Annotated in this window: 47 protein-coding genes, 2 pseudogenes, 1 riboswitch and 1 other annotated feature (2 of these 51 only partly in view); of the genes and pseudogenes, 38 read left to right on the top strand and 11 right to left on the bottom strand. The window is 49.1% G+C overall.

All coding sequences use genetic code 11. The features are described from left to right. The 7 genes and pseudogenes from NST99_RS29820 to NST99_RS29785 form a co-directional block, all read left to right on the top strand. A protein-coding gene (locus NST99_RS29820; RefSeq protein ID WP_341096545.1) for an ABC transporter ATP-binding protein crosses the window boundary here: on the top strand, window positions 1–1,013 show its 3' portion. 790 nt of this gene lie to the left of the window's left edge; 1,013 of the gene's 1,803 nt are visible here — the last part of the coding sequence; its start codon lies beyond the left edge, outside the window; its stop codon occupies window positions 1,011–1,013. Next, window positions 1,010–2,749, top strand: coding sequence for an ABC transporter ATP-binding protein (locus tag NST99_RS29815; protein WP_341096543.1), 1,740 nt, complete (start codon window positions 1,010–1,012; stop codon window positions 2,747–2,749). The genes NST99_RS29820 and NST99_RS29815 overlap by 4 nt, the downstream gene beginning before the upstream one ends. Before the next feature lie 3 nt (window positions 2,750–2,752). Continuing rightward, a complete protein-coding gene (locus NST99_RS29810) occupies window positions 2,753–3,424 on the top strand; it encodes an energy-coupling factor transporter transmembrane component T (protein ID WP_341096541.1) in 672 nt (223 codons plus the stop codon). A gap of 14 nt (window positions 3,425–3,438) precedes the next feature. Continuing rightward, a complete protein-coding gene (locus tag NST99_RS29805) occupies window positions 3,439–4,953 on the top strand; it encodes an ABC transporter ATP-binding protein (RefSeq protein WP_341096540.1) in 1,515 nt (504 codons plus the stop codon). Between the two features lie 118 nt (window positions 4,954–5,071). Then, window positions 5,072–6,044 (top strand): annotated as a pseudogene (locus tag NST99_RS33815) (transposase); the annotation flags it as partial. 89 nt (window positions 6,045–6,133) lie between these two features. Then, window positions 6,134–6,262, top strand: a pseudogene (locus tag NST99_RS29790) (IS5-like element ISLpl3 family transposase); the annotation flags it as partial. Window positions 6,263–6,440: 178 nt separating this feature from the next. Continuing rightward, window positions 6,441–6,920 carry a hypothetical protein gene (locus NST99_RS29785; protein ID WP_341096535.1) on the top strand — a complete coding sequence of 160 codons (480 nt, stop codon included), beginning with the start codon at window positions 6,441–6,443 and terminating at the stop codon, window positions 6,918–6,920. Between the two features lie 528 nt (window positions 6,921–7,448). Here the strand turns inward: NST99_RS29785 and NST99_RS29780 are convergent. Together NST99_RS29780 and NST99_RS29775 are read right to left on the bottom strand one after the other, a co-directional pair. After that, window positions 7,449–8,285, bottom strand: coding sequence for an RCC1 domain-containing protein (locus NST99_RS29780; RefSeq protein ID WP_341096533.1), 837 nt, complete (start codon window positions 8,283–8,285; stop codon window positions 7,449–7,451). A gap of 150 nt (window positions 8,286–8,435) precedes the next feature. Next, a complete protein-coding gene (locus tag NST99_RS29775; RefSeq protein WP_341096531.1) occupies window positions 8,436–9,353 on the bottom strand; it encodes a DMT family transporter in 918 nt (305 codons plus the stop codon). Window positions 9,354–9,468: 115 nt separating this feature from the next. Between NST99_RS29775 and NST99_RS29770 the strand changes: the two genes are divergently transcribed. The 19 genes from NST99_RS29770 (at window position 9,469) to NST99_RS29680 (ending at window position 33,260) form a co-directional block, all read left to right on the top strand. Then, window positions 9,469–10,353: an AraC family transcriptional regulator gene (locus NST99_RS29770; protein WP_341097791.1), complete on the top strand. Its 885-nt coding sequence runs from the start codon at window positions 9,469–9,471 to the stop codon at window positions 10,351–10,353. An 80-nt stretch (window positions 10,354–10,433) separates the two neighbouring features. Beyond that, complete coding sequence (locus tag NST99_RS29765; protein ID WP_341096529.1) at window positions 10,434–10,805, top strand: iron chaperone; 372 nt, start codon at window positions 10,434–10,436, stop codon at window positions 10,803–10,805. Between the two features lie 279 nt (window positions 10,806–11,084). Then, entirely contained in the window at window positions 11,085–12,527 is a 1,443-nt protein-coding gene (locus tag NST99_RS29760) for a cellulase family glycosylhydrolase (protein WP_341096528.1), read from the top strand. 324 nt (window positions 12,528–12,851) lie between these two features. Further along, a complete protein-coding gene (locus NST99_RS29755; RefSeq protein WP_341096527.1) occupies window positions 12,852–13,706 on the top strand; it encodes a hypothetical protein in 855 nt (284 codons plus the stop codon). A gap of 153 nt (window positions 13,707–13,859) precedes the next feature. Further along, window positions 13,860–14,402 carry a PadR family transcriptional regulator gene (locus tag NST99_RS29750; protein WP_341096525.1) on the top strand — a complete coding sequence of 181 codons (543 nt, stop codon included), beginning with the start codon at window positions 13,860–13,862 and terminating at the stop codon, window positions 14,400–14,402. A 30-nt stretch (window positions 14,403–14,432) separates the two neighbouring features. Beyond that, complete coding sequence (locus tag NST99_RS29745; protein WP_341096524.1) at window positions 14,433–15,251, top strand: SDR family oxidoreductase; 819 nt, start codon at window positions 14,433–14,435, stop codon at window positions 15,249–15,251. 54 nt (window positions 15,252–15,305) lie between these two features. Beyond that, window positions 15,306–16,364 carry an NAD(P)-dependent alcohol dehydrogenase gene (locus NST99_RS29740; RefSeq protein WP_341096522.1) on the top strand — a complete coding sequence of 353 codons (1,059 nt, stop codon included), beginning with the start codon at window positions 15,306–15,308 and terminating at the stop codon, window positions 16,362–16,364. A 104-nt stretch (window positions 16,365–16,468) separates the two neighbouring features. After that, window positions 16,469–16,575: riboswitch (TPP riboswitch) on the top strand. Window positions 16,576–16,679: 104 nt separating this feature from the next. Beyond that, window positions 16,680–18,458 (top strand): phosphomethylpyrimidine synthase ThiC, encoded by a 1,779-nt coding sequence (gene thiC / locus NST99_RS29735; RefSeq protein WP_341096521.1) that lies wholly within the window; start codon window positions 16,680–16,682, stop codon window positions 18,456–18,458. A gap of 199 nt (window positions 18,459–18,657) precedes the next feature. After that, the gene (locus NST99_RS29730) at window positions 18,658–20,199 is read left to right on the top strand and encodes a response regulator transcription factor (protein WP_341096520.1); all 1,542 of its coding nucleotides are present in this window, start codon (window positions 18,658–18,660) and stop codon (window positions 20,197–20,199) included. A gap of 21 nt (window positions 20,200–20,220) precedes the next feature. After that, window positions 20,221–21,987, top strand: a complete 1,767-nt coding sequence (locus NST99_RS29725; protein WP_341096518.1) for a sensor histidine kinase — start codon at window positions 20,221–20,223, stop codon at window positions 21,985–21,987. A gap of 287 nt (window positions 21,988–22,274) precedes the next feature. Next, window positions 22,275–23,576: an ABC transporter substrate-binding protein gene (locus tag NST99_RS29720; protein WP_341096517.1), complete on the top strand. Its 1,302-nt coding sequence runs from the start codon at window positions 22,275–22,277 to the stop codon at window positions 23,574–23,576. A gap of 132 nt (window positions 23,577–23,708) precedes the next feature. Then, window positions 23,709–24,575 carry a carbohydrate ABC transporter permease gene (locus NST99_RS29715; protein ID WP_341097790.1) on the top strand — a complete coding sequence of 289 codons (867 nt, stop codon included), beginning with the start codon at window positions 23,709–23,711 and terminating at the stop codon, window positions 24,573–24,575. Continuing rightward, window positions 24,575–25,399: a carbohydrate ABC transporter permease gene (locus NST99_RS29710; RefSeq protein WP_341096515.1), complete on the top strand. Its 825-nt coding sequence runs from the start codon at window positions 24,575–24,577 to the stop codon at window positions 25,397–25,399. The genes NST99_RS29715 and NST99_RS29710 overlap by 1 nt, the downstream gene beginning before the upstream one ends. Before the next feature lie 69 nt (window positions 25,400–25,468). After that, a complete protein-coding gene (locus NST99_RS29705) occupies window positions 25,469–28,525 on the top strand; it encodes a glycoside hydrolase family 2 TIM barrel-domain containing protein (protein WP_341096514.1) in 3,057 nt (1,018 codons plus the stop codon). Between the two features lie 136 nt (window positions 28,526–28,661). Next, window positions 28,662–30,059 carry a hypothetical protein gene (locus NST99_RS29700; RefSeq protein WP_341096513.1) on the top strand — a complete coding sequence of 466 codons (1,398 nt, stop codon included), beginning with the start codon at window positions 28,662–28,664 and terminating at the stop codon, window positions 30,057–30,059. A gap of 629 nt (window positions 30,060–30,688) precedes the next feature. Further along, the gene (locus NST99_RS29695) at window positions 30,689–31,003 is read left to right on the top strand and encodes a GNAT family N-acetyltransferase (RefSeq protein WP_341096512.1); all 315 of its coding nucleotides are present in this window, start codon (window positions 30,689–30,691) and stop codon (window positions 31,001–31,003) included. A gap of 483 nt (window positions 31,004–31,486) precedes the next feature. Then, the gene (locus NST99_RS29690; protein ID WP_341096510.1) at window positions 31,487–32,350 is read left to right on the top strand and encodes a copper amine oxidase N-terminal domain-containing protein; all 864 of its coding nucleotides are present in this window, start codon (window positions 31,487–31,489) and stop codon (window positions 32,348–32,350) included. Window positions 32,351–32,393: 43 nt separating this feature from the next. Next, window positions 32,394–32,801 carry a DUF7674 family protein gene (locus tag NST99_RS29685; RefSeq protein ID WP_341096509.1) on the top strand — a complete coding sequence of 136 codons (408 nt, stop codon included), beginning with the start codon at window positions 32,394–32,396 and terminating at the stop codon, window positions 32,799–32,801. A 36-nt stretch (window positions 32,802–32,837) separates the two neighbouring features. Then, a complete protein-coding gene (locus NST99_RS29680; protein WP_341096508.1) occupies window positions 32,838–33,260 on the top strand; it encodes a macro domain-containing protein in 423 nt (140 codons plus the stop codon). Window positions 33,261–33,384: 124 nt separating this feature from the next. Here NST99_RS29680 and NST99_RS29675 read toward each other — a convergent pair whose 3' ends face one another. Then, window positions 33,385–34,446: an LLM class flavin-dependent oxidoreductase gene (locus NST99_RS29675; RefSeq protein WP_341096506.1), complete on the bottom strand. Its 1,062-nt coding sequence runs from the start codon at window positions 34,444–34,446 to the stop codon at window positions 33,385–33,387. Window positions 34,447–34,684: 238 nt separating this feature from the next. After that, window positions 34,685–34,837, bottom strand: coding sequence for a hypothetical protein (locus NST99_RS29670; protein ID WP_341096505.1), 153 nt, complete (start codon window positions 34,835–34,837; stop codon window positions 34,685–34,687). 176 nt (window positions 34,838–35,013) lie between these two features. On the opposite strand from NST99_RS29670, the gene NST99_RS29665 reads away from it, so the two are divergent. Next, window positions 35,014–36,126 carry a WG repeat-containing protein gene (locus tag NST99_RS29665; RefSeq protein ID WP_341096503.1) on the top strand — a complete coding sequence of 371 codons (1,113 nt, stop codon included), beginning with the start codon at window positions 35,014–35,016 and terminating at the stop codon, window positions 36,124–36,126. A gap of 65 nt (window positions 36,127–36,191) precedes the next feature. Here the strand turns inward: NST99_RS29665 and NST99_RS29660 are convergent, their stop codons facing one another. Then, window positions 36,192–37,391 (bottom strand): oxalate decarboxylase family bicupin, encoded by a 1,200-nt coding sequence (locus NST99_RS29660; RefSeq protein ID WP_341096501.1) that lies wholly within the window; start codon window positions 37,389–37,391, stop codon window positions 36,192–36,194. Window positions 37,392–37,548: 157 nt separating this feature from the next. On the opposite strand from NST99_RS29660, the gene NST99_RS29655 reads away from it, so the two are divergent. The 3 genes from NST99_RS29655 (at window position 37,549) to NST99_RS29645 (ending at window position 42,887) form a co-directional block, all read left to right on the top strand. Beyond that, entirely contained in the window at window positions 37,549–39,105 is a 1,557-nt protein-coding gene (locus NST99_RS29655) for a tetratricopeptide repeat protein (protein WP_341096499.1), read from the top strand. Between the two features lie 49 nt (window positions 39,106–39,154). Next, window positions 39,155–39,414, top strand: a binding site (T-box leader). Between the two features lie 122 nt (window positions 39,415–39,536). Further along, window positions 39,537–41,207 (top strand): glutamine--tRNA ligase/YqeY domain fusion protein, encoded by a 1,671-nt coding sequence (locus tag NST99_RS29650; RefSeq protein WP_341096498.1) that lies wholly within the window; start codon window positions 39,537–39,539, stop codon window positions 41,205–41,207. A gap of 411 nt (window positions 41,208–41,618) precedes the next feature. Further along, window positions 41,619–42,887 carry an Nramp family divalent metal transporter gene (locus NST99_RS29645; RefSeq protein WP_445745051.1) on the top strand — a complete coding sequence of 423 codons (1,269 nt, stop codon included), beginning with the start codon at window positions 41,619–41,621 and terminating at the stop codon, window positions 42,885–42,887. A gap of 110 nt (window positions 42,888–42,997) precedes the next feature. Here NST99_RS29645 and NST99_RS29640 read toward each other — a convergent pair whose 3' ends face one another. The 3 genes from NST99_RS29640 to NST99_RS29630 all read right to left on the bottom strand — a co-directional run bounded on the left by NST99_RS29640 (window position 42,998) and on the right by NST99_RS29630 (window position 46,139). After that, complete coding sequence (locus NST99_RS29640; protein WP_341096495.1) at window positions 42,998–44,305, bottom strand: ABC transporter substrate-binding protein; 1,308 nt, start codon at window positions 44,303–44,305, stop codon at window positions 42,998–43,000. A 107-nt stretch (window positions 44,306–44,412) separates the two neighbouring features. Then, the gene (locus NST99_RS29635) at window positions 44,413–45,249 is read right to left on the bottom strand and encodes a carbohydrate ABC transporter permease (protein ID WP_341096492.1); all 837 of its coding nucleotides are present in this window, start codon (window positions 45,247–45,249) and stop codon (window positions 44,413–44,415) included. Beyond that, entirely contained in the window at window positions 45,249–46,139 is an 891-nt protein-coding gene (locus NST99_RS29630) for a carbohydrate ABC transporter permease (protein ID WP_341096491.1), read from the bottom strand. Before NST99_RS29630 ends, NST99_RS29635 begins: the two co-directional genes overlap by 1 nt. 121 nt (window positions 46,140–46,260) lie before the next feature. Between NST99_RS29630 and NST99_RS29625 the strand changes: the two genes are divergently transcribed. The 3 genes from NST99_RS29625 to NST99_RS29615 all read left to right on the top strand — a co-directional run bounded on the left by NST99_RS29625 (window position 46,261) and on the right by NST99_RS29615 (window position 50,843). Then, the gene (locus NST99_RS29625; protein ID WP_341096489.1) at window positions 46,261–48,090 is read left to right on the top strand and encodes a cache domain-containing sensor histidine kinase; all 1,830 of its coding nucleotides are present in this window, start codon (window positions 46,261–46,263) and stop codon (window positions 48,088–48,090) included. 35 nt (window positions 48,091–48,125) lie between these two features. Next, entirely contained in the window at window positions 48,126–49,706 is a 1,581-nt protein-coding gene (locus NST99_RS29620) for a response regulator (RefSeq protein WP_341096487.1), read from the top strand. 132 nt (window positions 49,707–49,838) lie between these two features. Then, window positions 49,839–50,843: an HD-GYP domain-containing protein gene (locus NST99_RS29615; protein WP_038596726.1), complete on the top strand. Its 1,005-nt coding sequence runs from the start codon at window positions 49,839–49,841 to the stop codon at window positions 50,841–50,843. Window positions 50,844–50,854: 11 nt separating this feature from the next. Here the strand turns inward: NST99_RS29615 and NST99_RS29610 are convergent, their stop codons facing one another. Continuing rightward, window positions 50,855–51,985 carry an N-acetylmuramoyl-L-alanine amidase gene (locus NST99_RS29610; RefSeq protein ID WP_341096485.1) on the bottom strand — a complete coding sequence of 377 codons (1,131 nt, stop codon included), beginning with the start codon at window positions 51,983–51,985 and terminating at the stop codon, window positions 50,855–50,857. A 160-nt stretch (window positions 51,986–52,145) separates the two neighbouring features. Here NST99_RS29610 and NST99_RS29605 point away from each other — a divergent pair, with 160 nt between their 5' ends. Both NST99_RS29605 and NST99_RS29600 read left to right on the top strand, forming a co-directional pair. Then, the gene (locus NST99_RS29605; protein ID WP_341096484.1) at window positions 52,146–53,147 is read left to right on the top strand and encodes a nucleotide-binding protein; all 1,002 of its coding nucleotides are present in this window, start codon (window positions 52,146–52,148) and stop codon (window positions 53,145–53,147) included. Window positions 53,148–53,151: 4 nt separating this feature from the next. Then, entirely contained in the window at window positions 53,152–53,391 is a 240-nt protein-coding gene (locus tag NST99_RS29600) for a hypothetical protein (RefSeq protein WP_038596719.1), read from the top strand. 73 nt (window positions 53,392–53,464) lie between these two features. Here the strand turns inward: NST99_RS29600 and NST99_RS29595 are convergent, their stop codons facing one another. After that, window positions 53,465–54,571: an LLM class flavin-dependent oxidoreductase gene (locus NST99_RS29595; protein WP_341096483.1), complete on the bottom strand. Its 1,107-nt coding sequence runs from the start codon at window positions 54,569–54,571 to the stop codon at window positions 53,465–53,467. 370 nt (window positions 54,572–54,941) lie between these two features. Beyond that, a complete protein-coding gene (locus tag NST99_RS29590; protein WP_341096482.1) occupies window positions 54,942–55,484 on the bottom strand; it encodes a glutathione peroxidase in 543 nt (180 codons plus the stop codon). Window positions 55,485–55,701: 217 nt separating this feature from the next. On the opposite strand from NST99_RS29590, the gene NST99_RS29585 reads away from it, so the two are divergent. From NST99_RS29585 to NST99_RS29575, 3 genes are all read left to right on the top strand, one after another. Beyond that, window positions 55,702–56,376, top strand: a complete 675-nt coding sequence (locus NST99_RS29585; RefSeq protein ID WP_341096480.1) for a Na-translocating system protein MpsC family protein — start codon at window positions 55,702–55,704, stop codon at window positions 56,374–56,376. A gap of 144 nt (window positions 56,377–56,520) precedes the next feature. Next, window positions 56,521–56,910: a response regulator gene (locus tag NST99_RS29580; protein ID WP_341096479.1), complete on the top strand. Its 390-nt coding sequence runs from the start codon at window positions 56,521–56,523 to the stop codon at window positions 56,908–56,910. A 216-nt stretch (window positions 56,911–57,126) separates the two neighbouring features. After that, window positions 57,127–57,671: the 5' portion of a phosphotransferase enzyme family protein gene (locus tag NST99_RS29575; RefSeq protein WP_341096478.1), read on the top strand. The gene runs 451 nt beyond the window's last position; the window shows 545 of its 996 coding nt (coding positions 1–545); the start codon lies at window positions 57,127–57,129; its stop codon lies off the right edge, out of view.

Raw genomic sequence — 57,671 nt, 5'->3', positions numbered from 1 at the left:
TGTTTGTCTTCGCAGTACCTGCAGGCATTCTGCTGGCAAGCGGAGAGGCTGGCAGCCAGTCGTTCGCTGTTACGATGATCTTGTTCCTGCTCATCAGTCCGAGTCTGTCAGCTCCGCTGCTGAAGCTGCTCTTTCTGGGTGGGGGCATGAGAGAAATCGTTGAAGGCAACAAGCGAATTGAGGCGGTGTTTGCCGAGAAGCCGGTAAGTGAACCGGAGTCGCCGCGGCTTCCCTCCGGATATGATATCACTTTCGATGACGTGTCCTTCGCCTATGAACCCGAGGATAGTATGAATTACAAGCAAATCCTGTCGGGGATCAGCTTCACGGCCAGAGCCAGCGAAATGACAGCGCTGGTGGGGCCGTCAGGGGGAGGCAAGTCGACGATTGCTAGTCTGCTACTGCGTTTCTGGGATGTGCAGCAGGGCCGGATAATGATCGGCGGCGTGCCTGTTCAGGAGATGGGCACCGAGAAGCTGATGGATACAGTCTCCTTCGTATTCCAGGATGTGCACCTGTTCTACGATACGATTGAGGAGAATATCCGCATGGGCAATACCAGGGCAACGAAAGAAGAGGTTATCGCTGCAGCCAAGACAGCCTGCTGCCATGAATTTATCGGGCGGCTGGAGTCCGGCTACGATACCAGAATCGGGGAAGGCGGCACCTATCTGTCGGGCGGAGAAGCCCAGCGGGTGGCCATCGCCCGCGCGCTGCTCAAGAATGCCCCGATTCTTGTGCTGGATGAAGCAACGGCCTATGCCGATGCCGAGAATGAACGGAAGATTCAGCAGGGGCTGGCAGAGCTGGTCAAAGGCAAGACGGTGCTGATTATCGCCCACCACCTGTCTACGATCCAGGGGGCTGAACAGATCCTTGTAGTGAAACAAGGTCAAATCACAGAACGGGGAACCCATGAGGAGCTGAGGGCGGACAAAGGCCTGTACGAACAGATGTGGCAGTCGCATATCGCTGCCGCCAAGTGGAGACTGGGGGAGGAGACAAAGGGATGAACCAATATTTCCATAATATTTCGGGCGGTAATACGCGCAGCCTGCTGCCTTCCGCTTTTGCTGCCATTCTGGACGGCATCGCCAAGGTTGTACCTGCCGCTCTGCTGGCAGATATCTTCAACACGATCTATCTCTCCTTCGCTGAGCCGGAAACCGGCCTGAACCTTGGCCGGATGTGGACCGTAAGCGTGATTCTGCTGATCTGGCTGGTTGTGGAGTATGCGGCCTATTCCTATCTGTACGACAAAACCTATACAGCAGCCTACGGCCTGGCTGCTTCCGGCCGGCTCAGCCTGGCGGAACACATCCGCCATCTATCCCTGGGCTTCTTCGGGCGGCGGGACCCGGGAGATATTACGAACCTGCTCTTAAGCGATTATGGACAGGTGGAGCAGACCATTTCGCACAATGTGCCGCAGCTGATTAGTGCGGTCATGCTGCCGGTGCTCGCGCTGGCCGGCCTGCTCTTCGTGGATTGGCGGATGGCGCTGGCGATGTTCGCAGCCATGCCGTTCGGTGTTCTGCTGCTCTGGCTGACCGATTCACTGCAGGCTCGCTTAAGCGAAAATCATGTACGGGCCAAGAATGAAGCGGCCAGCCGTCTGCAGGAATACCTGTCGGGAATACGCGAGATCAAAGCCCACAATATGGGCGGCAAGCGTTTTGAGCGGCTGCGCCTGTCCTTTGATGAACTGAAACGGGCGTCTATCCGGCTGGAAGGCATCATGGGCCCGATGATTATGGGGGCGATGCTGCTCACCCGCTCCGGCCTCACACTGATGATCGTGACCGGGAGCTATTCGCTGGCCGGGGGCAAGCTGACGCTGCCTGTCTTTCTGCTGTTTCTGCTGGTCGGGACCAAAGTCTTCGAGCCGCTTACGGTTGTGCTGATGAATTACGGCGAGATACGTTATTCGGCCTACAGTGCGCGGCGGATTATGGACGTCCGGCAGGAGCAGCCTCTGCAGGGAAGCGGAAGTATTCCTTCGGGTGCGCCGATTGTATTTGATCATGTGACCTTCGGATATGATGCAGGGAAACCTGTGCTGAAGGACCTTTCTTTCACGATTCAGCCGCATACGATTACGGCACTGGTAGGACCGTCAGGCAGCGGGAAAAGCACGGTTACCCGCCTGATTGCCAGGTTCTGGGAGATTCAGAAAGGCACAATCTCTATCGGGAGTCAGCCGCTTAGCGGCGCTGATCCGGAGCAGCTGCTGTCCGAAATATCAATGGTGTTCCAGGATGTGTACCTGTTCCAGGACACGATCGGCAACAATATCCGGATCGGTAATATGAAGGCTACCCAGGCAGAGATCGAAGCTGCGGCCATGCGGGCCTGCTGCCATGAGTTCATCACCGCACTGCCCCAGGGCTATGACACTCCTGTAGGTGAGGGCGGCTCCACTTTATCGGGAGGTGAGAAGCAGCGTGTATCCATTGCCCGTGCACTGCTGAAGGATGCATCGATTGTACTGCTGGATGAAGCTACGGCTTCGCTGGACCCGGAGAATGAGACGGCTGTGCAGCAGGCGATCAATGAACTGGTGGCGGATAAGACCGTCATTCTGATTGCCCACCGGCTGAAGACGATACGCAATGCAGACAAAATTATTGTTCTCGATCAGGGGGAACTGGCGGAAGAAGGGACACATGAAGAGCTGCTGGAGCATCACGGATTGTATGAGAAGCTGTGGGATACCCAGCAGGGAGCTGAAGGATGGAGAGTGAAATAGCCAATGCGTGCAATTTTTGACCCGCGCACACAATTGCTTGTAGTGCTGGTCACGAGCGTGGCTGTCTTTTGGGCCGGTATGGATAAGGTCTGGATGGTTACCATCTTCATGGCCGCCTACCTGCTGGTACAAGGCATGTATGCACCGGTGGTGAAATATCTGTTTCTTGCTGCCCTGCTGATCGGGCTGCAGGAACTGTTGAACCGGGGCGGAAGCGGGGCGTGGAGCTCGCTGCGGTTCCTGACTTATCTGGGACTGCGGTTTATGCCAGTAATGATGGGGACAGGGTCGCTGGGCAGGGTCCCCTCCGGCAAGCTGATATCGGCGCTGGCATCACTTCGTCTGCCCAGAGGACTGCTTATTTCGTTAGCTGTCTGCTTCCGGTTCATGCCGGTGATCAGACTGGAATATGAAGCGATCCAGGTATCTGCCAAGTTAAGGGGAGTTTCCTTTACCTCACCTGTGAACTGGCTGCGTCCCTTGCGTACCTACGAATATACAATAATGCCGCTGCTCATGAGGAGCTTGAAGATATCGGATGAGCTGGCAGCCTCGGCAGCGGTAAAGGGAATAGATGATCCAGGCCCAAAAACAAGTATTCACCGCATTGCATTCGGGCTGCAGGATTACCTCGTGCTGGCGGCTTATGCCTGCTTATTGGCTGCTGTATTCTAGGACGGGGGAAAAGAATGGGGATACAAACGATAATTGAGCTGAATAACGTATCTTTTCAATACAATGATTCCTATGAACAATTAAGCGGGGTGGATCTGACAGTAGCGGAAGGTGAATGTGTTGTCATCACCGGACCGTCTGGAAGCGGGAAAACCACATTAACCCGGATGCTGAACGGACTGATTCCTAATTTCTATGAAGGTAATCTTACAGGCAGCGTCAAACTCAAAGGCAGGGATATCCATGAGATCGAGCCTTGGAGCTTCGGGAGGACGTCAGGCAGCGTATTTCAGGATTCCAGAAGCCAATTCTTCACTTCGGTTGTGGCTGACGAGATTGCCTTCAGCGGTGAGAATTACGGTCTGGATCCGGCGCTGATTCTTGAACGGGTAACAGAGCTGGCAGAGGAATTCCGTATCACAGGGCTGCTGTCCCGCGGGCTCCACAGGCTATCCAGCGGAGAGAAGCAAAAGACGGCCTTCGCTTCCGCCCGCCTCACCGATCCGGAGCTATTCGTAATGGATGAGCCCTCGGCCAACCTGGATATGGCAGCGACCAGGGAACTGGCCGGAATGCTGTCAGCCCTGAAGGCCAGGGGCAAAACCATCCTTATTGCCGAGCACCGGCTGTATTACCTCCTGCCGCTGGCGGACCGGATTATCTACATGGCCGGTGGACAGATTACCGCAGAATGGACCCGGGCCGGACTGCTTGCCCTGACTTCCGGACAATTGGACGCGTATGGTCTGCGTTCACCTGTAATTCCTGAAGGCGTGGCTAACTTCACAGTACGGCAGGCGGAGGATCAGGGGAGGGGAAGCCGGCAGGAGCACCAAGAGCATATCACGGTACAGCATGCGAATATTGCCCCTGGAAGATTTAAGCCAGCGGTTCTGGAGGACCTGAGCTTCGCACTGAACAGAGGGGAAATTGCGGCACTCGCCGGACCCAACGGTGCAGGCAAAACCACATTAGCCAGAACGCTTTGCGGCCTGCTCAAGGAACGGGAAGGGTTGATCCGGATTAACGGGCAGCCGTGCAAGCCCAATCAGCGTCTGCGCAAAATGTGGTTTGTGATGCAGGACAGCGATTACCAGCTGTTCTCAGACAGTGTGCTAAACGAGTTGCTGATGACCCATGAGGATGAGCCGGGTGCAGCCGGACGGGCGGAACGGTTATTAAAGGAACTGGATTTGTGGGAATATCGTGAACATCACCCGGCTTCGCTGTCAGGCGGACAGAAGCAGCGCCTAACCTTTGCGGTTGGACTGATGAACAGGCCGGACATGATCATTTTGGACGAGCCCACCTCCGGATTGGATGGAAGAAATATGCGCCGTGTAGTAAAACTAATCTGGGAGATGGCTGAATCCGGAGTAACTGTGCTCGTAATCACTCATGATTATGAGCTGGTATGCGGTGCCTGCGATCGGCTACTTCTCCTTGATAACAGAAAGCTGCAGGTGGATCTGGCGATTACTCCTGCTACGGTACCAGAGGTAATCCGGCTGATGCAAGCGGGAAAATAAAAAGAGTAGAACCTGCGGACAATGTCTGCAGGCTCTGTTCTTTTTTAATGGATGGTGCTTCAACTTGGAGAAGTTTTTTGGTGACGAAACCAAAAAACTCAAGGGGAGGAAGTCCCCTTTGTATATTCTCCAAGAAAGTCTTTTTTCTTCAAAAAATCGAATCCAAAGAACGACTGCCTATCTTTTTCAGCGCACTCGACCTGCGACCTTATGCGAGAAAATTGAGAAATCGCTCACCCCGAGGAGCAGATGGGCACTGTCGTCAAGGCATTCTTCGCGCGTTACTCGCGGCTCCCTTAGAGAACATCGATACGTTTAGCGGCCTACAACGCAGACTGGAGTTTGACATTCGTTTCCGTTACCAATGTGGGCTTCGGTTGGATCGTCCTGCCCCTTCCATTTCTACATTAAGCCGAGTCTTCGCCGGGTTGACTCACAAAGGCCTTGCCCAGCGGTTGTTTGAGGATCTTGTGGCTCAGTGTCAAGAGGCTGGAATCATCGACGGCACTCATGTAGCCATCGACAGCGCAGCCATTGAAGCCTACGAGAAAAAAAACCAAGCGAAAAAGCGAACTCACCGGCAATGCCAACTGGGGTGCAAAGTTTGACACCTTTGGCAACAAGGTCAAGTGGTTTGGCTATAAATTGCATCTGGCCGTCGATGCCAAGAGTGAACTTCCCATGGCGCTCAAGGTGACCCCTGCCCATGTGAACGACGGAGACGAAGGGCCTGCGCTTATGGCGCCTATCGCCTCGAAATCCAAAACGAAATTCTTCATGCTGGATGCGGGCTATGACCAAATGAAAAACTACAGGCAGCCCGGAGCGTCAAGGCACAAGCCATTATTCCGCTGAATCCCCGAAATGAAAAGGAACCGCCAGCAGGGATCACACGAAAAGGCACGCCCCGTTGTTCGATGGGTTTTCCCATGACGTATTGGGGACACGAAAAGGTACATTTGAAATTCCGTTGTCCGCATGCGACAGGTCAAGTGGATTGTCCTTTAGGCATGGCCGCTCGTCCTCCAATTATGTAATGGTGGTCAAAATCAACAGTCAAACGCATCTCCGGCACTGCGTTACCGCATCGTTAAAGCCGAGGCTGGAAGGAGCTTTACAAAGGAACGTCTGAAAACTAAATAACATGGTAAGATTTGATAAAACGAATGGGGCGTCAAGCATGATTCAAAGACGGTACGAAATAAGCGATGAACAGTGGGAACAAATTAAGGGCATGTTTCCACCCTACAAAACAGGACGTCCGTCAAAATTAAGTGAAAGAACCATGTTTAACGCTTTTCTATGGATCGCTTGAATGTATCTCGAAGAAGCCGGCACCATCGCATAACACCATGTTCACGCTTCGGGCATTCACCCCTCGGCCGGCAGGAGTAAGGAAGCAGATTCGACTGGAGTCATTCAGCTGCAGGGAAGCGGAATCAGCCGGACACATCCGCAGCATTACTAAATAATGAAAGGAATTAAGAATGAAAAGATATATTGAATTTTCTTTTTATCTACCGTTTTTTGATTTGATAGATGACATGTTTGAGGTATTTAGTTTAGAAGAATTAATGAGACAATTAAATATAAGATTTAATTTCATGGAATTATGTGACCAGTATTTATCATATGGCGAAGGACCTAGCAGAGCAGGAAAGGGAGATGTTTTTGTATTCTTTACAAAAGACGATAGGGATAGTTTTATATTAATAGATTTGTTTAATGACTTTACCGATCAGCATAACATGGTGAAATTAGGAGTCCGCTGTGAAATTAAACATGATAACGATAAGCGGATAAGGAATATACTTAATAATATACACTCAAGGGCAGAGATTAAAAGTAAAATAAAAGAGAGTAATGATGATTTACTGAAGTTAGAGATCAACAGCGAAGAGTATCCAAAAGAGATTCGTTATGGAGATCAAAAATACATAAAGAACATTTATTATAACAACATATAGACCTTATGCCACTAGTTCAAGAAGGCAGATACATCATATAACAACGTATTCAGACTGCATCCACACGTCCCTTGGTCTGTAAGAGGCTTTTCGGGGAAGTGAACTCAGCAGACAACACTGCACTGGCTAAGTCCGTCGGACCTCGGGCTACGCCCCTTAAGCCAGTGAGGGTTCGTGATCGTGTTTGAAAGCCACATTAGAGTTAAATACTTAATGTGGCTTTTCTATTTATAAAACTTTGGCATTATAACACTGTTCGATCCCACGACCAGTCTACAACTTTATTTTCATTATTCAGTTGTAGTATGACATTAAAGTTAGCAATTGGCATTAATGTGAGTAACTTAACAATATGGTTTGTGTCTTAAAAAAATAGATTGTAATTACTCATTTGAGCGACTTTTTTATGCTTACAAAGAGAAAAAGGTGTTCGGAGAAAATACAGTAGACTAGGAAAATAAAGTTGTAGACTGAGTACCTAACGATAATCCATTAAATAAATCCGATTGCGGGTACTTGGATGCCGCGCTAGCCGCTTACATCGCATTGGCCATATTGATTATCACCTACAGCAACCACCGTGCCGTCCGATTTAAGCCCGATGGTATGAGCGCAACCCGCGGCAACTGCCACAATATCGCGCCAGCCGCTTATATTACATTGGCCATACTCATTCCAACCCACAGCCGTCACCGTACCGTCTGATTTAAGGCCGATGGTATGATTACTACCCGCCGATATCACCACAATACCGCGCCAGCCGCTTACATCACATTGGTTACGCTTATTCCAACCCACAGCCGCCACCGTACCGTCTGACTTTAGCCCGACGGTATGAAGGTAACCCGCCGCAACCGTCATCATATCACGCCAGTCACTTACATTGCATTGGCCATACCGATTATTACCCACAGTAGTCACCGTGCTGTCCGATTTAATCCCGACGGTATGCCAGTCACCTGCCGCAACCGCCGCCATATCACGCCAGCCGCTTACATTGCATTGGCCTTCATTATTTCGACCCACGGCCACCACCGTGCCATCCGATTTAAGCCCGACGGTACGGCGCCAACCCGCCGCAACCGCCACAATATCGCGCCAGTCGCTTACCTCGCATTGGTCATGTTTATTCCAACCCGCGGCCACCACCGTGCCGTCCGATTTAAGACCGATGGTATGAGCATTACCCGCCGCAACCGCCACAATATCGTGCCAGCCGCTTACCTCACATTGGCCATATTTATTATCACCCACAGCCGTCACCGTGCCGCCTGATTTAAGCCCGACGGTATGGCGATAACCCGCCGCGATGGCGGCCGGCGCGCCGACCAGTGTGTCATATCTTTTAGGCGCAACGGTTTCCATAATCGAATCCCCCGTAATTCATAATTTTATAGATAGTATTGCAGAACCTTCCCGAATTTTCAACGATTCAGTGTGGCCGGTCACCTCACAGCTCGCCTCGGGCAACCGTCTGTTCTGGGAGACCTGATCGTGAATACCTCATATCTAAAGTCATTGATTATTTGCAGTAGACTTCTTATTCAATGTCATTAACAAAATCAGTCCGATGATACATGCTGTGCCAATCCATTGGAAAAATCCGAATGGCTCTTTTAACCAAAATACAGTTGTTAATATAGCGGCTAGTGGTTCCAAACTACCTAGAAGGCTTGTTTCTTTTGCTGAAAGACTCTTTAAACTTTCTATATAGAACCAGAATGCTATCATTGTGCCGAATAGAATAACGAAGATTAAGTATAAATAGGTTTCTAGCGTCCAGTTTTTAAAGTCTGACTGCCAAGGTGGATGGATAAGGCTTAATCCGAAACCACCGATTATCATAGCCCAACCAACAATGACGAGGGAATCGTACTCCTTCAAGAGAGGAATTGCGTATAGGGTATAAAAAGCTAGGGCTATTCCTGATAAAAGACCCCAAACTATTGAGATTTTTGGCACGGATAGCTGAGAGATCGAGCCGTTTGTTAGTAAGAAGAAACAACCAACTAAAGCAAAGCAAATAGTTACCCAATCATTTCGTGTTAAGACAATGTGTTTGCGAAGAATTAAATAGATGATAATCATTATAGGGGCTAAACACTGTAGTAGTGTTGCAACAGCAGCATTACCGGATTTGATTGATGCCATGTACGTGTATTGAACGGAGAGCATACCAACCAAACCGAAGACAAGGAGTTGGAAAGCTGTCTTTCTATTTTTCCATACACTGAATAGTTGTGAACGGTCTTTAATGAAAAACTGAACGGTTAAGAGTAAAGCACCAGCTATGAGCAAACGTGTTGCTACAAGCCAATTTACATCAATTGTGAATTGTTGAAAGAGTTTTTTTGAAACGGTACCACTAATCCCCCACAATATAGCCCCTGTTATAACAAGAAACAATCCTGTTCTTCTAGCTGATCTATCCATGATGATTCCCCACCTTAAAATATAATAATAGTGTTATAATAGGTGAAAAATCTTTTTAATTATATCTATATTGGATGTTAAAGTATAAATATATTGAGGTTGTGGTCATTTGCAAATTAAAAATTTCATGATTGATCAAAACTTAAAAGAGCTCACTGAGCATCGAACGGTCGTACTACCGGTTGCATGTTACGAAACAACGATTAGTCAAAATATAAATGGATATATACCGCTTCATTGGCATGATGAAGTTCAGTTTGTTCTGGTTATAAAAGGGGAAGCAATCTTTCAAATAAATGAAGATAAATTAGTAGTACCACAAGGTAATGGGGTATTTATAAATAGTGGCTGCCTACACATGGCCGAAGAAAAGAAAGAATCGGGTTGTGTCTATATCTGTTTAAATGTTTCTCCTCATTTCGTTTTATCACAAGAGCTGTATACAACCTATGTAACTCCTTATATTCAAGCGACTAATTTACCCTATTTATTTATAGATGCTAATAAGCCTTGGGGGAAAAATATATTAGATGCCATTATGAAAATAAATCAATGGATTCAACAAAAATCCCCCTACTTTGAAATCGATATTACCATGCACCTGACCCTAATTTGGAAAAACTTAATCATTAATGGCTTTCAATTAGAGTACGACCAGATGGAAATGGTAAAGAGCCATCGGATGAAGCAAATGTTGAGTTGGATATATTTGCATTATGCTGAAAAAATCACTTTAGATGATATTGCAAGAGCAGGCCAACTGAGCCGTTCTGAATGCTGCCGATATTTCAAACGAATGTTAAAGATAACTCCGTTGAATTATGTTATGGATTATCGAATACAAAAAAGCTTAGCCTTACTGCAACAAGCAGAATCTAATGTTACAGAAGTTGCCTATAAGGTTGGATTCAACAGCACCAGCTATTTTATAGAAAGATTCAGAAAGGAGATGAATATGACACCCTTAGCCTACAGAAAATCAAAAACGGATAATTACTAATGTTGTGGAGTGAAGTGCTTTTTATTAAGCAAACTAGGGTATATTAAATACATTAATAAATTTTATTTTAGGGGGATGACATGGAAGTTTTTGCAGAATATTTGGCGCAAATTGATAACCCGGTACATCGGGACCGTGTGGAAGTGGTTCTCGCTTGGGTAATCAAGAAATTTCCAAACCTAATGCCGAAAATTGGCTGGAATCAGCCTATGTTCACCGATCATGGCACATACATTATTGGCTTTAGCGTAGCCAAACATCATATGGCTGTTGCCCCTGAAATCGCAGGGATTCATCATTTTTCTGCTGAAATTGTGCAGGCTGGCTATGATCATACCAAGCAGTTGGTACGTATCCGTTGGGATAGTCCGGTTAATTTCTCATTGCTTGAGAAAATGATTGAGTTTAACATTCTGGATAAGGCAGATTGTTCAACTTTTTGGCGGAAATAAAGTCGTCAAGAAGCGAGCAAGCTGCTTGGATTTCAACATATTAAAGGTGAAGTGCTGAATGGAACAGCGCTTCACTTTTTTTTCTGGAAACTTGAGATTGTTTGGTATTAAAAACCGTTTGCTGATTGTATAATATAACAGAATATGTAAGCGTTTACTGAGTATAGGGATTTCATAAGGCACCCCATAGATTTGCAAGTTTGGTGAAGGGGGGGATGAATCTATTCGGAAAATAGAGCACGGGAAAGTGCAGCAAACCATTTAAGGAGGTAGCTTTATATGGTCAAAAAAATGATTGCGGTTTTTTGTGCATTAATTATCACCTTCATGACCGTATCTTTTGTCCTACCGCAAAAAGTGAAGGCCGAGGCTAATTCAGTCGTAGCCCAAAATGGCCAACTGCGAGTTTCTGGGAACCAATTAGTGAATCAGGCAGGAGAAGCGATCCAATTAAAGGGGATGAGTTCCCATGGGTTGCAGTGGTTTGGGCAGTACGTGAATTATGATAGCATGAAATGGATGAGAGACAATTGGGGAATAACTGTATTCCGGCCAGCTATGTATACGCAAGATGGCGGCTATATCAATGATCCTTCGCAAAAAAATAAGGTGAAAGAAGCTGTACAGGCCGCAATTGATCTGGGAATCTATGTGATTATCGATTGGCATGTGCTGGGTGAAAAAGATCCGAATATTTATAAAGAACAGGCAAAAGGTTTTTTTGCAGAAATGGCCAATTTGTATAAGGATTATCCGAATGTGATCTATGAAATCGCCAATGAGCCTAATGGATATGCTACGTGGAACGGCCACATTAAGCCATATGCAGAGGAAATGATTCCGGTCATCCGATCCATTGATACGAATGGAATCATTATCGTAGGAACCGGAACATGGAGCCAGGATGTGCATGATGCCGCCAATAACCCCATCGCCCAAAGCAACATTATGTATACAACACATTTCTATGCTGGAACTCACGGTTCATGGCTGAGAGATCGTATTGATTATGCAAGGAGCAAAGGTGTGGCCGTATTCGTCACAGAGTGGGGAACGAGTGACGCTTCTGGAGACGGTGGTCCTTTCCTTGCTGAATCTAAAGTATGGACGGATTTTATGAAAGACAGAAAACTGAGTTGGACCAACTGGTCGTTATGTGATAAAACGGAAGCCTCGGCTGCATTGGTGCCTGGCGCAAGCCCTTATGGAGGATGGTCTGACGCGCAGTTAACGGCATCTGGTAAATTTGTCAGAGATCAGATAAAGTCAGCGACACCTCCAAGTGACGGTATCGTTTCTGGTAAAACCTATAAAATGGTTAATGTAGGCAGCGGTAAAGCCTTGGACGCAGCTGCTGCAGGCACTGCAAACGGCACAAATGTACAGATCTGGGACGATAACGGAACGGGCGCTCAGCAATGGATAATCACAGATGTTGGCGGAGGCTTGTATAAGGTTATTAACGTCAATAGCAACACAGGTTTGGATGTAGCCGAGATGGGGACTGCCAATGGATCGAATGTGCAATTATGGAGTTATGGCGGCGGCTCCAATCAGAAGTGGAGCATTGTTAAAGTTGGAAGTGCTTATAAATTGATTGCCAGCAACAGCGGGAAAGCTCTGGATGTCGCTGCTGCTGGTACTGAAAATGGAACCAATGTTCAAATTTGGGATGACAATGGCTCAAACGCGCAAAAGTGGAATCTGTATCAGCTAAACTAGCGGGGTGGTTTGAAGAAGGCTCCCGGATTGAATTCAACTCTGCTCAATGTTAATCTAACTAATAGAGATGCATACAAAGGAGCGTTAACCTGATCATGTGGATTACTCTGTAAAGATTAACAATGCGAAAGGATGCCTGTAATAGTGATTACACTATTTTATTCAGCATGCTTTTCTTTGAGCTTACAGGGTATGCAGGGAAAGGTGTAATGTAAACCCATTCTGCGGATACCTTAGGGTATCCGCTTTTAATGTTGTGGGAAACCGTATCTCTATCACTCCTAACCTACATATCCTCCTAATAATGATTGGAGGGATTTTATTATGAAACCGAAGTTAGTCTTGATTGAGGGATTACCAGGATTCGGGAAAACAACAACGGCTCAATTAGTCCATGAAATTCTTACGGAAATGAACCTTAAATCTCAGCTGTTTTTAGAAGGGGATTTGGAGCATCCAGCGGATTATGAGGGAGTCGCCTATTTGGAGAAAAATGAATTCAATGAATTATTGAGTACCCATGGGAAGTTTCGGGATTTGTTGAATAATCGAGTGATTAAACAAGGGAACCATTATTTCCTGGAATATCGAAAAATCGCAAATGAATATGGGCCTGATTTTCCAGATGAGTTATTGCAGGCAGTTACCAAAAATGATGTTTATGAATTGTCGCTTGATCAAAACAGGAAACTGATAACAGAGCGTTGGAAGGGATTTGCAGCAAGTGTTTTAAATGGCTCAGACACCTTTGTTTTTGATTGTTGTTTTATACAAAACCCTGTAACCATTGGGATGATTAAATATGGTGCACAGAAGGAAGACGTTATAAGTTATGTGCTGGAACTGGCAGCGATTGTGGAGCGGCTGAATCCATTGCTGCTTTACGTAGAGCAGAACAATCTTGATCACTCTTTCAGAAAGGCCGTTAGGGAAAGACCTAAAGAATGGTCGGAGGGATTTATTGAATATTATACTAACCAAGGGTATGGAAAAAAGCAGGGTTATACAGGGTTAGAAGGAACCTTGGAGGTACTGAAGGCAAGAAAAGAATTGGAAGAAGAGATATTTAACGGCATAAACTTAACCAAGAAAAAAGTAAATAACTCTTCTTATGAATTAAATGATTATAAGCAAGTTTTGGTGGGGATTTTATCAGAATACTTTAGTTCAGTAAATTAAGCACATATGACAAGCTGAGTTGATTTCAGGCATTCACTGCTGATTTCACTCGGCTTTTTTTTACTTAAGTCTTATATATTGACTTGATATATATTGGTCTGTTATATTGCTAAGTGTGATGTGTAGATATCTTTAAATAAGGAGGAGCTATTCTTGAACACTCAGGATGTTATTTTAGGCTTGCTCATGAAAGAAGCGTTGACTGGCTACGAAATAAAGCAGTTATTGGAGAATGTGTTATCTAATTTCTATAGCTCTAGTTATGGCACGATTTATCCTACGCTTGCCCGCATGGAGAAGGAAGAATTAATAACCAAGGAAATTGTGCCCCAGAAAGGTAAGCCAAATAAGAATGTTTATAACATAACGGCTAAAGGGCGAGATTGTTTTAACGACTATTTACTAGCGCCACTAGAGGGAGACAGTAGTAAGAAATCCGATTTTATGATGAGGCTTTATTTTGGCCGATTTGTGGGGTATGACAAGGTGATTTTTTGGTTGAAGCAAGTACAAGAGGAATCACAAAAAAAGTTAGATCAGTTATTAGAGCAGTATTCACATTATAAAGCTGAAATGCACCCGGCCCAGATCATTTGCATCCAGATTGGGATAGCAGAATATAAAGCTAAACTTGCAACCATTGCCGAGGGATTGTTAAGCATGGAGCAGTTAGTGGAAGGGAATAGCAGTATTTAACGAATTCTGATACATTTAGGAGGGATTTTATTGAAAACAATTTTTGTCACGGGTGCTTCATCCGGCATTGGGAGAGCTACAGTAAAACATTTTGCTGAAAGAGGATGGAACGTAGTAGCCACGATGCGTGCACCTGAAAAAGAAACTGAATTCATCACATTGGACAATGTGTTGGTGTTGCGGTTAGATGTTGAGAAAACAGATACCATCCAATCTGCATTAGCTGAAGCTGTCCAGCGGTTTGGTAAAATTGACGTTCTCCTGAACAATGCCGGATACGGGACAATGGGGCTTATAGAAGTAGCTACGGATGAGCAGATCCGAAGACAATTTGAAGTGAATGTTTTTGGTCTTATTAGTATGACTAAAGCCATGTTGCCACATTTTAGATCTAATCAGGAAGGGTTGCTAATCAATATCTCTTCAATGGGAGGGATCGTGACCTTTCCTACGATGTCTCTGTATCACTCCACTAAATTCGCGGTAGAAGGTTTTTCTGAATCCGTATCTTTTGAATTAGCATCACAAAACATCAAAGTAAAGCTGATTGAACCAGGAGCCATTAGCACGGACTTTGGCGGAAGATCGATGGAGTTCTTTTTTAATGATGACTTAACGGATTATAAATCATTCACTACTGCCTTTCTGGGTAAATTAGGGGAAATGGAAAAAGCTCCAGACTATGCCTCGGCACCAGCACTTGTAGCTGACACTATTTATCAAGCGGCCACAGACGGTACAAGCAAATTCCGTTATGTAGTGGGAGAAGATGCGAAAATGCTCATAAGTATGAAGAAAAATACGGTTGAGGAAGAGTATCTAAGTAATATAGCTCAGCATTTTTCATAAAAGAGGAAGACGGTTATTCTAATAAAGGGAATTACATTTTCCTTGGAGAATAAAATGCCTATCGAATGGAGAATGACCATGAGAGAAGAGATGATGGATACAGGCTTACCCAGCGAACGAGTAGCACGCACGATGACGGCGATGGTCTATGATACCTACGGATCGCCAGAAGTCTTACGTATTGAAGAAGTGGATATCCCTGCACCGCAAGACCATGAAGTGTTGATCGAGGTCCACGCTGCCTCTGTTAATTCCTGGGATTGGGATCTCCTCCGCGGCAAACCGTTCATGAACCGCCTTGGCGGGCTCCGTAAACCCCGTTACCGTATTCTTGGCGCAGATATCGCAGGACGGGTCATCGCCGTGGGTGCCAATGCCAAAAGATTCCGGCCGGGGGACGAGGTTTTCGGGGACCTTTCCGGTTGCGGCTGGGGCGGATTTGCGGAGTATGTATGTGCCAGCGAGAAAGCCTTGTCACCAAAGCCGGCAGACCTGAGCTTCGGGCAGGCAGCGGCTATTCCTCAGGCAGCCGTTCTAGCCTTGCAGGGCATGCGTGACAAAGGAAAGCTGCGAAAGGGCCATCGGGTTCTGATCAATGGGGGCGGTGGCGGAGTGGGTACGTTTGCGGTTCAATATGCCAAATGGGCCGGAGCGGAAGTGACCTGCGTTGACAGCGCCGAGAAGCTGGATATGCTGCGTACCCTCGGGGCGGATCATGTATTGGATTATACCAAAGATGACTTCACCACAAGCGGACAACGATACGATTTAATCCTCGATGTCGTTGGAAACCGTCCGGTTGTCGCGATGAAGCGCGCACTAACGTCAGGCGGTACGTATGTCATGGTCGGCGGTTCCTTTTCTTATATCCTCCTGGCTCTGTTGGTTGCACCGCTGTCTGCCTGGTTTGAAAAAAAGAAAATAGCACTTCTAATCCATAAGCCGAACCACGAGGATCAAATGGTTTGGAAGGAGCTTGTCGAAGCAGGCTACGTAGTGCCAGTTATTGATCGGCAATATCCGTTAAGCGGCGCGGCCCATGCCCTTCGTGATCTTGGAGAAGGCCGTGCGAAAGGGAAAATTATCGTGTGCATAAAAAGTCAGCTAAGCTAACAGTGCTCATCTGATGCAATCGATATTTATGATTTGCCAATTCCTTTATAAGAACACCGGTTGACAATTGCTGGATTTCTCTGTAACTTTAACATAACTAAATAAGAAACCACTAGGGGAGCCTGAATAGGCTGAGACGGGAAAAATGCATTCCTGGACCCTTGAACCTGATCTGGATTATACCAGCGTAGGAAAGTGGAGCCGGACTTTTATTTCATTGTTGGCGTTAGCCTTATATGGATTTTTGAGCCGCTCCATGTGGAGCGGCTTTTTTGCGCGTTTTCTTATTTACTCAAACCTTAAGGAGGAAATAAGATGCTGAATCAAGAGAAGAAACATGAGGTTGATCTGTGTGCTTTTCCGGGAAGTCACAAGGTGTATGTGGAGGGCTCACGGCCTGATATTCAAGTTCCGATGCGCGAGATTACATTAAGCCGAACCTCGGGTACGGCCGGAGAAGCGGAGAATGCTCCTGTCCGTGTCTATGATACAAGCGGGCCTTATACTAACGATGAAGCCTATAGCGATATCCGCAAGGGGTTAACGCCTCACAGGCTTCAGTGGATCACGGAGCGGGGAGATGCCGAATCTTATGAGGGAAGAGCGGTTAAGCCGGAGGATAACGGGAATCTCACAGAGAAGCCGGCGGCAGAGGTGTTTCCGGGCTTGCAACGTCGTCCCTTGAGAGCCAGAGAGGGCCGCAATGTCAGCCAGCTGCATTATGCCCGCAGAGGCCTGATTACGTCGGAGATGGAATTTATCGCAGTCCGGGAAAATGTAACTCCTGAGTTTGTTAGAGAGGAAGTAGCCTGCGGCCGTGCGATCATTCCAGCGAATATTAACCATCCGGAGAGTGAGCCGATGATTATCGGGCGGAATTTTCTGGTAAAGATCAATGCTAATATCGGGAATTCGGCGGTGTCCTCTTCCATTGATGAAGAAGTAGAGAAGATGAGATGGGCTACCCGCTGGGGAGCGGATAACATCATGGATTTGTCGACGGGTAAAAATATTCACACCACCCGTGAATGGATTATCCGCAATTCTCCGGTGCCTATCGGGACAGTGCCAATCTATCAGGCTTTGGAAAAGGTAAACGGCAAGGCCGAGGATTTAACTTGGGAGGTATACCGGGACACCCTGATCGAGCAGGCGGAGCAGGGAGTGGATTATTTCACCATTCACGCCGGGGTACTGCTGCGTTACATCCCATTAACGGCCAAAAGAATGACGGGCATCGTCTCCAGAGGGGGTTCGATTATGGCGGCCTGGTGCCTGGCCCATCATCAGGAGAACTTTCTTTATACACATTTCGAGGATATTTGTGAAATCATGAAGGCTTATGATGTGGCGTTCTCTTTGGGTGACGGGCTGCGTCCAGGCTCCATTGCCGATGCTAATGATGAAGCCCAGTTTGCCGAGCTGGAGACGTTGGGTGAATTAACCTCGCTTGCCTGGAAGCATGATGTTCAGGTGATGGTGGAAGGCCCGGGCCATGTACCGATGCATCTGATCAAAGAGAATATGGATAAACAGCTTGAGCTTTGCCATGGCGCTCCTTTTTACACACTGGGACCACTGACTACGGATATTGCACCCGGCTATGACCATATCACCTCGGCTATTGGAGCGGCGATGATCGGCTGGTTCGGCACGGCGATGTTGTGTTATGTTACCCCGAAGGAGCATCTAGGATTGCCTAATAAAAATGATGTGCGGGAAGGCGTCATCACCTATAAAATTGCCGCCCATGCAGCCGACTTGGCCAAAGGACACAAGGGCGCGCAGGATCGGGATAACGCACTCTCCAAAGCGCGCTTCGAGTTCCGTTGGCGGGACCAGTTCCATTTGTCGCTCGACCCGGAACGGGCGCTGGAATATCATGATGAGACCCTTCCGGCGGAAGGGGCCAAAACGGCTCATTTCTGCTCCATGTGTGGACCCAAGTTCTGCAGTATGCGCATTTCTCATGGTATCCGCGATACGGCGAGGGTGCAGGAGGGACAAGAAGAACCGGAGCAAGCGATGATTACCGCAGGGATGCGGGATAAAGCAGAAGAGTTTAAGGAAGGCGGAGGTCTGATCTATAAATAAACCGTCGGTCCGGGACTGCCGCTAATCGCCCTCCCCCTCTCAATTGACAGTCTCCGGGCGTATACCTATAATGTAAATCAGATTATGAAAGCTGTTTCATTTCTGGTGGATAAGTTTGTTTCGGTGAGATGGAACCCCTTAATCAAGCGGGTTTCATTTTGTTTTTTCAGTGTATTTTTGTTCGCAAAAAGGAGAAGCCATGGACACAACGTTCTGCAAAATATTGGTGGTGGACGATGAAATGCTGGTACGGCAGGGGATAATCCATCTGCTGGATTGGGAAGGGGAAGGGTTTCAGATTGCAGGCGAGGCCTCCAACGGAAGAGAGGCTTTTGAATTAATTGAATTACAGCGTCCGCATATCATCCTGACCGATATCGTTATGCCTGTGATGGACGGGGAAGAGCTGATCCGGCTCGTCAAGGGGATGTATCCGGAAATTGAGGTGATCGTGCTTAGCAGCTTCAGTGAGTTCGAATATGTGCGTTCAACCTTCCAAAGCGGGGTTGCCGACTATATCCTGAAGCCCAGACTGGAGGCCGCTTCCCTGCTTGCCGTGCTGAAAAAAACCGCGCAGCGGATTCCGCTGCTTCAGCATGTGGACTGGAGAAGCGACAAGCGGCAATCCGCGGACTATATTCTGGACAAACTGGTTTCAGGCTTTCCAGTGGAGTACGACGAGGAAGCGCTGCGGGGGATGTTCCCCTTACCGGGCTTCGTGCTGCTAATTGCTGATACTGGCGACGAACCCGCTGCGAATAGCCGCAAAGAGGAATGGCTGGAGAACAGTATTCATTCTCTGCTGCACAGCAGCGTCAGCAGGGTGACCTTCCGCCGGCTGTCTCCGCTGGAGGGGCATGTCCGTCTGCTGTTTAATCTGGAGGAGGCTGGGTATGAGGCGCTCATCCGTCTTGCAGATCAGGTATTCACGGCGGGCATCCGTGCAAATATGTTCCTGAATCTCGCGGTCAGCCGGGTTTTCACTGAGCTGAGTGAACTGCATACGATCTATAAGGATGATCTGATGAAGCTGCTGGACCGCCGCTTCTTTCTCCCGGATCATTGTTTACTGGTAGATGACGGCGAGGAGGGACGGCAGGGTCCCGCTTTCGATCAGGATGCCTTCGGCGCAGAGCTGAACCGGCAGGAGTTCGATTTGGCTTTCGGCCGCTTGAGCGCATATGTCGCGTCCATGTCCGGCCGGAGAGATACAGGGATGTCCGAGTTCAAATCGTTTTTATGCCACAGTATGTTTCAGATCATCGGAATGCTGCTGCATTTCCATTACGAGGCCCGCGCCCTGGACGAAAGCAAATACGAATTCTTCCGCTCCATTCATGAGGCACGGCATATCGGTGAAACGGAGATACGGCTTGAGCAGTTTTTGCAAGCTGCGACGGAATGCGTAACCAAGAACCGCGGCGGAGTACCAGCCATTCAAAAAATTTTACTGTATATCGACGAGCATTATTCACGTCAGCTTACGCTGACCGAAGTAGCAAGGCAATTTCATTTCAACCCGTCCTATCTGTCTAATTATTTTGCGCTACATAACAAAGAGGGCTTCAACGAATATTTAAACCGGGTGCGGATCGAAAAGGCGTGCCTGCTGCTGAAAGAAAATGCCGGTCTATCCATTTCCGAAATCAGCAGTCTTGTGGGCTACTCAGACCACAGCTATTTCACCAGAGTATTCCGCAAGCTGATGGGAATCTCGCCCAGTCAATACCGGAAAGGCTAATGCAGCGGGAAGGAGTCCGAAATGGGACTAACGGAGAAATGGCTCACAAAGCTCAAGGATCAAAGCCTGTTCAGTAAAATATTCGCCGTCATGGTCATCAGCATCATTCTGGTTACCGTCCTGATTACCGGAGTGACCGTACAAATGTCCCAAAAGCTATTCGTGCAAACCTTCAGCATCACCAATTCCAAGATTATCGACCAGATCAAAAGTGCCTTGGAGAACTCCCATTATGCAACCGTCAACAGCGCTATTGAAGTCGGGCAGAGCGGCGTGATCAGAAGCTTCATGACGGAGAAGGATATCAATTCACTGGCGAACTTCAAGCGGTATTACAGTATGCGGGATCAGATGGACCGCATTCAATCCGGCATCGGAGGGACCAATATCGGCCTCTCCATTCTGGGTGTGAACGGAAGAAGCTACACCAGCGATGTTACTTATTGGTCGGGCTCATCAGAAGAGTTGAAGAACAATCCCATTACAAAGGCCGCTCAGGAACGCAATGGGCAGCTCTTCTACAGCTTTATGGACGCCAGCCCGTTCAATTCACAAAGCCGTTATCTGGTCGCCGCCAAGGCGTTGACCGCCCCGGGTCTATCCAAGCCGTACGGCACTTTGTATATGTTCACCCGTGAAAGTGACTTTCGCAAGAACTACGCCAGCTTTACGAGCCAGGGAAACGATGTAATGTTTCTGGATACATCGGGCCTGATCGTGTCCAGTAACCGGACGGAGCAAATCGGCAGCATGTCTCCCGACCTGCTGAAGAGTGCGCAGCAGATCGCCGAGGTGGGCCTATCCAGCCAGGAGCTCACCATCGGCGGGCGGGAGGTCATCGTGCTGGCGGACTATTTGCCTTCGTACAACCTGTATATTGTGAATCTGATTGATAAGAAACAGACAATCGGTACGCTGCTGGACAAAAAGGCGATTTTTCTGATCGTTGCAGCAATCGCCGCCGTAGCCGTACTTGTCATCTATTTTCTGACGAAGAGGCTGACGCAGTCTTTGCGCACATTGGTCAAAAAAATGTCTAATGTCACCAAAAAAAGTTTCCATAACTACATGTCAGTTACCGGTACCTATGAGACAAGACAGCTAAGCACCGCATACAACTATATGCTCAAAGAGCTGAACGACTATGTCGGTCAGCTCGTGGAGACCCAAAAGGAGCAGCGGAAGGCGGAATTGGCCGCGCTTCAACAGCAGATCAATCCCCATTTTCTATACAACACGCTGGCGTCAGTCAATATTCTGGTGCAGAGAGGAAGCAAGGAACAGGCGACGGAGACCATTCATGCGCTGATTTCCCTGCTCCAGAACACCATCAGCAATGTGAACGAGACGATTACAGTGGAAGAGGAGCTTATTAACCTGAAGCATTATGTATATATTAATCAGGTCCGCAACGGCAACCGCATTAAGGTGGATTATTTCGTTTCACCGGACTGCATGTCTGCTAAAGTACCCAAGCTGGTTCTTCAGCCTTTTATCGAAAATGCCTTCTTTCACGCGTTCAATATCAAAACCTCCGGCTATATCTATGTCACCATTATGAAGGACAGGGATACGCTGCACTGCGAGGTGGTTGATACGGGAGATGGGATGGATCTGGACAACAAGGATTCGATTCCTGCCTCGTCCGTCAGCAGGCAGCTGTTCAGCGGCATCGGCATCCGCAACGTTCATGACCGCCTGACATTGCTGTACGGTGAGCCTTACGGCGTATCCATCTCCAGCACACCGGGGCAGGGGACGAAGGTTTCTATCAAAATCCCCTGCTAACTACGGATTGAACCGGTGTTTTTGCAGCATACTATCCAAGCCACGCCATGAACCGGAGCCCTATATACGGCGCCGGTTTTTTGTATGTAACGATGTTTCTTGGACGGGAATTTACCTAAAAAAAGTGCGAAAGGAGAAAATAAATGCTAACTCACTCTCCATGGAAGCGGATACAAAGACAATATTATCACTATTTTAACTAAATTAATTTCTAACGAAATGAAGGACCAGGATGATATTCTTGATAAAGAAAGCACTTTCAAATATACGTTAGGGGGATATACATCATGAAGAAAAAAGCTACTGCTCTTCTGCTCGCCGGCTTTATGCTGCTGACAGCCTGCTCCAGTAACGCCAATAACCAGGCAAAAACCAACAACGGGGGAGCTACAGGCACCTCCAAGGAAATCACGGTCTGGGCATGGGACAAAAACTTTAATATCGCTGCGATGAATCTGGCGAAGGATGCCTATGTGAAAGACCATGCGGATGCTAAAATCAACGTTATCGAATATGCCCAGGATGATATTATCCAGAAGCTGAACACCGGTCTCAACTCGGGAAGCGCATCGGGGCTGCCGAATATCGTTCTAATCGAAGACTACCGTGCTCAAAGCTTTTTGCAAACGTATCCAGACTCCTTCCAGGAGCTTGGTGATGCCATTAAACCCGCTGATTTCGCCGATTATAAGATCGGACCAACCAGCTTTAACGGCAAGCAATATGGCGTTCCTTTCGACTCCGGGGTTGTAGGCCTGTATGTCCGCACAGACTATTTGCAGGAAGCGGGCTACACAGTTGACGATCTGCAGGATATCGACTGGCAGAAGTACATTGAGATCGGCAAAGCAGTCAAAGCCAAAACCGGCAAAGATATGCTGACCCAGGACCCGAACGATCTGGGGCTGATCCGGATGATGATTCAATCCGCCGGCTCCTGGTATCTGAAGAGCGATGGTACAACACCTGACCTGAAGGACAATGCTGTACTGAAGGAAGCATTCGAAAGCTATAAAGAGCTAATGTCTGCGGATATCGTTAAGGTTAACTCCGACTGGAGCTCGTTCCTCGCCGGCTTTAACAGCGGTGCCGTTGCATCCGTTCCAACAGGCAACTGGATTACACCATCGGTGAAATCGGCAGCTGACCAGTCCGGCAAATGGGCGGTTGTACCGTTCCCTAAATTGAAAAATGCGGCAGGCTCAGTGCATGCCTCCAACCTGGGCGGCAGCTCCTGGTATGTACTTAACAACGACGGCAAAGAAGCCGCAATTGAATTCCTGGGCGCAACACTTGGCTCCAACACTGACCTGTATCAAAAGCTTGTGACCGACGTTGGCGTTATCGGTACCTATAAACCGGCCGCTGAAGGGGAAGCTTACACTGCTGCAGACAACTACTTTGGCGGACAAAAGGTCATTTCCGACTTCGCAAAATGGACTGCGGAAATTCCGAATGTTAACTACGGCATGCACACCTATGCTATCGAGGACATCCTCAAGGTTGAAATGCAGAATTATCTGAACGGTACGGATATAGATAAAGCGCTCGGCGATGCTCAGTCCCAAGCGGAGTCTCAAATCCAATAACCCCTTGTAGGACCTGATTACTCCGCTGTCCTCCCGTACCGGCCGATTTAAGCCTTGGCGGGGGGACGGCGGCTTACCCGTTTTCCGATTCACGCCTGTATAGAGAAAGGATTGAGAGCTGTGAACCATACCATGCGCAACCGCGCTAAGCTTACCGGCTGGTTATTTATTGCTGTAGCCGTCCTCATGATTTGTTTGTTCTACTTTTATCCGATGATTCAGGCTTTGCTGCTCTCCTTCAAAACGGGCGCAGGAGCCAATCTTCATTTTGACGGATTAAGCAACTATAAGCGGCTGCTCAGCGACAAAACCTTCTTTACCGCCGTAAAGAATACCTTTCTGTTCCTGATTGTGCAAGTGCCGCTCATGATCACTTTTGCGATGATTATTTCGGTGCTCCTTAATGACAGCAAGCTGCGCTTCAAAGGGTTTTTCCGTACCGCTATTTTCCTGCCTTGTGTAACCTCGCTTGTGGCCTACTCCGTCGTATTCAAATATCTGTTTGGTAATGACGGACTGGTGAATCTGGCTTTAATGAACATGCATTTGTTATCCGAACCGATTCAGTGGATCTCCGATCCCTTCTGGGCAAAGGTCACAATTATTATCGCAATTACATGGCGGTGGACGGGATACAACATGATCTTCTTCCTCTCGTCGCTGCAGAACATCGACAACTCCATTTATGAAGCCGCGCGGATTGACGGCGCCTCGGGGGTCAGACAATTTTTCTCGATCACCGCACCGTTGCTTAAGCCGATTATTCTCTTTACGTCGATCACCTCAACTATCGGGACGCTGCAATTGTTCGATGAAATCATGAATATTACTAAGGGAGGTCCCGGCAACGCGACACTCTCCATTTCCCAATATATATATAACCTTTCGTTCAAGTACACCCCTGACTTTGGATACGCAGCTACTGTGTCTTACTCCATCGTTGTCATGATTGTTGTACTGGCCTTCCTTCAAATCAAATTGGCAGGTGATGATAAGTAATGAGAACCTTACGCCGCGCACCTATTTATGTGTTTCTGTCCATTGTAGCGCTCGTTTCGATTTTCCCGTTTTTGTGGATGATTATTAGTGCGACAAACCTTTCGGTAGATGTAACTCAGGGAAGAATGCTTCCCGGAAGTCATTTGATCGAGAATATCAAGAAACTGACGGATTCAATCAATCTTGTGCCTGCTCTGTGGAATACGCTCAAAATCTCTGTGACGACAACGATTCTGGCCTTGCTGATCTCATCACTGGCCGGATACGGATTCGAAATTTATCGCAGCAAAGCAAAGGATATCGTCTTCAATTTGTTATTGCTATCCATGATGATTCCTTTCGCCGCGTTGATGGTACCGCTCTATCAAATGTTCTCAAAGCTGTCCGCTACAGCTCCGCTCATTGGGGTCAACACGATGGCCGCGGTCGTTCTTCCAACCTTCACAACGGCGTTTCTGATCTTCTTCTTCCGTCAGAGCTCCAAGATGTTCCCGCGGGAACTTCTGGAAGCCGGCCGGATGGACGGATTGTCGGAGCTGGGATTGTTCTTCCGAATTTATGTTCCGACCATGAAGACAACTTACTCGGCTGCCGCCATTATTACGTTCATGTCCAGCTGGAATAATTACCTCTGGCCGCTGATTGTGCTGCAGACCCCGGAGAAACGGACAATTCCGCTGCTGATCTCCAATCTGGGCTCCAGTTATTCGCCGGATTTCGGCGTGATTATGGCCGCGGTTGTCATTTCTACGCTTCCGACTGCACTTGTCTTCTTCCTGATGCAGAAGCAGTTCGTTGCCGGCATGGTGGGTTCCGTGAAATAACAATGACTAATAAGCTGAACATAAGAATGAAGCAGCTAACATTCTTATGTTCACGTTCTGAAGGAGGAAATGAAATTGGCAGTTACCCCAAGTTTGAGCTGGCTGGAGGACCCGGGTGTGTTCAAGGTGAACCGGCTGGAGGCCCATTCGGACCATCGTTATTATGCAGACATGGCTAAGGCAGAGGCGGGTGCGCCGATGGATATGCGCTATAGCCTGAACGGCAGCTGGAAATTCAGCTATGCGCCGAATCCGGCCAGCCGTGTAGAGTCGTTTTTTGCGGAAGCCTATAATTGCTCCGCATGGGACAGCATTCAGGTTCCCGGACATATCCAGCTGCAGGGCTTCGGCCGGCCGCAATATGTCAATACGATGTATCCGTGGGATGGACTAAGTGATGTCCGCCCGCCGCACAACCCGCAGGAGCATAACCCGGTCGGCAGCTATGTGAAGGAATTCCGTCTCCCGGCGAACCTTGAGGACGGACCGCTCTATATCTCCTTCCAAGGGGTGGAATCGGCTTTTTATGTCTGGCTTAACGGGGAATTTGTCGGCTATGCCGAGGATAGCTTTACGCCGTCGGAATTTGATCTGACCCCGTATGTGCGTACAGGCAAAAACAAGCTGGCCGTCGAGGTATACCAGCGCAGTACCGGAGGCTGGCTGGAGGATCAGGATTTCTGGCGGTTCTCGGGTATTTTCCGCGACGTCTATTTGTATACTGTTCCGAAGCAGCATATCCGGGATCTCGCGGTGCGGGCGGAGCTTGACGATACTTATACGCAAGGAAGCCTGAATGTTCAAATGCAGCTGCTGGATACTCCGCAGGAGAACGTTAGCGCAAGAATTGAGCTCAAGGATAAAGCAGGACAGGTCCAGCTGGTTACGGAGGGCGCATTCAGCGGACGTGAACTGACCTTGTCTGGAGAGATTGCGGATGTTCTGACGTGGAGTGCAGAGAATCCGTATCTGTATTCACTGTGTATCTCGCTGCTCGATGCACAGGGGAAGCTCATTGAAGCGATTGTCCAGAAGGCGGGGTTCCGCCGGTTCGAGCTGAAGAACAAGCTGATGTGCATCAACGGCAAGCGGATTGTATTCAAAGGCGTCAACCGGCATGAATTCAACTGCCGCACCGGCCGGACGATTACCCGTGAGGACATGCTGTGGGACATCCGTACGCTGAAGCGCAGCAATATTAACGCCGTACGTACGTCGCATTATCCCAACCAAACGCTATGGTATGAGCTGTGCGATGAATACGGCATTTACGTCATCGACGAAATGAATCTGGAAACCCATGGCTCGTGGCAAAAGATGGGGGCTGTTGAGCCTTCGTGGAACATTCCCGGCAACGATCCGAATTGGCGCGATATCGTGCTGGACCGGGCAGAGTCTATGCTGGAACGGGATAAGAACCATCCATCCATACTAATCTGGTCCTGCGGCAACGAGTCGTATGCGGGTCAGGTCATTCTGGATGTGGCGAATTGGTTCCGCAGCCGTGATAGTAGCCGTCTTGTCCATTATGAGGGTGTGTTCCATAACCGCGACTACGATGCGACAAGCGATATGGAAAGCCGAATGTATGCCAAGCCGGCGGATATTGAAGAATATTTGAACAGCAATCCGGACAAGCCTTATCTCAGCTGCGAATACATGCATGCGATGGGCAATTCGGTGGGCGGCATGCATAAGTACACGGAGCTGGAGAATAAGTACCCGATGTACCAGGGCGGTTTCATTTGGGATTATATCGATCAGTCGATTATTACTAAGGATCGTTACGGCCATGAGTATTTTGCTTACGGCGGCGATTTCGGGGACCGTCCGACGGACTACAGCTTCTGCGGCAATGGCATTGTCTACGCCGACCGGCAGTGGACGCCGAAGATGCAGGAGGTTAAATTCCTGTACCAGAACTACAAGCTGGAGCCTGGTAAAACAGGCATTCGGCTCATTAATGAAAGCTTGTTCGCAGGAACCGGACATTTGGCATTGGAATACCGGCTGTATCGTGAAGGCGAGCTGCTCGGCACTTGGACAACTGATGTCAATGCCTCGCCGCAAAGCGAGGTGCTGGTGCCGGTTGAGCTGCCGCAAGCAGACGGGAAACCGGGCGAATACAGCATTCAGGCCTCATTGCTGCTGAAGGATGCGGAGCTCTGGGCTGAGGCCGGATATGAAATTGCCTTTGGAGAGTCCATCTTCGTAGTGCAAGAGGAAGCTGAAGCGGAGCAGCCAGCCGGCCAACTGAAGGTTGTGGAAGGGGATGTGCAGATCGGCGTCCTCGGCGAGGACTTCACCGTGCTGTTCTCTAAACAGGCTGGTTCTCTGGTGTCCTTGAACATCCACGGCCGCGAAATGATTGCGGCTCCTCCGGCCCCGCTGTTCTGGCGGGCGGCGACCGACAACGACAAAGGAACCAATCTCGGCTACATTGCCGGATGCTGGTATGCTGCAAGCCTGTCGCGTAAATGTGTAGAGGTGAGCCTTTCACAGGAGGAAGGTGCAGTTACGGTGAGCTTTGATTACCGGTTCAGCATCCATCCCGGGCTGTCGGTTCAAACCGCCTATACGGTCTACGGTGACGGAAAGGTGCGGGTGCGTACCCGCTACAACGGCGCTGCCGGGCTTCCGGATCTGCCGATCCTGGCATTGTCCTTCAAAATGCCGGCCGACTACGACCAGACGGAATGGTATGCGATGGGACCAGAGGAGAATTATATCGACCGTGCGTACGGTGCCAGACTTGGCGTGTTCAGCCGGAGCGTGCAGGAGCTGCCGTCCCGCTACCTTGTTCCGCAGGAATCCGGTAACCGCACCGGTGTACGCCGCGTGAAGATTACCGATAAATCGGGAGTGGGCCTGCAAATCTCGGCCCCTGCAACCGCGCCTGTGGAATGTAATTTGTCACCGTATACCGCGTTCGAGCTGGAGCATGCCAGCCATGCGTTCGAGCTTCCGGCGGTTCATTACACCGTAGTGACAGTAGCAGGAAGACAAATGGGCGTAGGCGGAGACGATAGCTGGGGCGCGCCAGTATATAAGGAATACACCATCCCTGCAGAGCAAAGTCTTGAATATGAGTTTTTCATTTCAAGCGTGGGAACGGAAGAGAAATAGCTTGTTAGGCTAATTAAAGCTGTAAACCGGCCTTGGTCCTGAAGTTCATGGGACCAAGGCCGGTTGTGTTTTGGTCTGATCTATAAATAAACCGCCGGTCCGGGACTGTAGCCTAATCGCCCTCCACTGAATACATTTGAAAGATAAGATGATTCAGGAGAGGATGTTGGCCGTGCAAGCTGTTCCTCATGATTTTGTTCAAGAATGGATCGCCTACACATCGGACCGTGCCGGAACGTTCGACATTTGGCTGTACCGACCGCAGGACGGTTTTACTTTTCAACTTACTAAGGGACTGGGTGCAGAGTTTTCCGTTCCTTATTGGTCTCCTGACAGCAGGAGAGTCGCTTTTATTGGCATTGGCAACGCGGTCTATCTAATAGATACCGTCACGTTTAGGGCTGCCCGGATCGACCAAATCGAACCCTACACGCTGCTGGATTGGTCCCCCGACAGCAAATTTCTGGCGTATGTCAAAAACGGGCGAATCGTCATCTATGATACATTCTCACATAACAGCAATAGCCTCCCGGAGCCGGGTGCCAATGATGTCCAATGGTTCCCTTCGGGCACGGAGCTTTTGTTTGCTGCTCCGGATTCAACCGGCAACACTCAGCTCTACCGCATCCGGACAGATGGTACAGACAGGAGACAAATCACGCAGAATACGGAAGGGCCGCTGCATGATGCTCGGCTTTCCCCGGATGGAGCCTTCGCGCTTTATACGTTTCCCGGCAGCAGCATCTCAATCATTTCCACGGTGGATCTGGCCACCGGCACCATCTACACACTGGAAGGGGGACCGCTCGCCAAAAACTATTTTCCAGCATGGTCCCCGGACTCCCGAACCATCGCTTATAGCGCAACCGATTATAAGGCACCGAATTATTATTCTCTCATCCAAGTGGACAGCCGTACCGGTCAGCAGCAGAAGACTTTAGCGGCTTCGGACTGTTTCGCGACTCCCGTCAGCTGGTCGCCGGAAGGCAGCAGAATTGCGTATTTATCGGGATGCACTGATGCAGGAAGAGCAACTCAACTCTGGATTGCCGATATCAGAGCGCCGATGCCGGTGAATGTCCTCAGCGGTGGTCAAATTACCGCCCTGCAATGGTCTCCTCGAGTCAGGGTGCCGAAAAGCATCTACACAAACTCCGTGTACCGGGTATCCTTTCCGTATCCCTCGGACTGGCGCCCGGTCAGCGAAGTGAGGTACGAAGGGCCCGGCGGTTTTTTTCAGGTATCCGCAATTTCAGCAGACAACCGGATTGCCGAGGTATGCAGCTCCGAAGCCTTTCATCCGTTGAGGCCTTACGGATCTTCTCCTCAGATTGTCATGACGACGATACAAAAGCAGGAGGCCTGCTTCATTTTTCCGTCAGCGGATCAACCCGCGGAGATGAACAAACAGGCGGCCCTCATCGTGAGATATCCCCGCCCAGTCCAAATCGGGGGAATGTTCTACAATTATTTTATTCTGTGGGCCGACGTAAACCATATCCGCCAAATTGGCGGGCGGCTGTCGTTCCATTAGCTAACCTTACAGCGAACCAGCCCGTTGAGGCTGGTTTTTTGTAGTTCTTAAGTGTAGCTGACTAAATGGGGGCACTAGAGAGTGTCTTTAAACTGGAAGAGCTCTGGGGAAGCAGGGATTTAGTATTGAAGGTAGGGTCACTCAAGCCCGCAGCGGGTTCGTTTACTCGGACTCAGGAGACGCTATGAAGAGTAAAACCTCTGTTTATTCTCTTTTGCAGACCCAGCGGACCTTATCTGCGCTACATTCTATCTAAAAATGGCCATCGGGGAGAAATAACTGCACTGGAGTCCGTTTCCCTACTGTAACAGGCTAAAAGTCCCGAATAAGTGCAGCTCGGTCCGTTTGTACTGCCAGGAATACACTTTCCAGACACACACACGTCTTCGGAAGAAGAGTGAAGTCTCTAAAACCCCGAGACGTAAGCCTCCACCGAAAAAACTACCTAGTGGCGAAACACCTTTCATCGCGTGTGATCAGAAAATGGTACTGTACCCGTGATTCCTTAGAATGCATACATCAGCAGGTTTTGGCGAGTGAAGTGGTTTGAAGACACGCCCTAACTGAACATGGTAAAATATGCGTTAAATAAAATTGGATGGATTGGTAATATCCAGAGGGGGTTAGCAATGATTATTAGAGAATCCAAGATTTCAGATGCTAAAGGGATAGCAAAAGTACATGTGGATTGTTGGAGAACCACTTATAGAAATATAATACCTGACGAATTTTTGGAGAAGTTGTCTTATGAACAGAGGACTGCATTATGGATTAAGAATTTATTTAAAGATGATAATTATGTCTTTGTAGCAGAAAATAACCTTGGAGAAGTTATTGGATTTGCCGATGGCGGAAAAAGAGAAACGAATACAGTAGAAAACTCAGCGGACTTAACCTCGATTTATATCCTTGAACAATATCAGGGATTGGGGATAGGAAGGTGAAGATTGCAGGTTCTGAATTGAACCTATTAGTTTATGAATGGAAAGGTATTGGGTCTGTGCTTAATCATACATAAGCGCGAAGGGCAGCAGGCGATATTGCTGCTGCCGTTTCTCAAATTATATAGAATGAACTTAATAACTATCCAAAAAGGCAAAAGTAGCGGAGGGGGATTTTGGAACTGTAGGAGCGATAGCGACCGCCTTTGTCACCGGATTTCCACCGCATATAGCGAGTTAAATCAAGAAATCTGGGGACAACAGCGGACGGAAGTCCAAATATTCACCGTAGTTACGTCCTCGCCAAAATGGAAAATCCTTAAATTCAATTTATATAGTCCAACTAATCACTTGCAACGGGACTATTTGAATTTATAGAAACAATTTCCTTTTAGCAGCGTCTATAAATAATGAAAACTAATCGCGGAGGAAGATAAAATGAAGAAAAAAATGCTGCTCCTCATTTGTACTCTTATAGGGTGTACTATGTTTACAATGCACTCTGCCCGGGCGGCTGCGCTTCAAAATGAACTTCACTTAAACATAAATGGGGTGCAGGCGGGGGATCAGAAACCCATCGTAGTGAACAATGTAACATTAGTGCCGATTCGTACGGTATCCATTATTCCAAATGTAAATGTAGATTGGAACAGCAAGACCAAAACTATCACGGTAACTGACTCTGTAACAAAGGAAAGTCTGAAATTAACAGTGGGCAGCAAGGAAGCCATTGTAGGCGGGGAACGGGTAACGCTTAAGACGCCTCCTGTAATCAGAGATGGAGCGGTGTATGTTCCTTTTCGTTGGATTGGGGAAGGGATTAAGGCAAATGTGGTATGGGATGCGCCAACAAAAACTGTAGTTATCTATAAGACGAGTCCAGAGTTGTTGAAGGATTCGGTCAGTGCTGATCTGGTCAAGTCCAGAAATACAGCGCTTGATTTGCCGCGTATTACGCTGCAGGATGACCTAATCCCGGATCAAGAAGGCGGAGCGGGCGGAACCTATTATTTTCAATATGGGAAAAGCAATAGCTTTATCTATGAATACAGAGGTATCTCCACCTACTATAAAGTCATCAATGGAGCGGCCTGGGGGGTATGGCAAGGGAAAGAGGTACTTCAGATCGGAAACGGATTTAAGATTAATATGATGAAACCCAATGGGGAAGAGTGGGGAACCCGTCCTGATTACAGCGGGAAGGTCAATTATTTCATGGATCTGTGGAAAATGGAGGAAGTGAAATACGGTACGTTTGACGAAGCGGGTAATGTGATTTTTAGTGCTTCCAAATCTTTTCCGGCTGGAGCTAAGAATTTTATCTCGGAAATTCCCGGGGAACAATCCTAAAGATAAGGTAGCAGAACCTGAGTACAAATAATAGAGGTGATACATGAGTGCCTGGAGAAGAATAGGGCTTGAGTTATTTTATGATCTTAGGTTTCAGTTTAATGAAAAAGAGGACTCGATTTATTCTTTACTAGTGTTCTTAGGAGATAGACTTGTTGAAGCACATAGGAATAAGGATTGGAAAGAACAAGATAAGATTTATAATTATGCGGAGTGGTGTTTTAACCAATACCGGAGAAGTCCGTATTTGAATAACGCAATTTGTGTCGGCTTCTATGAGCATTTAGTTCGGGATGAGATAACTCTGCAAGCTATTCCATATAAGATTAAGCCGTATATTTTTGAAGCGGTCCGAACATTGTTCGAGTGGATGTTAAGCGAGCAGGAAGGGAAGTACAAGGAGCTATTGGAAGAGTACAATAAAGTAAATAACACGGATTTTGAAAATTGATAGATTTGACTATATCCTTGCACGGAGTGAATGACGATGGAATTTCAGGAGATAAAGAAAGACTTGTTTTCAATGCCGGAAGATTACTGTCTGGCCCATTGTATTTCAGCGGATGCTAAGATGGGGGCTGGAATTGCTGTGCAGTTTCGGAAAAGATTCAAGCTGTCCTCCCTTCAAGAGAAGGCCAACAGGAATGAATTACTCGTAGGTGAATGTTACAAAGTGGAGCGAGTGTTTAACTTGATAACGAAGTCAAAGTACTGGCAGAAGCCAACTTATGATACGTTAACGTTGTCCTTAAGAGCAATGAAGGAAATATGTCTGCAGGAAGCCGTCAATCAAATAGCTATGCCTGAAATTGGCTGCGGCCTGGATAAATTGCAATGGAAAAAAGTAAAAGAGATTATAATGAAAGAATTTAGTGATACCCCTGTACGAATCACTGTTTGCAGATTGTAGTTTGATTCCGTAGGCTGCTGATAAGGATGGGTTCTTATACCCCAAAAAAAAGGGATGTCTGGGCGGCCACGTATTTCCTGGCTTGCCGGACGTCCCTTTTGTATGGGAACTTATTAGGATTGACTTAGCCGCGGGCAAGCTCCTTGCGCACGATTGGCGCAACCTTGGTGCCGAGCAGCTCGATGGCGCGCATGACCTCACGGTGCGGCATGGTGCCGACATTGACGTGAAGGAAGAAACGTGTAACGCCCAGGTTCTTATGCAGCAAAATAATCTTCTCGGCGACATATTCGGAGTCACCGACATATAGAGCTCCACGCAGGCTGCGGGCATCATCATACGCTGCGCGGTTGTATGGCTGGCTCCAGCCCCGTTCACGGCCAATGACGTTCATTTGGGCCTGGGTGGAAGGATAGAACAAGGCTGCGGCCTGCTCGGTGGTTTCCCCGACAAAGCCGTGTGAATGCGTGGCAATCTGCAGCTTGCTAGGATCATGTCCGGCGCGTGCGGCGGCATCTTTGTAAAGCTTCACTAGCGGAGCAAACCGCTCCGGCATTCCGCCAATGATGGCGAAAGCGACCGGAAGCCCCAGCGTCCCTGCGCGGATCGCCGACTCCGGATTTCCCCCGGTGGCGATCCAGACCGGCAGCGGATCCTGAACGGAGCGGGGGTATACTGCAAGGTTATCGATGGCCGGACGATGGCCGCCGCGCCAGGTTACCTTCTCTGATGCCCGAATTGCCAGCAGCAGCTCCAGATTCTCTTCAAATAATTCGTCATAATCCTCCAGGCTGTAGCCGAACAAGGGGAAGGATTCAATAAACGACCCCCGGCCTGCCATAATCTCCGCTCTTCCGTTCGAAATGCCGTCCAGGGTAGAAAAGGCTTGATAGACGCGAACCGGATCATCTGAGGACAGAACGGTAACAGCACTGGTCAATCTGATCTGCTTCGTCATAGCCGCAGCTGCCGCCAGTACAACTGCGGGAGAGCTGCCCGCGTAGTCTGCACGGTGATGCTCGCCTATTCCATATACATCAAGGCCGACCTGATCGGCGAGAACAATTTCTTCGACCGCTTCGCGCAGTCTTTCCGCATGGCTCATCACCTTGCCGGTCACCGGGTCGGGCGTAGTTTCCAAAAAAGTGCTGATTCCTATCTCCATACTATTTTCCATTTGGGCCATTTCACTCCGCCTCCTTCGTCTCTTTATATTACTATACTTTTTAATGTTTCTCAACTTTAGTAAGTGCAAAGAAAAGATGCGGATTTTTGTGGAAGTGCAGATTAAGCGAATGCGAGCTTGAGCTAACCGCTGTTCGAGAAGCTTGTCCGGTGTCCGGCAGGCATTTTATCAGAAAAAAAGCCTGCTGCCCAGTAATACCCCGGGCAGCAAGCGGATTCAGGAGTGCATTTCTTTAGAATTACCCCTTCTTAACGGCGAGCTTTACGATCATAATGACAAGAACGAGCAGTGCAATGAGCTGATCTGTACTCATGAGTCCGACCTCCATTCCTGTGAAAGAATGGCTCTTCGGACCGGCATCTCCTCTCCAAGATGCTGCTTCGCTCCCCATTATCAGAATATGAGATCCTACACGCTGTTAGTACTTCACAAGATAAATAATTCATACAGCAACTTTTGGCCAACAAACATTAAACGCAGCAGAAGCTGCATAACGGTCAACGAAACTTTTTCTATACTCAACACGTCTACATATTAGGTAAAATAAGGAAGTGGAGGCTTTCAGACATGTTCAAAAGAATCGGAATGGCATTATTGACTTTGAGTCTTACCACCGCAATTGCGGGAACCGGATGGGCAGCTCCTTCACCGGCACAGATTGATGTCTCCCAAACGTCGTTTGACTTTGATACCGCCAAGCCAAACAGTGACGCAGAGTTTCATCATGGCCTGCTGCTTGCAGTGCAGGCCGATGGAGATCTTGTTTATTATGACCGGACCGGCAAACAGGCTTTTGTCCTCCCGGAGGGTATAGTGCCTGTAACAGACTTTGCTGAGCAGCGGGCTGTTGTGAAGGATTCAGCAACCGGACGGTATGGCTATATCAACACGAAGGGAATTGTAGCCATTCCCTGCCAATATGCATCGGCCGGAAATCTGTCGGGTGGTGTAGCCCATGTGGTGCTGGCTGAGGGTGCGGGCGAAGCCCTTATTGACCGGGCAGGTAAGGTGGTTACTACACTAACGGAGAAATATAGCTCGGAATTTTATTTTTCGGACGGACTGGCATTAGCTTACGCGCCAGAGGGGGGGAAGATCGGATTTATCAATACTTCCGGCAAGCTGGTTATTCCCTATCAATACACCGAAGCGAGAGGATACTCCCAAGGTTTGGCTCTTGTGAAGAACAGTGCGGGGTTGTACGGATATATCAATACGGCGGGAAAAACAGTGATTCCGTTTAAGTACAAAGAGGGAAGCGGCTTCTCAGAAGGACTGGCCTCCGTGAAGAATGCGAAGGGCAAATGGGGATTTATTAACAAGCAGGGCAAGCTCAGCCTTCCTTTTCAATATGAGAATACCGGTGATTTCAGTGAAGGCCTGGCCAGCGTATACAATTCTGCAGGTAAAGTTGGCTTCATTAATAAACAAGGCAAGCTGGTCATCGGCTACCAGAAATACAATAGAGCCTTATCGTTCAAAGAAGGCATAGCTTTAGTTGGCATCAGCAACCCGGCCGACAATTCCAAAGACAAATATGGTTACATCAACACCAAGGGCGAACTGCTGACCAAGCTTATCTATACGGGAGAATCCTCATCGTTCAGTGGCGGCTATGCTGTGGGGATGACTGCTCAAGGAACAGGATATATTCTGACCAAACGCGGATTGGCCCAATAAAATCATCAATCTGCATAATAAGGAACGGCCTGGACAGCATTGTCCTAGCCGTTCCTTATTTGTTGTTACTCCTCGCGTTTCGGGAATCCGTAGCCCGGATATTCCACCACAGGCCATTTCACCTTACGCAATGCATTTAGCAGCTCCGGCCCGGCATTCAGATTACTGCCCACCAGCTGATGGGGAGTCAGGGCCATCCACTGGTTCAGGGAGACGTCGGCGAAGCGGTCGCTTTTGAACATTTCCAGAAACCAGAGCGTGTCTGTGCCGGTATTCTGGATATAATGTCCATAAGCAAAAGGGACATAACCGACGTCTCCGGCTCTATAATTGAAGGTACGGGCTGCGCCGCTTCCCCCGAAGACGGTCATCCGTCCATGCCCGGCAAGATAATATTGCCATTCATCATTATTCGGGTGCCAGTGCAGTTCCCGCATGGCCCCGGGTTCAATCTCCACCAGTGCCGCGGCAATGGTCCGGGAGACCGGGAAATTGGAGGAGTCGACGATTCTTACACTTCCTCCCGGGGTCTTCAGCGGAGGCTGGGCCAATAATTGATGTTTAAAGCTCAGCGGAATATCCCCATAAGGTGATTGCACCTTTTGACTCTGTATCGTACCAGGCACTTCATCCTGATAGATGTAGACCTGATCGTTCGGTATGCAGTCAAAGGCGGCAGCGGGTACGCCGAAATTCGCCGCCAGGACTTCCTTGGGCGTATGGGCGAACCAGTCGGAGATCGACAGTGTATTCAAATCGGAGAAGCTGCCATCATCAAAGACGAGCAGGAATTCGCAGCCTTCGGCAAGTCCTTGAATGGAATGCGGAATACCCGGAGGGAAATACCATAGATCTCCGGGGCCGATGTCGGCAATGAAGTTGCGGCCGTTCTGATCCACGGAGGTGATCCGCGCGCTCCCGATCAGCATATAAGACCATTCCGCCTGCTGATGCCAGTGCAGCTCCCGCACTCCGCCGGGCGTCAGGCTCATATTGACCGCTGCGAGAGTCGTGGCGACAGGCAGTTCCCTTACCGTAACTTCCCGTGACCAGCCGCCGCAGTTCAGCTGCATATGGGCATCGGAGAAGGAAAACTTCAGATTCGGAATCAGTCCGTTGTCCGTGGGGGGAGGAACGAACATATCCGGATTCTCGCGGTCCCGCATAATATCGCGCGGCCCGCGGTCGATATTGCCTGCGCCGTCGCTTCTTATCGGCTGGGGGATTTTCATTGTTCCGGCTGAATCCTGTTCAGTGGAATCCATAGGTTAAGCTCCTTTCCATATCCGAAAATACATCAATGGGAATATATATGCCGGAAGCCGATTTTTATGAATGGCAGCGGAATGTGGGACACTGGACATGATATTGGATATAATTATTAATATTCAACAAGAATTATAGAGAGCAGGGTTAGAGAACATGACGAATAGCGAACAACAACGCTACCGCTTTAGCGAAGCGCCGATTTGGGAATTGCAGCGGTCATATTACGAAGAATTGGGCTTGCAGGCCTGGAAAAATGACCAGGTTCCGCAATATATTACGAGCAACCCGATGATCGGGACAGCCTATGCTGAGATGATCTTCGGCTTCCTTCAAGACCGCTATGCACTTGGCCAGACTGATGAGCCGGTTATTATTCTGGAAATGGGTGCGGGGGCAGGCAGACTAGCCTTCCAGGTACTGCAGAAGCTAAGCGAATTGATCGACTATGCGGGGATTAAGCTGCCTCCATTCCAATATGTAATGAGCGATCTGCCTGTCAAAAATATTGCCGGCTGGCAGCAGCATCCCGGCCTGATCCCTTTTGTTCAGCAGGGAATCCTTGATTTCGCGCGCTTTGACGCGGTCCATGATACCGAGCTGCACCTGACGCACAGCGGCAACGTGATCCATGTGGGCGGACTGAAGCAGCCGCTGCTGGTAATCGCCAACTATTTCTTTGACAGCATTCAGCAAGAACTGCTCTATATCGACGAAGGCAAAATTTATGAATGCGAGGTTTCCCTAAAGTATCCGGAGGAAGCCGAGTCGCTGGGAACTTCAGAGGTGCTGAAGGGGATCATTCCGGAATATCATTACAGCCGTGCGGCCGGGTATGAAGAGAAGTCGTATCCGTATCACGTGGTGGCGGACTACTACCGGGAGAAGCTGGAGGATACCCATATTCTGTTCCCGGCTACGGCGCTGGCTTGTATGGAACGGCTGGACAGCCTGTCCCAAGCGGGCTTTCTGCTGTTGACCGCCGACAAGGGCGATCACCGGCTGGAGAACTGGGAGTTTGCAGAGCCCCCTAAGCTCATGCATCACGGAAGTATCTCCTTAACGGCCAATTATCACGCGATGCAGTACTTTTTTGAGCAAAAGGGTGCACTTTCGCTGTTCACCCCGCATCATTATAAGAACCTGAACGTTGGCTGTATTCTGAAGCTTAAAGATCCGGCGAGCCATGTGCATACCCGGCTGGCTTACCGGCGGTTTGTCGACCGGTTCGGACCGGATGACTTCTTCAGCCTGAAGGTATGGGTGGATCAGAACTTCGATAGCATCGGGCTGCAGCAAATTCTCGCTTTCTGGCGTCTCGGCGGATATGATGCTGAGCTGTTCATCCAGAGCGCTGAGCGTATTTCCAGCCTGCTGGAGGATGCGAATGACGAAGAACTGCTGGATCTCCAGCATGGTATACAGCAGATGTGGGCAGGATATTACCCGATGCCCCAGAGGTATGATCTGGCGCTGGATAGCGGACTGCTGCTATTTGAAATGGATATGTACCGCGATGCCCGCATGTTCCTGGAACGCTCGCTTCATGAGAGTGAGGAAGAGCCGGTAATTACAGTGCTCTATTGCCTGGCGATTTGCAGCTATGAGCTGGAGGATCTGGAGGCGGCACTGGAATATACACGCAAAGCACTGGTCCTGGAGCCGGAACATGAGGAAGCCTTGGACCTGCTGGCCGCACTCAGTGAGGGGTAAACCGCCCCTTTACAGGAACAGGGATTGTTTGGTATTCTATACAAAATAATGACACGCGATGATGAGAAGAGTAGATAAATTCATTCCTTCACAGAGAGCCCCGGATGCTGAAAAGGGGCAGGGAATGTTTTGTTGAAACAAGCCTCTGAGCGGCGTATCGGAACCGGCAGCCGGGGATGGTACGACAGGTGCTCCTGTTACAGAGCTAGAGTATAAGCCTTGCCTTTTCAGCAATGCCGTACTTGATGAGTTTAATATGGCGACATATTAATAAACCTGGGGTGGTACCGCGAGAATCTCGTCCCCAAGACGCAAAGTCTTGGAGGTGAGGTTCTTTTTTGTTGCGCAGAATTACTGTTTAGGAGCGGTTATTGCACACACACAGGAGGGTTTAGCTATGAGTAATGTAAATGAGACGCCAGAAGAGAAGAATGAAGAGAACTATATGGAGAAAACTGATCAGGGAAGATGTGGAAGGCGGCGTCTACAGCAGAGCGGTCTGCACAAGGTTTCCGCCGGAGCCGAACGGGTATCTTCATATCGGCAGCGCGTTTGCGATTCATACCAACTATGACATGGCCCGCAGATTCAATGGAGTATTTAATCTGCGCTTTGATGATACCAACCCGCTGAAAGAAGATATGGAATATGTGAAGGCCATCATAGAAGATATCGAGTGGCTGGGCTGCAGCCCGGGAGAGCATATTTATTACGGCTCCGACTATTCGGAGCAAATCTACAGCAGTGCGGTGGCCTTGATCCGCAAGGGCAAAGCCTATGTTTGTGATTTGTCTCCTGAGGAGGTCACCGCCTTCAGGGGGACTTTAACCGAACCGGGAACGAACAGCCCTTACCGGGAGCGCACGGTGGAAGAGAATCTGAGCCTGTTCAGCGGAATGAGAAACGGGGAGTATCCTTCCGGGTCCAGGGTGCTGCGGGCCAAAATAGATATGGGATCGCCCAACATCAATCTGAGGGACCCCATACTGTACAGAATCCTTCATGCCGAACATTACCGGACAGGGGAGGCGTGGTGCATTTATCCGCTGTATGATTTTGCCCATCCCATTCAAGACGCCATTGAAGGCGTAACACATTCCTTGTGCTCTCTGGAATTCAAGGATCACCGGCCATTATACGAATGGGTGCTGAATGAGCTGGAGACCGCCGAGGCGCCCAAGCAAAGGGAATTCGGCAGGGTTAACCTGACCGGTGTTGTTACCAGCAAACGTTACCTCCGGCAGCTGGTTGCCGGCAATTATGTGGAAGGCTGGGATGATCCAAGACTGCCCACACTTCGCGGACTGCGGAGAAGAGGGTTTACGCCGGAGAGCATCAAGAGCTTTGTGCTGGGGATTGGCATGGTCAGAAATCAGACAATGGTTGACTTCTCGATGCTGGAGCATAGCCTGAGACAGGACTTGAAAGCCAAAGCGCCTAGTGTAATGGCGGTGCTTGATCCTTTAAAGGTCGTGATCACCAATTATTCCGGGCAAGCCGGAGAGAATTTTGAGCTGCTGGAGATAGATAACAACAGTGAGAATCCAGAGCTAGGCACAAGAAAGGTCCCTTTCTCGGGAGTCGTATATATCGAGCGGGAGGATTTCATGGAAGAACCGTCTCCGGGCTTTCGCCGTCTGACGACGGGTGGAGAGGTGCGGCTGAAGGGGGCTTACATTATCAAATGCAATGAAGTGGTCAAGGACGCGGCAACGGGGGAGATCACTGAGCTGCGCTGTACCTATGACCTTGAAACGAAGAGCGGAAGCGGCTTTAACGGGCGGAAAGTGAAAGGAACGCTCCACTGGGTATCTGCTGGTCACGGCATTCGGGCAGATGTATATCTGTACGAGAAGCTGCTCAAAGACAACGAAGGTCCTAAGGGCGATACCGGGACATGGGGAGATGTCATTAACCCGGATTCGGTGAAGCTTCTGAAGAATTGCCTGCTGGAGCCATTTGTGGAAGGGGCATTGCCGGAGGCAAAATTCCAATTTATGCGCCATGGATATTTCTGTGCCGACAGCAAGCGCAGCGGCGAAGACCGGCTGGTATTCAACAGAATTGTTCCACTGAAGGATAGCTGGAAGGGGAAGAAATAGCTCTTTGAGGAAGCGGGCAAGAACAGGGGATTTCATCCTGAATCTTGCCCGTTTTTTTAAAATTCAAGAATTTATATGCTTCACGCTATAAATTATCCGTTTCCACTTGTGGAATCTTATGTTGTGGAAGCTCCGCAAAATACCCAAAATCCGCTTTGCAGTGGAGGCTCACTTACTGGGCTTATGGTACATATGATTAATTATGATTGCCGGACAGTAATTTGAGTTAAGAATAGGTGATAGTTTTATTGGAAAATTCCATGAAAATTACATTTACATTTTTCAATAAGCAGATTATAATAAAAATAAGTTAAATGTTGCACCAGGGAAACTTTCATGTGTGAAGACAACTTTTTCCGGGCAAGAGGAGGGTTTGAAATGATCGAGCAAAACGTGGTGGAAACACCCAAAATGATAAATAATCCTAAGCACAAGAATACAATTTCAGCACAAGCAGTACTTAACGGGGACGTCAAAGGATTGAAGAGACTCCTTCCGTTTCTGGGCCCGGCCTTTATTGCCTCAGTAGCGTATCTGGACCCCGGGAATTTCGCCACGAACATTACGGCCGGATCGAAATACGGTTACCTGTTGTTATGGGTCATTGCCGCATCGAATTTAATGGCCGTGCTGATACAGTCCTTATCCGCCAAGCTTGGCATAGCTACCGGAAAGAATCTGCCGGAAGTGGCGCGCGAACGCTTCCCGAAGGGCGCTTCAATTTTTTTATGGATACAAAGCGAACTGGTCATTATTGCCACAGACCTGGCGGAGTTTATCGGGGCAGCCCTTGGACTATATCTGCTATTCGGGATACCCATGCTGCCTGCCGCAATCATTACCGCTGTCGGTTCATTCGCTATTCTTGAGCTGCAGCGGCGTGGTTACCGGACGCTTGAGGCCGGGATTGCTTCGATGGTGCTGATCGTCGTCTTAGCCTTTGCTTTCCAGGTCATTATGGCTAAGCCGGATGCCGGAGCAGTAATCGCCGGAATATTCACCCCTGCATTTGAGGGTGTGGACAGCATCCTGCTGGCAGCAGGGATTCTCGGGGCAACAGTCATGCCGCATGCGATTTATCTTCATTCTTCACTGACACAGAGCCGTGTGGTCGGGATTGACGAAAAAGAGAAAAAACAGATTTTCAAGCTGGAAATGATCGATATCGTTATTGCGATGGTTATTGCCGGTGCTGTGAATATGGCGATGGTAATCGTTGCCGCTGCCCTTTTCTTTAAGAACGGGCTTGTAGTTGAAGACTTGGATGTGGCCTTCCAGCAGTTCAGTCATTTGGCCGGTCCTGTAACGGCAGTTTCGTTCGGCCTTGGACTCTTGATCGCAGGGCTGTCGAGTTCTTCGGTTGGGACGATGGCCGGTGATGTGGTTATGCAGGGATTCATTAATAAGAGAATCAACCTGTATCTGCGGCGGGCGATTACGATTATTCCTCCGCTGGCGATTATCGCCTTTGGCATCAATCCGACCCGCGCACTGGTAATGAGCCAGGTGGTACTGTCCTTCGGGATAGCCTTTGCTTTGATCCCGCTTGTTATTTTCACCAGCAACCGCCAGATTATGAAGGGGCTGGTCAACCACCGGATTACTACGGTTTTGGGCTGGATCATCTCTGCGCTGGTCGTATCGCTCAACCTGTTCCTGATTGTTGAAATGTTCATCTAAAATGCAGAATCAGACAAAACCCCGCTCCCCCGGCGACTGTCAGGTATAACCTGACAGCACACCGGAAGGCGGGGCTTTTTGTACATAAGGATGTATAAGCTATACGCTGATTATTGCTTCACGATATCCTGTACGGATTTATCCAGCTTTTCCAGGAGCTGATCGTGGTCAATTTGTCCGCCGAGATATTCCTGCATCGCAGCGCCGAAGCCCTGAGTTACACCGTCAGGGAACATATCCCAGTTCCAGCCGAGTGCAGTTGCGGATTTTTCTTGGACAGCAACGGCAACCTGGCCGATATCTTCTGCAGCTGTTTCAATATCAGTCTCAGCCGGAATGAACTTGAATTCCTTCGTCAAATATTGTTTGCCGGTCTCCGAGGATACGAGCCAGTTCAGGAACGCTTTGGCTTCTTCCGGATGTGCGGATTTGCTGTTTACAACATAGTTATTAGGTACTCCTACCAGAATGGTGCCTTCTTCATCACTGATCGGGAGCGGGAGCAGGCCAAGGTTCAGTGCAGGGTCAATCTTGTCGATGTCACCCTGAGTCCAGTTGCCCTGCATCATCATTGCCGCTTTGCCGGAGGCGAAATCAGCAACCTGAGTCGCATAGTCGGTAGTCATTTTGTTATCTTGGGCGTTGTCGAAGATTACATCCACCAGATCAAGCCATTGCTCGAACACGGCATTGCCTTTAAAGGTTTGCGTACCTGCTTTGACATCATCGACAAATTTCTTCGGATCAGGCTGGTGGGCAAGACCAACATTCACAAGGTGCATCCCCATGGACCACCATTCGTTGGTTGCTTCAAATGGAGTGATGCCGGCAGCTTTCAGCTTCGCGGCAGCGTCCTTAAGCTGGGACAGTGTTTTTGGTTCTTCAGTAATACCAGCTTTGGTAAACAGATCCTTGTTATAAATAAGGCCATAGCCCTCGACATTCATCGGCATGCCGTACAGCTTGCCGTCTACAGTAGCAGGAGTTTTGGAGGTAGGGATCAGTTTTGCTGCCCAAGGCTGGTCTGACAAGTCGGTAGCGCGGTCCAAATAAGGAACCAGAGCGGTGTAGCCGCCGTTATTGAAAATTTCCGGTTCCGAGCCTGAAGCGATTTCCGCTTTGAGCAATGCGCCATAATCTTCGCCGCCGCCATGCGTTTCGACTTCAACCTTGACCCCGGTTTCTTTCTCATACAGTTCAGCCAATGTGTTCAGCTGTTCGGCAATTTCGACCTTGAACTGGAACATTTTGATCGTCACATCTTTGGCAGGAGCTTTGGTCGACTCAGTTGCTGCTGACTCTTTCGGGGCGTTGGTAGCGGTTCCATTGTTCCCGGAATTAGTATTGCCGCCATTGCCGCAACCTGCGATAATGAGTGTGCAAACGGTTGCGATAACAAACGTGAACTTTCTTTTCATAGAATAACCTCCCTGGTCTGTGGTTCCTACAACTTGATCGTAATGCATATGACCTTACACTTACACTTAATATTTTGCTCGAAAAAGTGGATATTGTTGCAACCCTTTTATCCCTTGACGGATCCTGAAGTAACTCCTTCAACAATATAACGCTGCAGCGTCAGGAAGAACAGGAGGATCGGTGTAATGGCCATGACCAGTCCCGCGAGCGCAAGATCCCACTTCTTAGTGTACTGCCCGAAGAATTTGGTTACAGCTACCGGCAGTGTAGTCAGATCCTTATTCCCGCCGATGACCAGCACAGGCAGCAGGTAGTCATTCCAGATCCAAAGGGTGTTCAGAATAATTACAGTAACAATAATTGGCATCAGCAGCGGGAAGACAATTTTGAAGAAAACACCGTAAGGATTGGAGCCGTCGACCCGGGCCGCTTCCTCCAGCTCAAAGGGCACAGTTTTGATAAAGCCGTGGAACAGGAAGACTGATAGAGGCATCCCGAACCCCAGATAGCAAGCGACAATACCGTAAAGTTCTCCGCGCAGTTCCAGGATACTGGTTACCCGGACCAATTGCAGCATCAGCGACTGGAAGGGAATAATCATCGCCGAGATGAGCAGCAGGAAAACAAAGGAATTGAAGCGCGACGGCTTTCTAACGATCTGATAAGCGGCCATGGAGCTGAACAGAACAATAAAGATAACGCTCAGGATGGTAATCTGCAGAGAGTTCCAGAAAGCCTGCGGGAATTCTATGGCGTCCCAGACTTTAGAATAATTGCTCCACACAAAAACCTGCGGAAACGATGCAGCATCAGTCAGAATTTCCTTAAGCCCTTTAACAGAGTTGCTAAGCACCAGGTAGAACGGAGACAGGAAGACAAGGGCCAGGAGTATGGCGGCAATTTCCAGAATGAAATTTCCGGGACGGTATCTGCTGCTATTCATTATGCCGACACCTCTTTTCTCTTAGTGATCCATACCTGAGTAACGGTGATCAGTGATACAGCAGCGAAGAAGAGCAGCGCTTTGGCTGTGCCGAGACCGTACCGGTTGTTGATCAGCGCTTCCGCATAAATGTTATAGGCGAGCGACTGGGTGGAGGTTCCCGGTCCGCCCTTAGTCAGCGACAGGTTGAGATCGAACATTTTAAAGGCATTGGATGTGGTAAGGAACAGGCAGATCGTGATGGCCGGCATGATCAAAGGCACATAGACGCTTTTGAACAGCTGTGGGGCTCGGGCGCCATCGATCTTGGCCGCTTCAATCAGATCCTTTGGAATCCCGGCGAGCGAGGCAATATAGATAACCATCATATACCCGGCAGTCTGCCACACAAATACGATGACAAGGCCCCAGAAGCCAGTGCTGGGCGTACCGAGCCAAGGCAGCTGGAAGAAGGAGATTCCGGTGATTTCGCCGATTGTCCCGAAGCCCTTGGTGAAGATAAACTGCCAGATGTATCCTAGCAGAATACCGCCGATTACATTGGGCATAAAGAAGATGGTACGCAGCAATTTCTTGGTCTTCAGTGTTGTCATCAGCAGGAAGGCCAGCAGCAGTGCCAGCACATTCGCGGCAACTACGGACACTATAGTGAAGCGAAGGGTAAAGAGCAGGGATTCCCAGAACTTATCATCATTCAGAAAAATCCGTTTCCAGTTGGCGGCGCCTGTCCAGACTGCTTTGTCCAGATCCAGCCCGTTCCAGTCGGTGGAAGAATAATAAAAGCCGAGAAAGAAGGGTGTGACCACAATGGTCAGGAAGAAGAGCAGGCAGGGTCCGAGGAAAACGATTTGCTGTCCCCAGCCTCTTTGCAAACGCAGAGCTTTTCTCATATGGAATCTCCTTTGTATAGTTTTTCAACGGGTTCATACCCTCATTATAGGAAGAGGCAGGAGTCATCAACACTCAATTTGGTGATTATAAAAGTGGATTATATTGCAGGAGGAAATGAGCATGTTCAGAAACAGTATCCGGACCCGGCTGATGGCGCTTGTGCTGTTGGCCTCGGTGATCCCGTCGGGGATATCCGTAACGTTCTCATATCTCTATACCAAGCAATCGGTAACCGAACAGTCGGTGAAGCAGAATACGAAGCTGCTGACGCTTGGGGAGGCCAATCTCAGCAGTTATTTCAGCGGCATGAATCAGCAGGCGATGTCCCTGTACAGCGGAATCAATGTCCCCAGCTCCTTCTATACTAGCCTGCTTACGGCCAAACATCCGGATAATGCTCCGGAAAACGCTGTGTTGCCGGATAACCGGGCGATCATCTCAACCCAGCTGTACAACCTTTTCCTCTCCGACCGCAACACCTTTCAGATTCACCTGTATGTCCGGGCGGCCAAGCAGTCGAATCTGGTGCTCGGCGGGCTGTTCCGCCGGGAGAACAAAGATGATTACGTCCCGTTGATCCATCCTGAGGAAACGTACCGGCCTTATATTGAGGTTACGCATATGGATCATCAATACGGGATGAAGTCCGGATTCCCCAATTTGAAATCGGGTACTGTGCCGGTTTTTACTGCTCATTTCCCCATTTACCGAACGCCGAGCGATGCTGTTCTGGCCGATCTGTCGATTGATTTCCGCTTGGGGGAGCTGGAGGGAATCGTCAAATCCATGTACAATTCGGATACAGAACGGCTTTATATCTTGAATGAACAGGGGGAGGCCTTGTTTGCATCTGATTCCGATTGGATCGGCAAACCGGTCACCGCGGGCTGGAGCCAGCTGCCGGGGAAGGATGACAATGGCCATTTCACCTGGAAGAAGGATGGTTTCGAGGGTATTGTGATGTATCGCCACATTGAGAATACGTTGTTCAAGGGCAGCATCATCAAGCTGGTTCCCTATGAAGATCTGTATGGCGATGCCAGAACGATCACCCGGTTCAACACCGGAATCGGTGTGCTGTTCCTGATCCTTGGCGGACTCAGCGCGGTATTAATCTCCGTCGGATTCACAAGGCCAATCAAGAAGCTGATCTCCTTCACCCAGAAAGTGCAGATTGGTCAGCTTGATGCGCATATGGATGCCGAACGGGAAGATGAATTCGGCCTCCTGACACGCAAAATCACCGGCATGACCCGGACGATCAACGATCTTATCTTAAAGGAATATAAACTTGAGCTGGCCAACAAGACCAATCAGCTGAAGGCGCTGCAGGCCCAGGTCAATCCTCATTTCCTGTATAATGCCCTGCAGTCCATTGCCAGTCTGTCCTTGCGCTACAATGCACCCAAGGTGTATGATCTCATCTATTCGCTTGGCAGTATGATGCGCTATTCCATGAACACGGAGCGGACGCAGGTCCCGCTTCGTGATGAACTGGAGCATGTGCAGAATTACGTGATCCTGCAGACGGAACGTTTCGGGGAAGAGAACTTAAGGCTGGATATTGATGCAGAGGAAGCTGCTCTGGAGATTGCCGTGCCCAAGATGATTCTGCAGCCCATTGTTGAGAATATATTCAAGCACGGGTTTACGGACGGGATCCGCGAGGCTGTAATCTCCATCACCTGTGCTCTGGATGCCAACGGCAGCCTGCGGCTTGCCGTCAAGGACAACGGCAAAGGAATCACTGCGGAACGGCTGGAGGAAATTACAGCCGGACTTCAGCAGAGCGGCCGGACAGAGCACGAAGAGATTGGGCTGCACAACGTACTGGCGCGTGTGCGGCTGCAGATGAGCAGCGGGGCAGAGCTATTGCTGCAGAGTGTTGAAGGCGGCGGGGTTAAGGTGACACTTATTATTCCGCTGGATAAGATGGACCCAACAAATTAAGGGAGTGCAATGGACCCAAAGGAGCGGCAAGTGAGATGAAGGTGCTGATTGTAGACGATGAGAAGCATGTGCGTGAGGCGATCCGCTATTTTGTACCGTGGGAGAAATATCGGATTTCAGAGATTTTTGAGGCGACCAACGGGCAGGAAGCTACGCTGATTATGCAGGAGCAGCAGCCGGCGATTGTCTTCACGGATATGCGGATGCCGCTGATGGACGGTGCGGAGCTGCTGGAATGGCTGCATCATCATTTCCCGAATACGAAGACAATCGTCATTAGCGGGTATCAGGACTTCAATTATGTAAAGCCGGCAATCGTCTACGGCGGGACAGATTATTTGCTGAAGCCCCTGAACAGCAAACAACTGATTGCCGCAGCCGAGCATGCCTTCAAGCTGTGGTTGGAGGAAGAGGAGGAGCGGCAGCAGAGTCACCGGCAGAATATGCAGCTTAATGTGCTGCGGCCGCTGTACTGGGACAAGATGCTCTCGGATCTGGTCTCCGGTCATGCCTCATTTCAGGAGCTGAAGCCTTCCTTGTGCGAAGAGCTGGGGTTGCCCGGGGATGCGGCAACCTGCAGAGTTGCCGTAATCTCGCTCCAGCGTGCAAACTGCCGCCTGCTGGAGCGGTTTCATGGCGATGTGCCGCTGACCTCCTTCGTGCTGGCGAACGTCTGCAATGAGGTGATCTCCCCCGGGAGAAGCGGCTTTGCCTTTCGCAGCTGGCAGGCCGGCACCGATATTGTCATTCTTTTCTGGACGGCGGCTCTGGATGCGGAAGTGTGGGTGCGGCTTATCAATGAATCGATCAAACAGACCTATGGGGTACAGGTGGATATAGGACTCAGCCGGCCCGTGGCTTTTCCCGAAGGGCTGCAAAACGCCTTCCGTCAGGCGCGTCAAGGCCTTAGTGAGCGCAATCTCCTGCAGCGGGAAGGGCGCATTTATCATTACAGGGAGCTGACGGAGGAGAGTGGGTCTGTGGAAGACCACGTGCTGGAATCGCTGCTGGACAAGCTCAGGGTGGCTGTATTATCGGGGGATCTGCAGAGAATGGAACGGGTGGTTGATGAATGGGCGGATCAGCTTTCAGGGCTGTCGCTGCTCACCGAGAATAACTTTCTGCACCAGCAGGAAGAGATCCGCGCCGTTCTGATGCGCTGGCGGCAGAATGAGGAGATTACCTTTGAGCTGTGTTATGACGAAGAGGGGCTTTTCTCCGTTGAGCACTGGCGGAATCAGTTAAAGACCATGCTGCAGCAATTGTGGAAAGGGAATTCTCAGACACCGGACAGCCGGCTTGTTCAGGAAATCCGGGATTACCTCAATCAGAACTACGCCAAGGACATGACGCTTCAGCATATCGCCGAGCGCTTTTTTATCAGCAGGGAGAATGTGTCACGCAAGTTCAAACAGATCAGCGGGGAGAACCTGTCCGATTATTTAACTGCACTGAGAATAGACAAGGCCAAGACGCTGCTGCAAAATACAAACCTGCGGCTATCGCAGATTTCGGAGCTGGTCGGCTATGAGGATGAGAAGTATTTCAGCCGGGTTTTTAAGAAATCGACCGGGCAGACTCCGCGTGAATACCGCAAGCAGGAGAACTCTCTGTAGCGAAATAACCACTCCACTATGGACAAAAAATGGAGCCGTCCTATAAATTTCAGAATTCCCCATCTTTTACCGATAATAGTCATACGGATATCGCACATCATTTTATCGGTTAAATGGGAGGGTTGGTATGGTATGGATAGTTATTTAGGCAGAATCCTCAAAAATGATCTGATCAATGCGTACGGTGTAACTGTAATACCGGCAAGAAGCGTATTGAACGCAGAGCACTTGGAACTCATCCGCAAGCAAAGAATCAATACATTGGATATCGTATTCACCGATGAACAACCACAGACGCCGGCCTGCCGCGAGATGGTTAACGGTGTGGTGGAAGTGTCGAAGGATTTGTTTAATTCTTTCAGATTAACCCGCAAAGTTCCATTGGCGGATATAAGAAAGGATGTCGTACCGGTTGTTCAGGAGATTTCACTCCTTCCCGATATTTTTGCGCTGTTCGAAGCGATTCAGGGGAAGGACGATTATACATACCAGCACAATATTGGCGTAGGTGTGTTATCCACATTGATTGGCAGATGGATGAATATGGGGCAGGCGGAGCTGTCGGTGCTTTCCCTAGCTGCAACCTTGCATGATATCGGCAAGCTCAAAATTCCTCCTGAGTTGCTGAATAAACCGGGCAAGCTGACTACCGAAGAATTCGCCCTCGTCAGAAAGCACACGATTTTCGGCTATGAGATGTTGAAGGAGACGACGGGGGCTAATTCACATATCACCTTGACCGCGCTCCAGCATCATGAAAGGAATGACGGTAAGGGGTATCCGCTGGGGCTGAAGGAAGAACAGATTGATTCCTACAGCAAAATCGTTGCCGTTGCCGACATCTTTCATGCGATGTCCTCCAAGCGGCCCTATCATGAAGCTATGCCGTTCCATCTCATTGTGGAGCAGATGAGGAGAGGCAGCTTTGGGGCGCTTGACCCGCATGTGGTCTCCGTATTCCTGGAGAATATTGTGAAACGGACCGTCGGGCGCGATGTGATCTTAACCGACGGCCGTGTCGGTGAAATTGTCTACTTGAATCCCCATAACATCGAAACGCCCTTAATCAAGATAGATGGTGAATATATCGACCTTGGTAAAATGAGGGATCTCAAGATCAAAGAAATCAGTATATAGCCGTTTCGCCATTAACCTTTAAAATAGTCCGCGAGCCCCTCGGCAATTGCCTTGGCGGCTTTTTTCTGATAGGCAGATGTGCGGACGACCGCTTCATCGTTCCGGTTGCTTAGGAACCCGAGCTCCACCAGTGCTGCCGGAAGGTTGTTCTCCCGCAGAATATGGTAGTTGCCGAAGGATACTCCATTGCTCTTCAAGCCGATGCCCTGCCCGAGCCGGTTCTCAATGGAGCGTGCCAGGCGCAGATCATCCGATTCCGAGTAATAAAAAGTCAGCGTGCCGCTTACATTCTTCGGGGAGGAGTTGTAATGGATGCTGACAAAAGCGTCCGCCCCTACAGACTCCCCGATCTGCACCCTTCTGGCGAGGGAAGGGCGCTGGTCTTGAGCGCGTGTCAGCTCCACACGGGCTCCCTTGGCTGTCAGGTAGTCGCGGACATACAATGCCGTCTGCAGATTCAGATCCTTCTCCAACGTGTCAAAGGATGTGCCGAGCATGCCGGGGTCGCTGCCGCCATGACCCGGATCAATGACGATCCGCTTGCCATTGATCCCGCCAGTCTGCCTAAGGCTGCCAGTCGTTCGGCTCCCGCTTCCTGTACTCGCGGAGCTTCCGCTGGTAATATACTGTGCTGCGACCCAGCCGGTCTCCCCGCTGGCGGTGCGGATCCGCACCCAACCGTTCTGCCGCAGCAGAACAGTCACGGAGTCCTCTGCCTTTAACGCTCCGAGTATCTTATAACCGGTTCCCGGACCTCCCCGGATGCGCAGGGAATCGGCTGTAACCATTGCTGTGCTGCCGCCGCTTCCAGAGGCCTTGGCGGGTGTAGATACAGCAACTGCTGCACGGGATTCACCGCCTGTCCCGTTTACTTTTATAAGATAATACCCCGCAACCCAGCCGGAGATTGAACCGGACCGCACTTTTGCCCAGCCATGCTGCTCATCGGTAACGGTCACCTGTGCGCCGCTCTTTAAGGATCCTGTAACTGCCGCATTGGCTGCCGGCTCGCTGCGTACATTGAGGGAGCTTGCACTCACTTTTGCTGTATAGGCTCCTGCAGCAGAGCTGGTTGCAGGCTGCAGCATGCTTCCTGTGAGCAAGCAGGCTGCCAGCACTGCGGTATGTATATATTTGTTCATAAATTTCCTCTCTTCCCGGATGGATAAATGTCTATTACCCGTTTCATCGGTCAAAGAAAAGGATTTGGTTAAAATTTAATAGAAATTAAACCTCTGTTCCAAAGCGGTAAAGCACTGTATAATTGTTTCATATTGGAAAAGTTTGTAAAGGAGTGCCGTCGTGACCAGACCCAAACTATTCATCGGATCATCCAGGGAATCCATCCGTTACGCCCGGGCGATCCACGAACAGCTAAAGCGAGAAGCCGAGGTTAATCCTTGGTATGCCAATGCCTTCCGTGCGAATGAATATACGATGGAGGCGCTGGAGAGACATCTGGATGAGAGCGATTTTGCCGTATTCATCTTTTCACCTGATGATGTGGCTCAAATCCGCGGCAAATATTATTATGTCACCCGTGATAATACACAGTTCGAAATGGGGCTGTTCTGGGCCAGGCTGCGGCGCAAACGTGTCTTTTGCCTGCTTCCGGACCGGGTAGCCCCGCGTACGGATTTGATTCCCGGCAAGAATATCGATGAGTATCATCTCTTATCCGATCTGTCCGGACTCACCCCGCTGGAGTATGAATGGCAGCATGATAATCCGGTGGCAGCCGTTGATGTCAGCTGCGGGAAGATCCTGGACAGTATTCAGGAGCAGGGGAGCTACCGCGATCCCCTGAAGGAATTGGAACATTTGGGCTTGGAGCTTAGGCGCAAGGAAAGTATCCTTCATTTCTTCTGGCAATATAATAGTAATGTGGCCGGAGCTCAGGGTGGAGAGAAATACCAGGCGCTCAGCGAGGCTATCCGCAACTCCTTTCTGCTGCCCGGACAATGCCGGGTAATTGGCGCCGCGCTCTGGCGGGAAAGTGAGAAGGAAGGTCTGATCCAGGTAGGGGGAAATGTGGGCCGTGGGCATTGTTACCCTTTCTCATTAAGTGAAGACAAAGGGAAACGGCCCGGTGTTCTCGATGCTTATCTGAGCAAGGAATGGACCTTTTTTCAGCGTACTGAAGTTGCCGAGGTATATATCCTATGCTATCCTTTAGGTGAGCAGCATGTCCTTTCTGTCCATTTTTCGGGAGACGACGGGCTATCTGCGGAGGATCTTACCACAGTGGTTGCTTACAACCGCGATTTGTTCCGTACCGTCAATTATTTAGTGGGAGGGGACTAGGAGTATGAAGAATATGAAGGGTGTAGTCAGTTTGTCCAGTGCGGTCCGCCGATCCGCAGGCGGCAACGGCAGCAGTTCCGGAGGGACACGGCGCTCTAAGGGCAAGGCAAGTGCAGGCCGGGCAGCAAAGCCGGCTTCCTCGGCAGGCCACGTATATATTGCGCCATCGCTGGATGGCGGAGATGAGGAATACAAGAAGCTTATCAGCGGGAAGGTCGACAACAGCAAGCCTTCATTCGCCTAAATAGTTAAGGGGTCCCCGGCATCAGCCGGAGACCTCTTTTTGTAATTATAAGAATTTATTTGCTTTTCGCTTCTTAGATCTCATGGTGCGAAGACCGGCTGCTACGCTTCTTGGCAATTTCCCGCCGCACGACCGGTGCCACCTCCGTTGCGAGCAGCTCAATAGCCGTCGCTACCTTGTTGAAGGGGAGTCCGCCAATGTCCAGCTGGGCCATAAAGCGGTTATGGCCGAACAGCTCATGCTGGTACAGGATTTTCTCTATAATCTGTTGCGGACTGCCAACGGCAAGCGTGTTAACAGGAGAGACGAACCGTCCGAAATCGCTGCGGGATACTCCGTACTCCTGGCCCGGATGCGGGCTGATGGCATTGCGGTAGCTGTAATAGTAAGGGTAGTACTCGTCCAACGCCTGCTGTGACGTCTTCGCAATATATCCGTGGCTGGTGATGGCGATCTTTAAGTCCTCTGGAGCATGACCGGCTTTGGCTCCGCTTCTGCGGTAGGTTTCGGCAAGATTCTGAAAGGGTTCAGGACTGCCGCTGAGAATGGCGATAGCCATCCCAATACCAAGCGTGCCGGCTCTTTCGGCACTTTCGGCCGAACCGCCAATGCCGACCCAGAGCGGGAGCTTCCGCTGCAAAGGCCGCGGGGCGATCTCGGCATTCTTCAGCGGGGAGCGGAAGGTTCCCTTCCAGTTCATGACTTCATGCTGATTGAGCTCCAGCAGCAGATCAAGGTTCTCCGTGAACAGCTTCTTGTAATCTTCCAGCTCATATCCGAACAGGGGGAAGGATTCCAGAAAAGCACCTCGTCCGGAGATGATCTCCGCCCGGCCGTCCGACAGAAGATCAAGTGTGGCGAAGTCTTCGAAGACCCGTACCGGATCTATGGTGCTCAGCACCGTTGTGGCGCTTGTCAGCTTGATCCGTTTCGTGGCCTGCGAAATTGCCGCGAGTACAACCGGCACCGAGGAGATGACAAAATCAAGCCGGTGATGCTCACCGACGCCGAAGACGTCCAGCCCCGCCTCATCGGCCAGCTTGGCCGCTGCGATGACTTCATGGAGACGCTGCCGGGGGCTGATGGTCTGACCTGTATGACAATCGGCTACGATGTCACCGAGTGTGTAAATACCGAATTCAAACTCCGGCACGTTTTCTTGTGGAACGCTGTTATTCATAAATGCTGACCCCTTGTTCAATAGAATGTTAAATATAGTAAATGGTAGCCGGTCCGGTGTGTGAGGAATATTGATGATTATAACATAATAGCTTACAAAATGTAAGTATGTGAACAAATGATAAAGGTCTGTGAACCGCGGAGGTCTTTCAGTCGAGTATCTTCAGAAGAAGCCTATTCAATGCATCCGCTTGAATGAATGTACTTAAGTAAACAGCGTTTTTTCGCTATAAATGAAATGTGATGAAACAAGCCATTCGGTTCTTTTGTAAGCATAAAGAAGGTGTTCCAGAAGCCGTGAATGAATAAGGCTTCCGGGACACCCTCTTGTCGTATCCATGTATTAGCAGGCACTATGCAGCTGGACTGTTTTACAGCAGTTCCTGAATAGCCGGCTCAATGTCCAGCGGATCACTGTAGGATTCAAAACGCTTCACAACTTGGCCATCGCGGTCAATAAGGAACTTGGTGAAATTCCATTTCACTTCGTCGTCAGCCAGTGTTGCAGGCTCACGCTCCTGAAGCATGGCATGCAGCAGCTTCCCGCTGGCATTACTTTCATCGAAGCCTTCAAAGCCCGCCTGACCGGTCAGATAGTGAAACAGGGGATGTTTATTTTCGCCTTTCACATCAACCTTCTCAAATAGGGGGAAGCTAACTCCGTAGTTAATTTGACAGAAGACGTCTACTTCTTCGTTGGTTCCGGGTTCCTCCCCGAACTGATTGCTGGGAAATCCCAGAATTTGAAATCCGTCATCCTGATATTTCTCATAGAGCTTCTGAAGGTCGGAATATTGCGGAGTGAACCCGCATTTGCTGGCGGTATTTACAATCAGCAGGACTTTATCCTTGTATTGTTCAAGACTGGTTTCCTTGCCCCGAATGTTGCGTGCGGTATATTGATATATGCTCATTGCTGAATCATCCTTCCGCAATATGTAATGAAATATTCATATTAATTAAATTGTACACAATATAATTTTGTGTGTCAAATTGTGCAATGTATTTTTTTGTGTGTACGAAGCTGGCAGTTGAGATTATACTAAGGTGTACGAACCGTTCTTCAGCAGGCGGAGAGTCTCCCCATACAGTTAGACACTGACAAAAGAATATAATGCTGGAGGAAATTTGATGAGTACTACAGAACTTACTAGCCAACTTTCCAGCTACACAGGAAGACTGCTGAGAGAGCGCTTCGGGAAAGGGCCCGAATCCATACATGCATCTATCGGAGAGCAATGCATCGCCATGCATATCCGCAATTTTATCGGGCCTGTGGAGAAATTTTTGTTAAACAAGGAAGAGGAGCAAGCGTTCCGCTACACGCGGGAGCTCCTGATGAAATCACTGCTTCCCGAGCTTTCGGCTTACCTGAAGGATCAGATGGCTATTGAGATCAGCGAGATTTTTTATGATTGGGGCATACATAACGCGTCAGGAATGATCGTTGCACTCATCAAGCACAGCGGAGTGGCTGTTGACGATTATGCCGGGCGGGAAGAAGTCCATGCCCAGATTAATGAAGTAAGCAGGAAAGTGCAGAAGGAACCGGAATTTACTGACTCCTGGTGGCTTGGCCCACGCACTCTGATCATCAAGCGTGAGGGAATTCTGATTCCTCTGGAGAAGGAACTGATTGGCCTCGGCTATGAGAATACACTCAAAACAACGAAACGCAAAATGGAAAAACGTTATTTGGAGGATACCACCACAATTGCGCCGATGCTCGGCAAGGAGCTGTCTGACATTTATGTGGATTGGGATTTCGACAAGGATACCAGTGTGATAGCATATACTTTTCATTAAACATCATAAATGAGGTGGAAATGGGTCGGACATGCAAATGAGCCGAACATGAGCCGGAGAAGGGGGAGATGACCCTTTCTTCGGCTTTTTTATTTTTCCCTGACTAGGTATATTGCGCATCAAACATTTAGGGGGATTTGATGAATGGGGGAATACAAGCAGACGGTGCTCTATGTAGAAGATAATGAGCTCAACATGGATTTAATGCATCATATCTTCAAAAGAAATCTGCCCTCCGTATTACTGCTGAAAGCTGATACGGCGAAGCTTGGTCTGCAGATTGCCAGGCAGAAGCTGCCGGATCTGATTATTTTGGATATCGGCTTGCCCGACCTGAGCGGTTATGAGGCATTGGAGTCTTTGAAGTCGAAAGAGGAGACCCGGCATATTCCGGTTTTGGCGATCAGCGCCTTTGCCCAGAGCTTGGATATCGAGCGGGCCAAAGGTGCAGGTTTTGCCGGGTATATTACAAAGCCCTTTCAGGTCAAAGAAGTTACGGAAACTGTAGAGGCTCTGTTAACAGGGGGTTTCTGACACCGGACCGGGATTAGAGCAAGGGTGTGCAATCAAAGGTGGGGCACTGGGGAGAACTCCGCCGGAAGGCCGGTTTGCCGGCAAAAAGCCGTTCTATAAGGATTATTACGAAGCCGCTTTGTTAAGGGCTTCTTTGTATTTAACTGTTCTTGCCCGCGTATCCGGGATTAAACCTATGATAAACTAAAAGGAAAATGCAGGAACGGGGATTATATAATGGAATCTGAATTTGTGGACGACTTGATACATCATGCAGAAGAAGCGCTTGCGCTTTATTCTATCTCGGAACCAGCGATTGAATATATTAGACATAATGAAAATATGACGTTTAAGGTAACAGATACAAGCGACGGCAAACAATATTTGCTGCGCATACATAAACCTGCAACAGCAGGTCTGTTTGGTATACAGCATACACTTGAAGGCTTACAGTCAGAAATGTACTTACTTCAGGGATTATCCCAAAAGAACAGCCTGCGGGTGCAGAAACCCTCTGTTAACCGTGCGGGCCAGTTTGTTTCAGAATACACAGCCAATGAATTTGGTTCTTGTTATGCAACCTTACTGGAGTGGATAGAGGGGTCAACGCTTACTTTGCAGGAAGACAACATAGGGCAGATTGTTTTTGCATTAGGGGAGAAGCTGGCGGATCTACATCATTTTTCACGGGAATCCGCACTGCCGGCGCTAACCAGACCTGTATATGACGCAGCAAGAATAGACCGTGCGATTGAGGAACTTAGATATGGAATTGAAGCCAG

Origin of the sequence: Paenibacillus sp. FSL L8-0470 (assembly GCF_038008625.1) — a bacterium.
Classification (GTDB): Bacteria; Bacillota; Bacilli; order Paenibacillales; family Paenibacillaceae; genus Paenibacillus_AQ.
This window is presented reverse-complemented; position numbering and strand designations above follow the sequence as displayed.

Bases quoted from the DNA above. Each gene is read 5' to 3' on its own strand.
- NST99_RS29815 (WP_341096543.1), top strand. From the start codon at position 1,010: ATGAACCAATATTTCCATAATATTTCGGGCGGTAATACGCGCAGCCTG.
- NST99_RS29810 (WP_341096541.1), top strand. From the start codon at position 2,753: ATGCGTGCAATTTTTGACCCGCGCACACAATTGCTTGTAGTGCTGGTC.
- NST99_RS29805 (WP_341096540.1), top strand. From the start codon at position 3,439: ATGGGGATACAAACGATAATTGAGCTGAATAACGTATCTTTTCAATAC.
- NST99_RS29785 (WP_341096535.1), top strand. From the start codon at position 6,441: ATGAAAAGATATATTGAATTTTCTTTTTATCTACCGTTTTTTGATTTG.
- NST99_RS29780 (WP_341096533.1), bottom strand. From the start codon at position 8,285: ATGGAAACCGTTGCGCCTAAAAGATATGACACACTGGTCGGCGCGCCG.
- NST99_RS29775 (WP_341096531.1), bottom strand. From the start codon at position 9,353: ATGGATAGATCAGCTAGAAGAACAGGATTGTTTCTTGTTATAACAGGG.
- NST99_RS29765 (WP_341096529.1), top strand. From the start codon at position 10,434: ATGGAAGTTTTTGCAGAATATTTGGCGCAAATTGATAACCCGGTACAT.
- NST99_RS29760 (WP_341096528.1), top strand. From the start codon at position 11,085: ATGGTCAAAAAAATGATTGCGGTTTTTTGTGCATTAATTATCACCTTC.
- NST99_RS29755 (WP_341096527.1), top strand. From the start codon at position 12,852: ATGAAACCGAAGTTAGTCTTGATTGAGGGATTACCAGGATTCGGGAAA.
- NST99_RS29740 (WP_341096522.1), top strand. From the start codon at position 15,306: ATGCCTATCGAATGGAGAATGACCATGAGAGAAGAGATGATGGATACA.
- thiC (WP_341096521.1), top strand. From the start codon at position 16,680: ATGCTGAATCAAGAGAAGAAACATGAGGTTGATCTGTGTGCTTTTCCG.
- NST99_RS29730 (WP_341096520.1), top strand. From the start codon at position 18,658: ATGGACACAACGTTCTGCAAAATATTGGTGGTGGACGATGAAATGCTG.
- NST99_RS29725 (WP_341096518.1), top strand. From the start codon at position 20,221: ATGGGACTAACGGAGAAATGGCTCACAAAGCTCAAGGATCAAAGCCTG.
- NST99_RS29720 (WP_341096517.1), top strand. From the start codon at position 22,275: ATGAAGAAAAAAGCTACTGCTCTTCTGCTCGCCGGCTTTATGCTGCTG.
- NST99_RS29715 (WP_341097790.1), top strand. From the start codon at position 23,709: ATGCGCAACCGCGCTAAGCTTACCGGCTGGTTATTTATTGCTGTAGCC.
- NST99_RS29710 (WP_341096515.1), top strand. From the start codon at position 24,575: ATGAGAACCTTACGCCGCGCACCTATTTATGTGTTTCTGTCCATTGTA.
- NST99_RS29705 (WP_341096514.1), top strand. From the start codon at position 25,469: ATGAAATTGGCAGTTACCCCAAGTTTGAGCTGGCTGGAGGACCCGGGT.
- NST99_RS29695 (WP_341096512.1), top strand. From the start codon at position 30,689: ATGATTATTAGAGAATCCAAGATTTCAGATGCTAAAGGGATAGCAAAA.
- NST99_RS29690 (WP_341096510.1), top strand. From the start codon at position 31,487: ATGTTTACAATGCACTCTGCCCGGGCGGCTGCGCTTCAAAATGAACTT.
- NST99_RS29685 (WP_341096509.1), top strand. From the start codon at position 32,394: ATGAGTGCCTGGAGAAGAATAGGGCTTGAGTTATTTTATGATCTTAGG.
- NST99_RS29680 (WP_341096508.1), top strand. From the start codon at position 32,838: ATGGAATTTCAGGAGATAAAGAAAGACTTGTTTTCAATGCCGGAAGAT.
- NST99_RS29675 (WP_341096506.1), bottom strand. From the start codon at position 34,446: ATGGCCCAAATGGAAAATAGTATGGAGATAGGAATCAGCACTTTTTTG.
- NST99_RS29670 (WP_341096505.1), bottom strand. From the start codon at position 34,837: ATGGGGAGCGAAGCAGCATCTTGGAGAGGAGATGCCGGTCCGAAGAGC.
- NST99_RS29665 (WP_341096503.1), top strand. From the start codon at position 35,014: ATGTTCAAAAGAATCGGAATGGCATTATTGACTTTGAGTCTTACCACC.
- NST99_RS29660 (WP_341096501.1), bottom strand. From the start codon at position 37,391: ATGGATTCCACTGAACAGGATTCAGCCGGAACAATGAAAATCCCCCAG.
- NST99_RS29655 (WP_341096499.1), top strand. From the start codon at position 37,549: ATGACGAATAGCGAACAACAACGCTACCGCTTTAGCGAAGCGCCGATT.
- NST99_RS29650 (WP_341096498.1), top strand. From the start codon at position 39,537: ATGAAGAGAACTATATGGAGAAAACTGATCAGGGAAGATGTGGAAGGC.
- NST99_RS29645 (WP_445745051.1), top strand. From the start codon at position 41,619: ATGATAAATAATCCTAAGCACAAGAATACAATTTCAGCACAAGCAGTA.
- NST99_RS29640 (WP_341096495.1), bottom strand. From the start codon at position 44,305: ATGAAAAGAAAGTTCACGTTTGTTATCGCAACCGTTTGCACACTCATT.
- NST99_RS29635 (WP_341096492.1), bottom strand. From the start codon at position 45,249: ATGAATAGCAGCAGATACCGTCCCGGAAATTTCATTCTGGAAATTGCC.
- NST99_RS29630 (WP_341096491.1), bottom strand. From the start codon at position 46,139: ATGAGAAAAGCTCTGCGTTTGCAAAGAGGCTGGGGACAGCAAATCGTT.
- NST99_RS29625 (WP_341096489.1), top strand. From the start codon at position 46,261: ATGTTCAGAAACAGTATCCGGACCCGGCTGATGGCGCTTGTGCTGTTG.
- NST99_RS29620 (WP_341096487.1), top strand. From the start codon at position 48,126: ATGAAGGTGCTGATTGTAGACGATGAGAAGCATGTGCGTGAGGCGATC.
- NST99_RS29615 (WP_038596726.1), top strand. From the start codon at position 49,839: ATGGATAGTTATTTAGGCAGAATCCTCAAAAATGATCTGATCAATGCG.
- NST99_RS29610 (WP_341096485.1), bottom strand. From the start codon at position 51,985: ATGAACAAATATATACATACCGCAGTGCTGGCAGCCTGCTTGCTCACA.
- NST99_RS29600 (WP_038596719.1), top strand. From the start codon at position 53,152: ATGAAGAATATGAAGGGTGTAGTCAGTTTGTCCAGTGCGGTCCGCCGA.
- NST99_RS29595 (WP_341096483.1), bottom strand. From the start codon at position 54,571: ATGAATAACAGCGTTCCACAAGAAAACGTGCCGGAGTTTGAATTCGGT.
- NST99_RS29590 (WP_341096482.1), bottom strand. From the start codon at position 55,484: ATGAGCATATATCAATATACCGCACGCAACATTCGGGGCAAGGAAACC.
- NST99_RS29585 (WP_341096480.1), top strand. From the start codon at position 55,702: ATGAGTACTACAGAACTTACTAGCCAACTTTCCAGCTACACAGGAAGA.
- NST99_RS29580 (WP_341096479.1), top strand. From the start codon at position 56,521: ATGGGGGAATACAAGCAGACGGTGCTCTATGTAGAAGATAATGAGCTC.